Source organism: Streptomyces sp. NPDC026673 (assembly GCF_040638135.1).
Taxonomy (GTDB): Bacteria; Actinomycetota; Actinomycetes; order Streptomycetales; family Streptomycetaceae; genus Actinacidiphila.
Genome location: NZ_JBEZXR010000017.1, coordinates 47,037 through 103,388, shown reverse-complemented (window position 1 = coordinate 103,388; position 56,352 = coordinate 47,037). Strand labels below are relative to the sequence as shown.

Sequence of the window (56,352 nt, the reverse complement as noted above, 5' to 3'; positions counted from 1 at the left end):
AGGTGCTCTCCGTCATCAAGGACCTGGCCACCAGCGGCACCACCCTCGTCATCGTCACGCACGAGATCGGCTTCGCCCGCGAGGTCGCGGACCGCGTCGTCTTCCTCGACGAAGGCCGGATCGTCGAACAGGGCCCGCCCGACCAGGTGCTGAACCATCCCGCCCACGAGCGGACCAGGGAGTTCCTCAGCAAGGTGCTCTGACCGCACACCGCACACCGCTTGCCGCTTCGCGGAACCACGGACCGGCCGACGGACAACGGACCACCGACAACGGACCACCGACAACGGACCACCGACAACAAGCACCGACAACGGACCACCGACAAAGGAAATGGACGGCCATGCCCACTCTTCGCCCGCGCGGCAGACTCCTCCGCACCCTCACGGCCACCGCCGCCCTGACCGTCCTCGCCGGGGGGCTCGCCGCCTGCGGGGGCGACAGCGAGGCGTCCGCCACCATCGGCGCGGGATCCTCCACCGGAAAGATCACCGTGGGCGCGCTGTCCAACGGCGCGGCCAAGGAGACCACGCTGAAGGTGACGGAGGTGAAGTCCATCAGCGCCGGACTGCCCAAGGCCGTCGCCGACAAGGGCGAACTGGTCATCGGCGTCGGCGCGCTGCCCGCCGGCTTCGCGCCGCTGGCGTACGTCGGAAGCGACCAGAAGACCCTCACCGGCGCGGAACCCGACCTCGGCCGCCTGGTGGCGGCGGTGCTCGGACTCAAGCCCGTGGTCAGGAACTCGACCTGGGAGAACCTCTTCGTCGGCATCGACAGCGGCAGGGTCGACGTGGCCTTCTCCAACGTCACGGACACCGAGGAGCGCAAGCGGAAGTACGAGTTCGCCTCCTACCGGCAGGACAACCTGGCCTTCGAGGTTCTGGGAAACAGCACCTGGGAGTTCGCCGGCGACTACCGGAACCTCGCCGGGAGGACCGTCGCGGTCGGCGCCGGCACCAACCAGGAGAAGATCCTCCTGGAGTGGCAGAAGAAACTCCGGGCGGACGGCGAGAAGCTCACCGTCAAGTACTTCCCCGACAACAACAGCACCTATCTGGCGCTGAGCGGCGGGAAGATCGACGCCTACTTCGGCCCCAACCCCGGCATCGCCTACCACATCACCCAGGTGGCCGGGACTCCCCACCCCACGCGCAACGCGGGCAAGTACTCCGGCGCCGGAGCGAGCCTGCAGGGCCTGATCGCCGCGACCGCGAAGAAGGACAGCGGGCTCGCGAAGCCGGTCGCGGCCGCGATCAACCACCTGATCGAGAACGGCCGGTACGCGAAGTGGCTGGCCGCCTGGAACCTGTCCAACGAGGCAGTCGGCACCTCGGAGGTCGATCCCCCCGGGCTTCCGCTCGACAACTCCTGACGCCCCGTCCGCCGCACGACCGTACGGAGATCCGGCAGCCATGTCCCTCGGCATCCCCGCGGACCGCCCGCAGAGCCCGGCGGCACCGCACGTCCTGGACAACCCCGCCTGGGCGGCACTCACCGGTCCGCACGCCCGGTTCGCCGAGCGTGTCGGCCGCGCCGCCCGCTACCCCGCAGACGTCTCCCCGTTCACCGCGCTGTCCGACCCGGCCGATCCGCGGGCCTGGAGGGACCTCGCCGCACTGGCCGGTCCGGGCGCCGCCGTCGCGGTCACCGGCGCGCGGAAGCCCCCGGACGGGTGGGAACTCGTCGAGGGCGGTGCCGGCGTGCAGCTCGTCGACACCTCGTTGCGCGCCGAACCCGCGCCGGAGGCGGTGCGACTGGGCCCCGCCGACGTGCCCGAGATCCTGGAACTCATCGCCCTGACCCAGCCCGGCCCCTTCCTCCCCAGGACCGTCGAACTCGGCACCTACCTCGGCATCCGGGACGGCGGACGGCTGATCGCCATGGCCGGGGAGCGGCTGCGGACGCCGGGGTGGACGGAGATCAGCGCGGTGTGCACCCATCCCGGCCATCGCGGCCGGGGCCTGGCGACCCGGCTGGTACGGGCCGTCGCCGCGGGGATCAGGGGCCGCCGGGAGACCCCGTTCCTCCACGCCGCGGCCGTCAACACCGGCGCGATCCGACTTTACGAGTCGATCGGATTCACGCTGCGCCGCCGGACGACCTTCCTGTTCCTGCGCACCCCGGGCGGCCCGGGGGAACAGGCCGGATAGGAGCGGCGTTGTGTTGACAGCGGATCCCTCGGCGGAGTCGTGCCCGCCGAACACCCGGGGAGCGGAGGTGACGTTCGTGCCCGTCCCGTCCCGCGCGACCGTCGCGGTTCCCGTCCCGTCCCGCGTGACCGTCGCGGTTCCCGTCCCGTTCCGCGTGACCGTCGCGGTTTCCGCACCGCCCCGCACGGTCCTCCTGTACTCCCGCGCACACATCGATCTGCAGCGCGTGGCCGCCTCCCTCTGTCGTTCCTGACCCGCTCTCCCGCCGCCGGCCCTCCCGACGAGGGCCGGTGAGACCCGTGGTCGATCAGGAAGGCCCCTTCCATGTCCTCGGACATCGCTTCGCCGTACCCCCATTCCCCTTCGTCGCCGAACACCGCGCTGCACCTCGCCGTGGCCCTCGACGGCGCCGGCTGGCACCCCGCCGCCTGGCGCGAACCCGAGGCCCGGCCGGGGGAACTGTTCACCGCCCGCTACTGGCAGGACGTGGTCGGCGAGGCCGAACGCGGGCTGCTCGACTTCGTCACGATCGAGGACTCCCTCGGCCCGCAGTCCTCCCACCCCACCGAGCCCGACCACCGCACCGACCAGGTGCGCGGCCGCCTCGACGCCGTCCTGATCGCCGCCCGCGTCGCCCCCGTGACCCGGCACATCGGCCTGGTGCCGACGGTGGTCGCCACGCACACGGAGCCGTTCCACATCTCCAAGGCCATCGCCACGCTCGACTACGTCAGCACCGGCCGGGCCGGCCTGCGCGTCCAGGTCTCGGCCCGGTCGAACGAGGCCGCGCACTTCGGCAGGCGCTCCATCCCCGCCTTCGGCATCGCGGACCTGGACACCCCCGCCGTGCGCGAGCTGGTCACCGGCCTCTTCGAAGAGGCGGGCGACCACGTCGAGGTGGTGCGCCGCCTCTGGGACAGCTGGGAGGACGACGCGGAGATCCGCGACGTCGCCACCGGGCGCTTCATCGACCGCGACAAGCTGCACCACATCGACTTCGAGGGCCGGTACTTCAGCGTCAAGGGCCCCTCCATCACGCCTCGGCCGCCCCAGGGCCAGCCCGTCGTCAGCGCGCTCGCCCACAGCAGCGTGCCGTTCCGGCTCGTCGCCCGCTCCGCGGACATCGGATACGTGACCCCGCACGACGCCGACCAGGCCCGCGCGATCGTCACCGAGATCCGTGCCGAACAGCGGGTGGCGGGCCGGGAGGGCGAACCCCTGCACATCTTCGGCGACCTCGTGGTCGTCCTCGACGACGACCCCGCCGCGGCGCGGGCCCGCCTGCGACGGCTGGACGGCCTGGCGGGCACCCCCTACACCAGCGACGCCAGGATCTTCACCGGCACCCCCGGCGCACTGGCCGACCTGCTCCTGGAGTGGCGGCGCGCCGGGCTGACGGGCTTCCGCCTGCGTCCCGCCGTGATCGGCCACGACCTGCCGGCGATCACCCGGGGACTCGTGCCCGAGCTACGGCGCCGCGGCGTGTTCCGCAGCTCCTACGAGGCCGGCACCCTGCGCGGTCTGCTCGGCCTGGCCCGCCCCGCCAACCGCTACGCCGCGGCCTCGAACGCGACCGCCTGAGCCGGAGGAACCCGTACGCCATGAGCAAATCGCCGAAGCAGATCCATCTGGCCGCGCACTTCCCCGGCGTCAACAACACCACGGTGTGGAGCGACCCGCGGGCCGGCAGCCACATCGAGTTCGACTCCTTCGTCCACTTCGCGCGCACCGCGGAACGCGCCAAGTTCGACTTCCTGTTCCTCGCCGAGGGCCTGCGCCTGCGCGAACAGGGCGGGCGGCTCTACGACCTGGACGTGGTCGGCCGTCCCGACACCTTCACCGTCCTCGCGGCGCTCGCCGCCGTCACCGAACGCCTCGGCCTGACCGGCACCATCAACTCCACCTTCAACGAACCCTACGAGGTGGCCCGGCAGTTCGCCGGCCTCGACCACCTCTCGGGCGGGCGCGCCGCCTGGAACGTCGTCACCTCCTGGGACGCCTTCACCGGGGAGAACTTCCGCCGCGGCGGATTCCTCCCGCAGGAGGAGCGCTACTCCCGCGCCAGGGAGTTCCTCACCACCGCGGGCGAGCTCTTCGACTCCTGGCACGGCGACGAGATCGTCGCCGATCAGGCGACCGGCACCTTCCTGCGCGACGCGCGGGCCGGTGCCTTCGAGCACAGGGGACGCCACTTCGACATCCACGGGCGGTTCAACGTCCCGCGCAGCCCGCAGGGGCGCCCCGTGATCTTCCAGGCCGGCGACTCCGAGGAGGGCCGCGAATTCGCCGCCGCCGAAGCGGACGCGATCTTCAGCCGGTACAGCACCCTCGCGGAGGGTCGCGCCTTCTACCGGGACGTCAAGGGCCGTCTGCCCAAGTACGGGCGAAGCGCGGACCGGTTGCTCATCCTGCCCGCCGCGACCTTCGTCCTCGGCGACACCGACGCCGAGGCCGCGGAACTGGCCCGCGAGGTACGCCGGCAGCAGGTGAGCGGGGCCACCGCGATCCGTCACCTGGAGTTCGTCTGGAACCGCGACCTGTCCGCCTACGACCCCGACGGTCCCCTCCCGGACATCGACCCCGACCCGGGCGAGCACACCGTGGCCCGCGGACGGGCGCAGGTGCGCATGTACCGCGACCCGCTCGCCACCGCCCGCGAGTGGCGGGAACTGGCCGCCGCCAACAAGTGGTCGATCCGCGACCTGGTCATCGAGACCGGCAACCGGCAGTCCTTCGTCGGCTCCCCGGCCACCGTCGCCGCGACCATCGACGAGTTCGTGCAGGCGGACGCCTCCGACGGCTTCATCCTCGTCCCGCACATCACCCCGGGCGGGCTGGACGCCTTCGCCGACACCGTTGTACCGCTGCTCCAGGAGCGGGGCGTGTTCCGCGCCGACTACGAGGGCACCACACTGCGCGACCACCTCGGTCTCGCCCACCCCGACGTCCGGGCCGTCGCCCAAGCAGGCACCCGCGCCGGTGGTCCTGCAGAGCGGGCTGCGTCGTGAAGTTCCTCGCCATCACGCTGATCGCGCACGCCCCGGACCCGAGCGAGGTCGCGCCCGTCCTGCGGCGCGGGATACCGGACCCGCCGTTCCCCTGGGGGCCCGTCCCGCCGGTCACCGAACCCGCCCACCACTGAGGAGAACACCACCGTGTCCCGCATCCCGCTCGGAGTCCTGGACCTCGTCCCGATAGCGTCCGGCTCCACCGCCGCGGACGCCCTGCGCAACAGCATCGACCTCGCCCGGCGGACCGAGGAGTTCGGCTACGCCCGCTACTGGTTCGCCGAACACCACCTCAACCCCGGCGTCGCGGGCACCTCGCCCGCCGTCGTCCTGGCGCTCACGGCCGCCGCGACCTCCACGATCCGGCTCGGCTCCGGTGCCGTCCAACTCGGCCACCGCACCGCCCTGTCGACCGTCGAGGAGTTCGGCCTCGTCGACGCCCTCCACCCCGGACGGCTCGACCTCGGGCTCGGACGTTCCGGAGGCCGCCCGCCGGGGACCGCGCCGGGCCCGGTGCCCGGCACGACCCCCGTCGTCGACGGGCGCACCCCGAACGGTCTGCGGATCCCGCCGAAGTTCTCCTTCGAGCACCTGCTCGGCTCACCCCGCGTCGCGCTCCAGAAGCAGCTGCTCCAGCAGCCCGGCGCCCGGTCCCAGGACTACGGCGAGCAGGTCGACGACATCCTGGCCCTGCTGCGGGGTACCTACCGCTCCCCGGAGGGGGTCGAGGCGCACACCGTCCCCGGTGAGGGCGCCGACGTCCAGGTGTGGATCCTCGGCAGCAGCGGCGGCCAGAGTGCCGAGGTCGCCGGCCGCAACGGGTTGCGCTTCGCCGCGAACTACCACGTCAGCCCGGGCACCGTGCTGGAGGCCGCCGACGGGTACCGCGCGGCCTTCCAGCCGGGCGGCGTGCTCGACAAGCCGTACGTCAGCGTCTCCGCCGACGTCGTCGTCGCGCGGGACGACGCCACCGCCCGCGAACTCGCCACCGGCTACGCCGCCTGGGTCCGGAGCATCCGGACCGCGGAGGGCGCCATCGAGTTCCCCACCCCGGAACAGGCCCGCGGCCACGCGTGGACGGACGAGGACCGCGCCCTGGTGGCCGACCGTGTCGAGACGCAGTTCGTCGGCTCGCCGCGGCGGGTCGCCGACCGGCTGGAGCAGCTCCAGGAGGCCACGGGCGCGGACGAGTTGATCGTCACCACCATCACCCACGACCATGCGGACCGGGTCCGTTCCTACCGGCTGCTGGCCGAGGAATGGCACCGCCGCTGACGGGCGCGCTGCGGAGCCGCCCCCTTGAGTCAGTCCCGCCGGGGCAGCAGGCCGCGCCGGCAGGCGCGGACGAGGTGGATCGGGACCAGCTGCTCGCGGCCGTCGACGGTGACCGGCACCAGATGGGGGGCCGTGGCCTTCCAGTGGGCCCGGCGATGGCGGGTGTTGGCACGCGAGGTCTTGCGCTTGGGTACGGCCATGGGGCGTCTCCTGTTCGGGCGGGTGCCGGGGTCAGCGGGAGGCGTAGGGCAGCAGGGCCATCTCGCGGGCGTTCTTGACGGCACGGGCGAGGGCGCGTTGCTGCCGCGCGGTGACGCGGGTGACCCGCCGGCTGCGGATCTTGCCCCGGTTCGGAGAGGAACTTCCGCAGCAGGTCGGTGTCCTTGTAGTCGATGTACTCGATTCCCGCGGACACGAGGGGGTTGGGGCGGGGTTTGCGGGCGTCCTTGCGCCTGCCCGCGCTCTTGCCGGTGCGGACGGATGCCATGGTGCGGCCTCCCGTGGTCGTGGTCGTGGTGGTGGGCGGTTCAGGCCGCGTGGTCGAAGAAGTCGTCGAAGAAGTCGTCGAAGACGTGCGGGAGGTGCCGCCAGCCCTCGGGCCCGGCGGCGTACTCGGCGTCCGTCAGCAGGCAGCGGTCGAGGGCGGCGACGAGCCCCTCGCGGTCGAGGTCCGGTGAGGTGAAGGCGAGGTGCTGGCCGCGGTCACCGTGTTCGGGGTGCCAGTCCAGGGCGGCCGCCACCCGGCGTTCGGCCGGTACCGCCTCCCAGGCGGCGTCGGGCAGCGCGGCGAGCCACGGGCCGGCGTCCTCGATGCACAGCGCACCGCCGGCCGCTTCCCAGGAGAGCAGGGTGTCGGGGCGGTCGGCCAGCCAGAAGCGGCCGCGGCTCCGGGCGGCGGCGCAGCTGAGGTCCTCCAGCGCGGCGTGCAGACGTCCCGGATGAAAGGGACGGGAGGCCCGCCAGACCAGGGTGGCGACGCCATGGGCGTCGGCCTCCTGCGGCAGCAGGGCACTGGCCGGGTGCTGCCGCGAGGCGGCCGCGGCGACGTCGAAGCCGGACCGGGCGGCGGCGGCCAGCCGGCCGGTGCCGATGGTGACCTGGCGGGCCGTCGGGTGGAGCTGGGTGAGCAGTTCGACCGCGCCCGGGTCCGCGCCGTCACCCGGGGCCAGGGCGAGGACACCGGCGTATTCGAGCTGGCGGGCCAGGGTGTCGGCGATGGTGCGCCGGTCGGTGGGGGCGGTGGCGAGCCCGTGCTCGGCGAGGTCCTCGCCGAGGCTGAGGTGATCGAGCAGGAGGTCGGGGTCGACGCAGGTGACCACCCCGGCCATGGCCAGCCGGCGCCCGGAGACGGAGCCGTCGGGCAGCGGGGTGCCGACCAGTACCTCCGCCATGGCCTGTGGTTCGACGGAGTCCCACAGCTCGACGACGGCGAGCCGGCAGGACGGATCGTCGGCCAGGTGGAGCAGTTCGGGGAGCAGGTCGGCGCGGAGGGCGCAGCAGGCGCAGTCGTCGACGAGCTCGGTGTCGGTCCGGAAGAGGACGCCGTCGCTGTCGCTGAGGACCCGCCGGACGGGTCCGCCGACGGCGGGGCGCAGGTCGTGGTGGAGGGCGAGAGCTCCGGGGGCGGAGTGCAGGAGCTCGCGTACCGCGGCGCGGCGCGCCTCGGCGTGCAGGCCGCCGACCAGGACGACGGGCAGCTTGGTGCTGCTGTCCACGGGATGGTGCCTTTCGTGTCAGGGGGGCGAACGGGTGGGCAGGGCGCGGGGTCAGCGTTCCTCGCGGAACTCGACGTGGCGCCGGACCACGGGGTCGTACTTGCGCAGGACCAGGCGGTCCGGGTCGTTCCGGCGGTTCTTGCGGGTCACATAGGTGTGGCCGGTCCCGGCGGTGGAGCGGAGCTTGATGACGGGGCGAAGTTCGTTGCGTGCCATGGCGGGTACTATACAGAACTGGTTTTCATTTCCAATAAGCTCGACGAGTCCTCCGCTCACCCATCGCGAGGACAGAACGGACCGCCATGCCCGCACACTGCCAACTCACGGGCCGCAAGCCCGGCTTCGGCAACTCCGTCTCCCATTCCCACCGGCGGACCAGGCGCCGCTTCGACCCCAACGTCCAGCACAAGCGCTACTGGTTGCCCAGCGAAGGCCGCACCGTGCGGCTCACTCTGAGCGCCAAGGGCATCAAGGCGGTGGACCGCATCGGCATCGAGAAGGCCGTCGCCGTCATCCGCGCGCGGGGAGGGAAGGTCTGATGGCCAAGGCAGGCAAGATCGCGAAGAACGAGCGGCGCAAGGCCGTCGTCGCGCGGTTCGCCGTGCGCCGCGCGGAGTTGAAGGACGTCCTGCGCGACCCCGCCTCCACGCCGGAGGAGAGGTCCGCCGCACGTCGGGAGCTGGACCGGCAGCCCCGTGACGCCAGCGCGACGCGGGTCCGCAACCGGGACTCCCTCGACGGGCGGCCCCGCGGCCACCTGCGGGCGTTCGGCCTGTCCCGGATCAATCTGCGCGCCCAGGCCCACGCGGGCCATCTGCCCGGAGTGCGCAAGGCCTCCTGGTGACACCGCCCCCCGGCACACCCCACCACCGGCCCCCGCGGGCCGCACGACTCGTACTGGAGAACCCGTGAAACCCGGTATCCACCCCGACTACCATCCCGTCGTCTTCCGCGACCGCGCGGCGAACTTCGCCTTCCTCACCCGCTCCACCATGACCGGCGAGAAGACCGTCGTCTGGGAGGACGGCACCACCTATCCGGTCGTGGACGTGGAGATCTCCTCCGCGAGCCACCCCTTCTACACGGGCAGCGCACGCGTCGTGGACACGGCCGGCCGTGTCGAGCGCTTCCGGCGCCGGTACGGGGGCGGCACGGAGGGCGCGGCCTCCGCGGACCGCGGCTGACGCGCACAACCCACACCGGCGGCGCCCGGGCACCGGGACTCCCGGAGCCCGGGCGCCGTCCCGGCCCGCGCAGGGCTCACCCGCACACCCTCCGCGCGCCCTTCCCGCACTGTTCCCCGAGCTGATCACCGTCGACGTCGGCCGGTGCCCCGAGGCCGGCTGCTGCGGTGAGGGGCCCCTCCGCGCCCGGTGGATTCCCGGGCCCTCGCCGGTGTCGCACCGTCCGGGAACGACGTGGATGGGACGGCTGCGACTCGATCCGCCGCCCGTCAGGGTGGTGCGCCCCCACGGTGCGGTACCGCACCGGCGGCGGGCCCATGACGCGCTTGACGGCGTGACCGGACGGGCTCTCGCAGCCGTGGCGCCGGCGCGCGGCGATCGACACGGTAGCCCGGTCCGCCCCGCCGCCCGGCACCGCGGGAGCGGGGCCGGCCTTGCCCGTCCGCAGGGTCCGGACCTAGGGTGAATGCGCTTTCAGAAGCAGGTGCGGGGTGTCCGGCGGGCTTCTGCGGGTGCGCTGCCGGAGCAGCGGGTTCCGGTCGGTTCCAAGGAGCTTGGGGTTCCCTCAGTGAGCACTGTCCCCACGGTGTACGACGTCGCCGGCCAGGCGGGCGTCTCCATCGCCACCGTGTCGCGGGTCTACCGCAACCCGGATTCCGTGCGGGCGGAGACCCGGGAGCGGGTCCTCGCGGTCGCCCGCGAACTCGGCTATGTCCCGAGCGGGAACGCCCGCGGCCTCGCCAGCCGCTCCACGGGGGTGCTCGGGCTGTGCTTCCCCGACTACTCCGACCCGGACGCCGAGAGCGAGGCGGGCGACGCCGAGGACGACGCCGCCATGCTCTACTCGGACCAGATCATCCGCGGCATGGAGCGCGCCGCGCGGCGGCACGGCTACGCGCTGCTGATCGCGGCATCGCTGCAGGGCGGCCCGGAGAGTCTGGTCGCCAAGGTGGCGGGCCGGGTCGACGGCTTCGCCGTCCTGGCCCGGACGGTGCCGACGGAGGAACTGGAGGCCATCTCCCGGCGACAGCCCGTGGTGATGCTCGCGGGTCCCCGCGAGGACGAGCAACTGGACCACCTCGACCACATCGAGGTCGCCAACCAGGACGGTCAGCGCGAACTCACCCGGCACCTGATCGAGGACCACGGGCTGCGCCGGCTCGCCTTCGTCGGCGGGGACAGGACGTCGCCCGACGCGGAGGCCCGGTTCCGCGGCTACCGCGAGGCCTGCCTGGCGGCCGGCGTCACCGTGGGGGACGAGCCCGATCTGCGGATCGACCCGATGACCCAGGCCGAAGGGGCCCGGGCGGCCGATGCGCTGCTCGACCGCGGCGGGGAGACACCGGCGGCCATGCTCTTCGCCAACGACCAGATGGCGGTCGGCGCCCTGCACACCCTGGAACGCCGCGGCGTCCGGGTGCCGGAGGAGGTCGCCGTGACCGGCTTCGACGGCATCGCGCTGGGCCGGCTGGTGCGGCCGGCCCTCACCACCGTGCGCCAACCGATGCTCCGTCTGGGCGAGGAGGCCGTGGAGCAGTTGGTGCGCCGGCTGGGCGGCGGACGCGCGGACGCGCCCCGTTCCCTGGTGCTGCCGGTCACGGTGGTGCTCCGTGCGAGCTGCGGGTGCGGACGGCCGTGAGGCTTCCGGACGCCGCGCCGGGGGCCGATCCGGGGCGGCGCCCGACGGCGCGTGGCCGTACCCATGGCCGGGTACGGCCGCCGAGTTCTGCCCGCGTGCGCCGCCGCCGTGTGCCGGCGGACGCCGACTCCGTTACCCGAGTGTGACCAAGCCTCCTCTTGCGTCGCCCCACGCCCCTGGCCCAGGGTTCATGTATGCGCTTACAGGATGCGCATACATCACCCGCAGTGCTCAAGGAGGAGCCCGCTCATGCGCCGAGCCGTCAGAACCTCAGCGGTCGCCCTCACGCTGGCGACGACCGCCTTCGCCGCCACCGCGTGCGGCGATTCCAACGGCGGCAAGCAGGTCGCAGCCGACCAGAAGCAGACGCTCACCGTGTGGGCCATGGGTGCCGAAGGGGAGAAGCTCGGCCAGGTCGCCGAGGAGTACCACAAGGCGCACCCCCAGATCACCGTGAAGGTGACCCCGGTGGGCTGGGACGTCGCCCACCAGAAGCTCGTCGCCGCCGCGGCGGCCGGAACACTGCCCGACGTCGCGCAGATGGGCGGCACCTACCTCGGCGAGTTCGCCGACCTCGGGGTGCTCGAACCGGTCGACACCAAGGTCTTCAAGAAGGACGACTTCTTCCCGGCCGGCTGGGACCAGGGAGTCGCCGACGGAACGGCGTACGGGGTCCCGTGGTATGTGGACACCCGCGTCCTCTACTACCGCACCGACCTCGCCGAGAAGGCCGGCATCGCGGAACCCCCGGCCACCTGGCAGGAGCTGCAGCAGGACGCCGCCGCCTATCAGAAGAAGGCCGGCACCAAGTGGGGCCTGTACATCCAGTCCAGCGGCCTGGACACGGTGCAGAGTTTCTACCCGTTCCTCTACTCCGCCGGCGGCACGCTCATCGACGACGACGGCAAGGCGGCCGTCGACTCCCCGGCCGCGGTCAAGGCGCTGGAGTACTACGGCGGCCTCTTCGACAAGGGCCTGGTCCGCAAGAGCGTCACGCCCGGCTACGACGTCACCAAGGACTTCAACACCGGCGACGTGCCCATGTTCTTCTCCGGCCCGTGGCACCGGGGCATCCTCAACGACCAGTACCCGGACCTGAAGGGCAAGTGGGCCGTGGCCGCGGTCCCGTCCGACCGGTCCTCCACCTCGATGGCGGGCGGCTCCAGCCTGGTCGTCTCCAAGGACAGCGAGCACAAGGCCGCCGCCACGGAGTTCGTCAAGTACCTTACCGACGCCAAGAGCCAGGCCGACTGGTACCGGCTCACCAGCGACCTGCCGGCCAACACCGCCGCATGGGATTCCGGTGAGCTCGCCCAGAGCCCCGACCTGCAGGTCTTCCGCAAGCAGATGGAGACCGCCAAGGCGGCGCCCACGCTGGCGAACCTGACCGAGATCACCTCCAAGGTCGACGAGGCCATCGGCGCGGTGACCCAGGGCAAGAGCTCGGCCCAGGACGCGGCGGACACGGCGCAGTCCCAGGTCGAGAGCCTCCTGAAGTAGGACGCCGTGAGCACCACGACCAAGAAGGCCGCGAACGCGGCGACGAGCGCCCCGCGGCCGGGGGAGCACCCCCCGGCCGCGGGGCCGGCCCGGGGCAGGCGGCACGGCTCCCTGGGCATGCAGAACCTGGCGGGATGGCTGTTCTCCACCCCCTTCCTGGTGCTGTTCGGCGTCTTCATGGCGCTGCCGATCGTCGCCACCCTCGCGATGAGCTTCACCGACTTCAGGCTCCGCGACGTCACGCACCCGTTCGACGCCGAGTTCATCGGCTTCGGCAACTACACGCGGCTGTTCGAGGACGACAAGTTCCTCACCGCGCTGTTCAACACCGCGTACTTCGTCGTCGTCGGGGTTCCGCTGACGATCCTCCTGGGGCTGGCCGCCGCCCTCGCGCTCAACAACGGGATCGACCGCGCGCGCACCCTCTTCCGGGTCGGCTTCTACGCGCCCGTGGTCACCAGCATCGTCGCGGTGGCGGTCGTCTGGCGATTCGTCCTCGACCCGACCGACGGCCTGATCGCGGGGCTCCTCTCCGAAGTCGGGCTCACCTCGCCCGACTTCCTCGGCTCCGGGGCACTGGCCATGCCGTCGCTGATCGCCATGGCCGTGTGGCGCAACCTCGGCACCGTCATGGTGCTGCTCATCGCCGGGTTGCAGGGCATCCCGGCCGAGGTGCGGGAGGCGGCCCGGCTCGACGGCGCCGGCACCTGGCAGGAGCTGCGCCGCATCACCGTCCCGCTGCTGCGGCCCACCCTGCTGTACGCGACCGTCATCACCACCATCGGCTACCTCAACGTCTTCGAGGAGCCGTTCGTGATGACCCAGGGTGGCCCCTCGGACAGCACGCTGACCGTCTCGCTCGACATGTACCGCGAGGGGTTCAACTTCTTCCACATGGGCTATGCGAGCGCGATGGCGTACGTGCTCTTCGTGGTGATCCTCGGCATCACGGCCCTCCAGCTCCGACTGCTGAAGGACAACACCCGATGACCGCGACCCGCACCGGCACGGCCCGCCCCGTCCCCGGGATCCGCAGGCCGCTGACGTACGTCCTGGTCTCCGTCGCGCTGGTGGTCATGGCCGCGCCGTTCCTGTGGATGGCGCTGTCCGCGTTCAAGACCAACCGGGAGCTGACCGCCTCGCCGCCCGTGTGGCTCCCGCACGAGTGGACCCTGGACAACTTCCGGCAGCTGCTCGCCCGGCTCGACCTGCCCCGCCACTTCGCCAACTCCCTCGTCGTCGCCGTCCTGACGACCCTGTGCAACCTGGTCTTCTGCTCGATGCTCGGCTACGCCCTGGCCAAGCTGCGGTTCGCCGGCCGGAGCAAGGTCTTCGGGCTGGTGCTCGGCGCCCTCATGGTGCCCGGCAACCTGATGCTGCTGCCGATGTTCGTCCTGATGAGCAACCTCGGGCTGCTCGACACCTACGCGGGCCTGGTGCTGCCGTTCGCGGCCGGGGCCTTCGGGGTCTTCCTGATGCGGCAGTTCATGCAGGCGATCCCGGACGAACTCCTGGAGGCGGCGCGGCTGGACGGTGCGGGGGAGTGGTACATCTTCTGGCGCATCGCCGTGCCGCTGGTCAAACCGGCCCTGGCGACGCTGTCGATCTTCACGTTCCTGGGCTCCTGGAACAACTTCGTGTGGCCGCTGATCGCCACCAACGACCCGGACAAGTACACCCTTCCGGTGGCGCTGGCCACCTTCGCCACCGACCCCAACCGCTCGGCGGGCTCCAACGGCATGCTGATGGCCGGATCCCTCCTGGTCGTCCTGCCCGTGCTGCTCGTCTTCGCCGTACTGCAGCGGCACTTCACCCAGGGCATGGCGACCGCGGGCATGAAGTAGCCCGCCGCCCGCCCGCCTACGCACCGCCCCGCCTACGCACCGCCCTGTACCCGCCCCGCCCCGTACCCGCACGGCCGCGGCCCGCTGTCGCACCGCCGCGCCCGGCGGCACCCGCGGCACCTCTTCCCACGCACCAGAAAGACTCACCGATGACGCACGCCGTGACCCGGTTCCCCGAGGGCTTCCTGTGGGGGGCCGCCACCGCCGCCCACCAGATCGAGGGCAACAACACCAACAGCGACTGGTGGCGCAAGGAGCACGACGACGCCGCGGGCATCAAGGAACCGAGCCTGGACGCCTGCGACAGCTACCACCGCTGGCAGGAGGACATGGACCTGCTGGCCGGACTGGGCTTCACCGACTACCGCTTCAGCATCGAGTGGGCCCGGATCGAGCCGGCACCCGGCCACTTCTCCCGGGCCGAGCTCGCCCACTACCGCCGCATGGTCGAGGGCGCGCTGGAACGCGGCCTGCGCCCGATGGTCACCCTGCACCACTTCACCGTGCCGCGATGGTTCGAGGACCGCGGCGGCTGGACCGCCGAGGGCGCGGTCGAGCTCTTCGAGCGCTACGTGACGGCCACCGCCCCGGTCATCGGCAAGGGCGTCGAGCACGTCTGCACGATCAACGAGCCGAACATGATCTCGGTGATCGCGGGCCTCGCCAAGTCCGGTGAGCACGGCTTTCCCCCGGCCGGCCTGCCCACCCCCGACGAGGACACCACCCGGGCGGTCGTCGCCGCCCACCACGCGGCCAGGGCGGCGGTCAAGGCGATCAACCCCTCCATCCGGGTCGGCTGGTCCGTCGCCAACCAGGTCTATCAGTCCCTGCCCGGCGCGGAGGACGTCACCGCCGCCTACCGGTACCCGCGCGAGGACGTCTTCATCGAGGCGGCGCGCGACGACGACTGGATCGGCGTGCAGTCCTACACCCGCACCCGGATCGGCGCCGACGGCCCGATCCCGGCACCCGGGGACGCCGAGCGCACCCTCACCGAGTGGGAGTACTACCCGGCCGCGGTGGGCCACGCCCTGCGCCACACCGCGGACATCGTCGGGGACGTCCCGCTGATCGTGACCGAGAACGGCATCGCCACCGCCGACGACGCGCGCCGCGTCGACTACTACACCGGAGCGCTCGCCGAGGTCGCCGCCGCCCTCGAGGACGGCCTGGACATCCGGGGGTACCTGGCCTGGAGCGCCCTGGACAACTACGAGTGGGGCTCCTACGCGCCCACCTTCGGCCTGATCTCCGTCGACCCCGAGACCTTCGCCCGCACCCCCAAGCCGTCCGCGCACTGGCTGGGCGGGCTCGGCCGCACCCGGGAACTCCCGCGCGCCGCCGGCTGACCCCTCCCCTCCGGGCCGTCGTACGACGGCCCACCCGACCCGGGAGCCGGCGGGCCCCTGACACCCGCCGGCTCCCGCACCGCCCGACCACGACAGATTCCGCCCACCCACCTCTCCCAGGAGTTGGAGCCGCATGGACCGTCGTACCTTCCTCACCGCCGCCGGGACCGGCGCCGCCGCGCTCGCCCTCGGCCCGGCCTCCGCGGGGCACGCCGCCGCCTCACCGCTCACACCCGCGGGGGACACGGCGCTGCTGCGCACCTGGTTCCGCGCCACGTACCGCTCGATCACCGCCATGACGACGGGACTCGGGCTCACCTCCGGCAAGGTCAGGGCACGCTCCTTGAGCGTGCGGGGCAGCAGGAGGGAGACGAGCAGCACCACGAGCAGGCAGCCGGCCGCCTGGACCCGGTAGTGCAGCACCCAGGCGAAGTGCATCGCTTCGCCGCCGAAGACACCCGCGAGGGCGGCGATCCCGGCGACGCGACGCGTCCTGTTCGCGCCCCCGCGTGACCAGTGGCCCGCGACACCGAAGAGGGGACCGGCGACACAGGCCGCGCCCGTCCAGACGAGCGGCATGTGGAGGGAGCCCATGCCGTCGCGCCCGAATTCGGCGTAGCCGTAGTAACCCGCGACCAGGCCGAGTTCGGCCAGCAGCCCGGCCGCGGCGGCGGCCTTGAGCGACACCCGGCCGGCGAAGACCGCGCCGACGGCGAAGGCGACGGCGGACCAGACCGCTCCCGAATTGGCCAACTGGTTGGCGGCACCGGGGAGCACGCCCTGCGCGAGATTGGTGAGCACGCCGAGGAGGAGGCCTGCGGCGAGGCCCGCCGCCGGTGCGAGGAGCACCGGAGGGCGCTGGTCGGAGAGTGGGGTCGGCGTGGTCGTTGCCATGATGTCCGCTCTGTCGGTGGGAGTGGGGCCCGGATCGCCGGAAGTCGTCGGCGTACTCCGGATCCGTCGGATGGGACGGCCGGGGGCACGCGGCCGGCCGCGGGAGGACGGTGCCGCGTGGCCGCGGACGCGGTGGACGGGGCGACGGCGCCTCAGCGCACGCGGACACCGGCGCGGAAGACCGCTCGTACGTCCAGGACGGCCTCGGGGTCGTGCGCGGGGTTGCCGCCGACGACCAGGATGTCGGCGTCCGCACCGGCGGTGATCCGGCCCTTGCGGCCTTCCACACGACACAGCCGGGCCGCCGAACTGGTCATGGCGATGAGCGCGTCCACCGGCGTGACGCCCAGTTCGGCCAGGTCGGCAACGGCGTGCGGAAGCACGTCATGCGGCTTCCAGGGCCCGCAACCGGCGTCCGAGCCGACGACGATGTTCGCGCCGCGTTCGTGCAGGACGCCGTAGCCGTCCGCGATCGCGTCGACGAAAGCGGCCACGGCCTCGGGCAGCGGCGGTGTCGCGCCCCGGTCCATGCCCAGCGTCAGGCTGACGAAGGTTCCCTTCCGCACGATGGAGTCGATGAGGTCCGGGTCGGGGGCGATGCCGTCGGCGTCGAGGAAGGAGACGTGCTCGATGCTGTCGACGCCGGCCTCGACCGCGTCCCTGATGGCCTGGACGCCGTGGGCGTGGGCCGCCACCGGCAAACCGAGGCGGTGCGCTTCGTCCACGACGACACGCAGGTCCTCCAGGCCGTACTGCGACGCGTGCGGCGGAACGGAACCCGGCGTCATGTTGCCGCCGCTCGCCATGATCTTGACGACGGCGCAGCCGCGGGCGTGACGCTCGCGGACGGCGGCCCTGAGCGCGTCGTGGCCCTCGACCTCGCCGCCGAAGAAGTGGCAGTGTCCGCCCGGCACGGTCAGCGGAGGTCCGGCGGCCAGAATCTCCGGCCCTCGTTCCGGGTGCCCGGCAAGTTCCTCGGCGAGGGCCAGGGAGAGGTAGCCGCGGTCGCCGAGGTCGCGCACGGTGGTGATGCCGGCGAGCAGAGTGGACCGGGCCGCGGTCCGCATGTGCGCCAGCAGGTCGCCGTCGGAGGTGGCGGCCAGGGACGTCACGGAGTCCAGGCCGGCGTTGAAGGCGAGGTGGACGTGGGCGTCGACGAGGCCGGGCAGCAGGCAGGCCGAGCCGCCGAGGTCGATGAGCTCGCTGCCGTCGTCGGGCAGCCCACCGTAGCGGTCCACGCGTACGATCCGGTCCCCCGAGACATACACGGTGGTGGGGCCCGACAGGCGGAATCCGTCGAACATCGAACCGGCGCGTATGGCAAGGGAACTCATGGGCACTCCGATCGGAAGGCGTGTCTTACGCGGTGCGGTTTCGCCGTGGGTTGGGGTGGTGGAGGACCGCGGCCCCACCGGTCCGGCCGACCCGTCGCCGCGCGCCCGGTCGTTCACTGCTCGGACATCGCCCGCGGGCCATGGAGCCCGCGCTTTCGGCGCGGTGACCGGTCGGCGCGACAGCGTGCCGACCGCCGGCACCTCGGCACCTCGGCGCCGCGGAGGCACGGCAGGACTTCCGCAACCGGGCAGCCGTCGTCCGTGTCGGGGAATAGGGCTCGACACTCCTGAAACCGGCCTTCTCGCAGCGGAAAAGCATGTGTTGACGTGTGCGCGAGCGAGGCTCGGCAGATTAGGAGCATATGCTCTCATTGGAGAGGGTGGCAAGGCGGCAACTGCCTGGTCAGCGGTGCTGTCCCCATCGGAACGCCGCGGCGCCGCGCGCGGGGCGCGTCCGCGGCGGCACATCCCGCCCCTCGAAGCGTGGCTATCGACGGTGCCGTGGAGCAGCGGAACACGGCAGTCCGCCGTGCCCGCGGTGCGCGTCGCGAAGGCCGTGAATCCCCGGACCCTTCGGTGACGCCGGTACGGCGGACCGGGACCGCTCAGGTCACGATCAGCGCGTCGTTCAACGACTCAAGCCATCCGACTCTGACGGCGCCGTCACCGGCCCCCTGGATCGCGAGGTCGGTCAGAAAGAAGTCGCCCGGCACGGTCATGGCCGGCAGCCGCAGCGTGTGGAGCAGGTCGCCGTCGCGGGCGTCGAGGACGAACAGGTCGGCTTGGAGGGCCCGGTTCTCGTCCCCTTCGGAGATCGTCGAGTTCTGTACGACGTAGACCCGGCCGTCGGCGATCGCGGCCTGGCCGAACGATTGGCCCGCGTCAGCCCGGCGCTCCCAGGCGCGCTCGCCGGACTGCGTGCTGTAGGCCGTCAGGGCGGTGCGCTGGGCGCTGTCCGCCGACTCGGGGTTCGAACCATAGATGATGACGCCGTCTCCAGCGTCCTCCGGGGACCAGTCCGCACTGGAGAATTCGGCCCGCAGCCCGGCGCCCTTCCGGTCGACGTCCAGTATCTGGACGCGATCCGTTCCTTCCTGCCGGCCGGCGGTCGCCGGGGAGACCGTGACCAGGGTGTGGTCGTCGGTCTTGTCGAGCTCCTGCCCGATGGGACGCGTCCACAGCGTGGTTCCCGTACGGTTGTCGACGCCCATCGCCATACCGCGCTTGCCGTCCGTGGAATCGCACTCCAGTTGGACGACTGTCAGACGGTCCGGGAAGTCGTGGACGTCCCAGGGGAAGGGGTGCTCGCACGAGCGCGGAGGCCGGAGTGTCCACAGCCTCTTCCCGTTGCTCTCCGAGAGGGCGGCGACACCACCCGGGGACTGCGCCACGACCTGGCCCGCGCCCATGTGAAGCCTCTGGAAGCCGCGGCTCGGGAACTCCGTGCGCCACCGCACTTTCCCCGTGCGCAGGTCGATACCCAGCAGCTTTCCGTCCTCGAACCAGGCCGCCACCGTGCGGGCCGACACCCCGACCGAGGGCGTGTCGTCGTCCATGCCGCCTCGCTCGTAGCGCCAGTACTCCTTCCCCGTGCGCACGTTCACGGCGCGTACCCCGGAGTCGGTGCCGTCGATGGACAGCCCGTGGACCACTGCTCCAGGGCGGTGGGACAGGTGCGTGACGTGGGACGGCGCCGTCGGAGCCTCGGTCCCGAACGCCTCGGGGAAGGCGCCCTCGTTCCCGGTGACCACTTCCCGTGCCGTGTACCACTGTGTCAACAGGATCAGCACGCTGATGACCACAACGAAAACCCGGAGCACCGTGGTTCTGCGCGTCGCTGCCGGATCCGCCTCGGTCAGCAGGTGTGTTCTGTATGCCACAGGATCTCCCCCCACGGTCCCACCAGCGGATTCCCGTGATCCGGCGGCGTAGGGATCTTGTCGCCCCTCCGCCGGAGAAGCAAGGCGAGGCGGCGGATCATCGATCCACGGCACGCCGTAGGGGCGTCACGCCTGGGTTGTGCCGGACCGTTCGGGGTTCCACCGGCGATCGGCGGCGCGAGGGAGCGTAGCGGCCCATTCCGGACAGGGCGAGAGAACGCAGGGCACACGCGATATCGCGGCGGACCGGAAGGCTCACCGGTCGGTCAGGACATCGGAATTCACCCAGGCCCCGACCGCGGAGCCGGTCCGTCACGGGCTCTGGGCGCCTCGCTCAGCCGCCTGGGCGGGGGTGTCGTAGTAGCCGGGCTTTGCCAGGAGAACCGAGCTGAAGTAGTGGCCCTGCGATTCTTCCGGCTCGTCGTCGGCCGCGAACGGGCGCCAGAAGCCGAGGAGCAGGTCGGGGGCGGTGAAGGACGCCGGGTCGTCGGGGTCCGCGTCGATGACGGTGTACTCACGCATGCGCTCGATGACGACACGCGCCGGAAGCGCGAACACGTCGAGGTCCCTGAACATCACGCGGTCGGCCTGCGTCAACGGCCGCCCCAGTTCGATGGCTTGCAGCGCGTCCCGCGTGCAGTCGATGCTGATCATCAGGCCGCTGGGACGGAAGATGTGCTGCCCCGGGAGGTCGGCGTCCGAGATCGCCGAGCCATCGCGCAGCGAGTCCAGCGCCGCGTTTGCCGCTTCCCGGGCCATGCCGATCCGCAGCGGGCCGACACCGGTGGGTGGGGCGAGATCGAAGTCCATCCCGGCATGATGCCAAAGCACCTCTCGAGGCCGCCCGCCCCTTCCACGTCGGCGTCACCGGCGCACCCGGTCGACTCGTGGCACCCCTCAACGCCCTCGGCGCGCGCAGGGCCCGGGACCTCGCCTTGCCGCCCGCCCTCAGAACTTTCCCCACACGCGGACCAACCGATGTCCGTCGAGCACTCGGGCGAGGTCCGTGAGGAACCGAGGGTCGAACTCCGGCCAGTTCCAGAACTCGAAGCCGAGGCAGCCGAACGCGAAGTAGTCGTCATCCCAGGTCCAGGCACGAAGGTCGGGGGCGGTCCCGCAGTGCGGGCACGCGACCGTTGCCTGTCCGGTCGTGCGCCAGGTTGTGAAGGCGGCGTAGAACGGCTCATCGGCCCCCTCGATGGGGTCCCAGTCCTCGGTGAGGAAGTCGACCCGGCAAGCGCAGTGCGGGCACGTTGCATACCGCACCTCGCCTTGGCCGCCGTGAAAGACCGTGCGTCCGGTCACGATCTTCAGCCCGTCCGTCGGCTCCCAGTCCGGGTGAGTGACCGCCTTCGCCCAGTGGCCCCCGGGCGGGTTGCCCGATCGCGCCCCCAGCACGCAATCGGTGCGATCCGCTCGCACGAATCCCTCGCGAACGAGCCAATCGAGTCCGTGACCGGCGAGCGTCGACGCCTCAGTCGGCGTGGCGTCGAGGTCGACGATGGTCTGGAAGTGGTCACCCATGGTGCCGACGATAGGACCTGACGCTGACAAGCCGGCTCGGGGAACGTCCTCCTGGAACAGTGGTCGTCACCTGTATCGCTTGTGTACGCGATGGGGGGCAGCCGGGGCTCCCGGCGGACGGACGCAGACCGGAGCGCCCTGATGCCCTCAGAAGGGCCTACGTCGCCACGCTCATGAACGGCAGGCTGGTTTGGCCGCAGGCTCGGCCGGAGCCGTTGCCGGGCGGCGGCAACCCCGCCACCCGGCGGGTGGGTACGTCAGGCCGTCGGCGCGGTCAGTGCCGGGACGGGGTCGCACAGCGGAAGCTGGAGGCGGCCTCCGGGTCGCTGTGGCCGTCGTAGCGGGAAACCTCCGGATAGCTGCACAGGTCACGGCGGACGTTCTGCCCGGCAGAGTCGACCAGGACGGCGGGCAGCGTCCTGGGGGCCCTGCCGTGCTCGACCCAGCTCCTCAGCGCACCGAGGTCGTCCGTCGTGCCGTCGCCCGAGTTGAGGCCGCAATGGACCGTGCCCGGGGCGAGGAAGAGGCGGTAGAAGTCGTCGACCTTCTTGGTGCCGCCCATCATCCGCTCGACCTGCTCGCGGTATTCGACCGTGCCCTGGGCCGGGATGTACTGATCGGCCTGGCCGTGCCAACTCAAAAGCTTGCCACCGGAGTTGCGGAAGGCGGACAGGTCGGGGTCGTCGGTGCCGATGACCTTGTCGTACTCGACCTCGGACTGCCGGAACAGCCGGGTGAACTCGCTGTACGTGATCTTCGAGATGTCGAACGCCGGCTGCTTCTTCACCCACGCCGTGACCCAGAACCGGGGGACGGGGAACGGGTCGCCCTTGACGTCGCCGTTCGGGTCGGGGTCGGTGACGCCGGCCAGAGCGGACAGGTCGGCCCCGACCGGGACGCCGGGCCACAGCTTCTGGCCCGAGGGGGTGCGCGGGCCGTCCCAGATCTTGCGGACCACGGCCGCCTCGGCGGCCGTGAGGGTCAACTCCCTGCCGTCGCAGACCACCTTGGTGCCGATCAGCCGGCGCGGGTCGAAGTGGCACGTGGCCGGGTCCCCGACCAGGCCGTCCGTGACGCCGTCGACAGGGTCGCAGGCCTTGACGGCCGCATCGGTGAAGGCCTTGAACTCGCAGGCGGTCGGGTAGGTCCTCTCGTTGTTCATCACGACCTGCGGCCACAGGGTGGCGACCTCGAACTCGTCCCAGTTGACGGCGGGCGCCTTGGCGAGGATGCCGTCGTAGTCATCGGGGTGGCGCTGGGCCTCCATGTAGCCCTGACGTCCGCCGGTGGAGCAGCCGTTGAAGTACGAGTAGGCTGCGCGCTTGCCGTAGATGCCGGCGACGACCTGCTTGCCGACGACCGCCGCCTCGTGCTGGGAGCGGTCGGCGAAGTTCTTCAGCAGCGCGGTGTTGACCCGGCCGTCGCTGTTGAGCGCCCAGCCGATGTCGAGGACGTCACCGACACCCGCGTCGGTCGTGGTCACCGCGTAGCCGTCCTTGACCGCGGTGGCCATCCCGGCGCCGTTGTCGCCGGCCGCGTAGGCACTGCCGCCGAGCGCCTGGAAGCGGCCGTTCCAGCTGTTGACGGGCAGCCAGGTTCGCACCTTGGCATGGTCGTTGTCCCCGGGATGGGTGAGGGTGACCGTCACCTCGCAGTAGGCGGGCACGTCGGTCACCGTGCCGCCGAGGACTCCGCTTCCGTGAACGGTGCCGCCCTCCTGACGGACCGCTGTCGTGGACTCCACATCGGCGCCGGCCGGGGCCTTCACGGACGTCGTCGCGCAGGTGGGCGCCGAGGCGCCGGAGGGGCCCGTGGCCTCCGCCGACGCGGTGGGCAGGTACACCGCCGCGGCCAGTGGCACGCAGGCGGCGAGGACGGTCAGAACTCGTTTCACAGGTCTCCTGTTCGAGGAAGTGGGTGAGTGCCGTGAGGTGACGGCACTGGGGGAAGCAGAGGTGGTGATGTCCGGCACACGGCGAATGACGCCCGCGTGCACACCTGCACCAGGGAGGCCCCCGGTCCGCCTGGGCCGATCCAGACGGTATCACCGGTTAAGGGGGTGACGAAAGAGTGGGTCTGTCGGGTCCTGGGTGAGCCCGCGAAGTGACAGCAGTTCGCCCTCGCGCCGGTGAACTCCGCGCTCCGGATCGGCGTTCGGCGATGGCCTGATCGGTGTGCGCCCCGGGACCCGTTCGGGCGGGGACCGCTGTCGACGCGTGCAGGGATCGCGATCAGACGGCGGCCGCGTGCTCCCCGGCATCGTGGTGCGCCGCCTTGGCGGCGGCCGTTCGCGCCGCGGCCGGCTTGAGGAAGAGGGCGAGGACGGCTCCCGCGACGACCGGGGGAGTGACCCAGAGGAAACCGGTGGCGGTGGCGTGGGCGAAGGCGTCGAGAGCGGTGTCACGGACGGCGGACGGCAGTTGGGCGATGGCGTCGGGGCGAGAGGGGTCGAAGGTGCCGTCGATGCCGGCACCCTCCAGCCGGCGGGCGAAGCCGCCGGTCAGCAGGGCGCCGAAGACGGCGACGCCGAAGGCCGCGCCGATGGAGCGGGCGAAGGTGACGACCGCGCTGGCGGCACCGAGGTCGGCGGAGGGGACGCTGTTCTGCACGGCGGTCAGGACGACCATGGGCACCATGCCGATGCCGACACCGGTGACGAGGAAGTACACGCTGAGGACGGCGGTGCCGGTGCGGGCACCGATGGTGGCCAGCAGCAGCAGACCCGCGATGTTGAGGAGCAGACCCACGATCAGGATGGGACGCAGCCGCTCCGGGTGGGCCGACCATCGTCCTGCGAGGGACTGGCTGATGACGAGGCCGACGACGAGCGGCAGCATGTGGACGCCCGAGAAGGTGGCCGAGACCCCGTCGACGATCTGCAGGTAGGTCGGCAGGTACACCAGCACGCTGAACATGGCGGCGTTGGCCACGAAGCCGATCAGCGAGGAGAGGACGACCGTACGCGAAGTGAGCATGGTCAGGGGGAGTACGGGGGCGGCGGCGCGGCGCTCGACCGGGATCAGCAGCGCGGCCAGCGCGAACGTGGCGATCATCAGGCCGATGATGCTCGGAGAGCTCCAGCCCCAGCGTCCGCCGAAGGATGTGATCAGCACCAGGCCGGTGGCCACGGCGGCGAGCACCAGGGAGCCGAGTTGGTCGATGCGCGCGGCCGCCGCGTTCCTCACTCCACCGGGCAGGACCCGGGCGGCGATGACGAGGGCCAGCGCGCCGACGGGCAGGTTGATCAGGAACGCCCAACGCCAGGAGAGCTGGTCGGTGAAGATGCCGCCGAGCAGGGGTCCGACGATGCTGGCGACACCGTACACGGAGCCGAACATGCCCTGGTATCGGCCGCGTTCACCCGGGGAGACGATGTCGCCGACGAGGGCGAAGGTCAGGACGATCATGCCGCCGCCACCGATGCCCTGCAGGACGCGGGCGCCGATGAGCTCCGGCAGGTTCTGCGCGAAGCCGCAGGCCACGGAGGCGACGAGGAAGATGCCGGTGGAGGCCAGGTAGAGGCGCTTGCGGCCGAACATGTCGCCGAGCTTGCCCCACAGCGGGGTGACCGCGGTCGAGGCCAGGAGGTAGGCGGCACTGACCCAGGCGATGTCGTCGAAGCCGTTCAGGTCCTCGGCTATCCGTGGCAGCGCGGTCGAGACGATCGTCTGGTCCAGTGCGGCCAGGAGGACCGCCAGGACCAGGGCGGTCATGGCCGCGGCGACACCGGGTGGGCGTGGTGCGCCGTGCTGTGTCTTGCGCATGGGGGGAAGAGGCCTTTCGAGGGTGTGCGCGGCCACGGGCCGACCGGCCGGCGCCACAGGACGTCGTGGTGCCGGGCCGGTCGTAGGGTCCGCGCGGAAGATCTCGGGGGTGGTGGGGCCGGGCGGGTCCCGCTCGGCGGGTCCGGCGGTCGCAGCCGGCTCAGACGGTGATCGTCTTGTACTCGGTGTACGCGCCGAGACCGACGGCGCCGTACTCGCGGCCGATGCCGCTGGCCTTGAAGCCGCCGAACGGGCCGTCGAAGGCGACGGAGGCGCCATTGACGGTGATCGTGCCGGTACGGACACGGCGGGCGACGGCGAGGGCGTGCTGTTCGTCGGCCGACCACACGCCGCCCGACAGCCCGTACTCGGAGTCGTTCGCGATGCGTACGGCGTCGTCCTCGTCCTCGTAGGCGATGACGACAAGCACCGGGCCGAAGATCTCCTCCTGCGCGATCCGCATGGAGTTGTCGACGTCGGCGAACAGGGTCGGTGTGACGTAGTAGCCGCCCTCCAGACCCTCGGGGATCTGCGGTCCGCCGGCGACGAGGCGCGCGCCTTCCGCCATGCCGACCTCGATGTAGTCGCGGACCCTCTGCTGCTGGTCCTGGCGGATCATCGGGCCGATGAAGGTGCCGGGATCGCGGGGGTCGCCCACCTTCAAGGACTCCACGAGTTCCTTCAGCGCGGCGACGACCTCCTCGTACCTGCTGCGCGGGGCAAGAATCCGGGTCTGCGCGATGCACGACTCGCCGTTGTTGAGCAGCGAGGCGAACTTCAGTCCCTGGACCGCCTTGTCCACGTCGGCGTCCGGAAGGATGATCGCGGCGGACTTGCCGCCCAGCTCCAGACTGACCCGCTTCAGCTGCTCGCCCGCGATGGAGGCGATCCGGCGTCCGGCCCGGGTCGACCCGGTGAAGGCGATCTTGTCCACGTCCGGATGCGAGACCAGGTACTCACTGGTCTCCCGGTCCGCGGGCAGGACGCTGATCACACCTTCCGGCAGGTCGACCTGGGCCAGCAGCTCGGCCAGGAGGTTCATGCTCAGGGAGTTCTCGGGGGACACCTTCAGCACCACCGAGTTCCCCGCCAGGAGCGACGGGATGATCTTGGTGGTCGCCGACGAGAACGGCGAGTTCCACGGAATCACCGCGGCCACCACGCCGACGGCCTCGCGACGCACCACACTGCGCACCGGCGAGGCCGGGTCGGAGGGCACCAGCGTCTCCTCCCAGGCGAACTCCTCGGCCGCCCTGAGGTAGGCATTGGCCTGGCGCGTCAGACCGTGCTGGCCCGCCAGTGTGAACCACCCGGCCGAACCGTTCTCGAGCGAGATCAGTTCGGCGATCCTCTCCGCGTTCGCCTCGCGGAGCGCGTTGAACCGCCGCAGCACCGCCACCCGTTCCAGCGGAGGCGTCCGGCGCCAGGTCCCCTCCTCGAAAGACGCACGTGCCGCCGCCACGGCCCGGTCCACATCGGCCGGCCGCGCCTGCACCGCGCGGCCGATCACCGACCGGTCGTGCGGAGAGCGGATGTCCAGCATCTCCGGAGCGCTCGGCTCGGCCCAGGAACCCGCGACGAAGAGTCGGTCGTAGACGGTCATTGCTTCTCTCCTTCAAGCTGGACCCACTTCTATCTGTCACACGACTGTAGCACTTCTACTTTCTTGTGCGCATCGATGTGGATGTCAAGATCTGATCCGTCGCGTAAGAGGTGCATTTGGTGGGCGGGAGTCGACGCGGCACGGAACCTGGAAGCCGTCCTGACCGCCGGTGCGCGCGCCCGCCGCCGAGCCGGGTGTCGACATCGCCGCCGAGGCGGCGCGGAGCGTCAGACCGTCCACCAGCGGTTCGTGTCCCGCGGGGTCCTCCTCGCGGCCGTCCACCGCGCGCGTTCCGACGCCATTGAGCAGGTCGGTGCGGGCGCGCGACTGTGCCGGACGCCTGTCGCCGTGGCGCCGCGCCGGTATGTGGAGCATCATCGAGGTCGATCGGGGCGGCCCGTGGACTCCCTCGTGCTTGCCGGCGGCGAAATCCGCGAGCGGCGGGACACGTCTATCCAGGAGGTCGGGACCTTCCCTAGACGCGCGACCGGCGAGGGGCTGCCGTGACGGGACCTGCCGCAGGGCCGTGCGGGCCCTTGCCCCCGCGGTCGGGGCACCTGGCCTCAAAGCGGTCGGCGAGTTGTCCGTGGTGAGTCGTCCCCGGTTCACCATCACGGATGCGCCGGAGCAGTGCCTCCCCCGTTCCACTGTGGTCGCGACGCGTGGTCATGGCCGAGGAAGGAGGGGTGCGAGTGGTCGTGGTTTGTTCGGTTACGGCACCTGAGCGGAGTCGTCGAGGGGGGCCCGGGCCGCGGAGCGGTCCTGGTCGGCGTACTCCGGCGGAGTGTCCTCCAGCAGAGTCCGCAGGACGTCTTCCAGGCGCTCGGCCAGCTTGTCGGGATCCGCCTCCACCAGCGCCGTGTTCCCGATCAGTTTCCGCATCAGCCACACGCCGGCGATCACCGACAGCGCGAGAGCGGAACGTTCCGATGTGTTCTCGCCCGTCAGCAGGCCGACGAGATGCCGCTCCACATGCCGTTCAATGCCCTGGCGGGCGATCTCGGCCGTTCGCGGATTGGAGGCGGACCGCAGCATCAGCAGGAAAGGACTCAATTCGTCGGCCTCGGGCCCGGTGCGCTCCACCAGCGATCGGGCGACGTCGTGAACCAGGGCCGCCGGATCGCTGCCCACCACGGTGCGTGGCGCGAAGGTGGTGTCCACAACCTCGGCGAACAGTTGTTCCTTGGAGCCGAAGTAGCGGTTGACCATCATCGCGGTGACACCGGCGTCCTTGGCGATCTCCCGCACGCCCACGCCGTCGTAGCCGAGGCGAGTGAAGGCCTCCACCGCGGACGAGAGGATCGCCTCGCGGGTCGCAGCCGCGTTTCGGGGCCGACGGGGGGCGGCGGTGCGCGGCTCGTCCCGAGGCGATTCGTTTTCCACGGAACAAGTGTAGTGAGGCCGGAAGTGCGGTCTACAGCCGTAGAGCATTGAAGGTCTCCCCGGTCCGAGGTCTCTCGGACCGCCGGCCCCGGGGTGAGGTCGTGCCGGTGGGCCTTCATGGCACATGCCATGAAGGCCCACCGGATCTTTGTGCGGAGGTGGCGGCGCGATAGGGAGGCGAGGGACTGACGGCGGCGGCCGCCGTCCGAGTCCGCGGCGGACGGACCGGCACGTTCCCTGGCCGGCCACTCTCTGCTGAGCGCGCCGTCCGGCTCACTGGGGACGGGACCCGAACGGCGTCTCCATCGAGCCGGCTCGCCCTTCGGGCCGGGCGATGACCATCTGGAGGTCGGTCCTCCCGGCTCTGGGAGACCCCGACCTCGCCCGGCGCCGGGTCGCCGGGTGTGATCTCGTGTCGCTCGCCCCTGCGGCGCCGCTGTCCCGGGCAACCGGGTCGTGGGTCGCCCGCGGGCGCGGAGGATGACGCCGCGGGTGGGCGCTTGAACTCGCCCTGGCCGCACTCCTTGTACTGGCCGATGCCGTCGGCGGTCGCGCGCTCCTCGGGACGGACGACGATCCGCTCACGGCCCTGCTAGCACTGCCCGTATGGGCGGCGGCAGGTCGACCTCGGCGGGCCACGCCCGCCGCAGTGCCGTCGTGCGACGCTCCGGGTCCGGGCGCCGCACGGCGTGCGGACCGCGTCAGTGCCCCTGGCCTCAGAACGCGGAGCGGATCAGCCCGCCGTCGACGCGGATCGTGGCTCCGCTGACGTACTCGGCGTAGTCGCTGCACAGGTACGCCACGGCAGCGGCGATCTCGTCCGGCTTGCCGAAGCGGCCGCGGTCGTTGGGAATGAGGGCCTCGACGGCGTTCGGCTGGATCTCCTCCCAGGTCTCACCCCACCCGCGGGAGGGGCCGATTCCCGTGACGAGTTCCTTCGTCGCTTCGACGAGGATCGCGCCGGGCGAGACCACGTTCGAGGTGACCCCGGTGCCCTTGAGGTCACGGGCCAGCGACACCGCGAGGTTGTGCCGCGCCGCCAGCGTCGCGTTGTACTGCGGGTGGGTGTTCATCGGCTGGGAGGCGAGGCCGCCGCCGATGGTGATGACGCGGCCCCAGCCGCGCTCGCGCATCGCCGGAACGAGATGCCGGATCATCCTGACGCCCGAGACGACGTTGACGTTGTAGGTGTCGGTCCACTCCGCGGGGCTCGCCTCGGCCCACGACAGATGCCGGTAGAAGCCCGCGTTGTTGACGAGGATGTCGACGGGACCGTCTGTGGTGGCAGCCCGGGCGACCGCGGCGGCGCCCTCGTCCGTGGCCAGGTCGCCCAGCACCGTGGTGACGGTGCCCCCGGCTTGACGGATCCCGGCGGCGACCCGCTCCGTGCGGTCCTTGTCCCGGCCGTGGATCACGACCGTGGCGCCCTCCGCCGCCAGCAGTTTCGCGGTGGCTTCGCCCAGGCCGGCACTCGACCCGGTGACCAGAGCGCGCTTGCCCTCGAGATTGAGGTTCATTCCTTGCTCCCATGCGGATTGCTCCCGTGCCACAGCACGGGGAAGTGGTGCTGTGCCGGTAAGTATACAGATGTAGACTTGACGGGATCCCGCGGCGCTTTCCTGGTCGCCGCTGCAGGCGGGCACGTTCCGCCGGCGGCGGGACCGCTGAGGCGTCGCGGACGTTGTCGAGTCGACGAAGTGGTGCCGTCGGGAGCGGCTCGCCGTCGCGGCCGGGTGCGCAGTCGGAACCGCTGGCCCGCCTCGGGTGCCCGTGGCCGTTTGCCTGGCTTTGGGCGGGAGCCGGCGCGGGGGTGTGCCTTCGCCGCGGCGCGGTCGTCGGGCACCGGTGCCGTGGTGTTCCCCGCGGCATCGGTCGGTCGAGCCGTGCCGGCCCTGGGCGGCGGTGACTTCAGGGCGCCCACTCGGTACGGCGTCCGCCCGACCCGCGCAGCTCCGCACGCACTTCCGTCACGGCGCACGGTCGGGCGGTCCACTGCCCGGGGGTGCGGAGGGCGCCGAGGGTGCGGGGGTCCGGGGGCTCCCGGTTGAGCTGCGGTGGAACCCTCCGACTGTCCCGATTCGTCCTCGAACCGCTACATGGACGAGACACAAGAGCAGTCCATGTGCCGCTCTGCACCTTAGAATGCCAGGGTGAGAGCCGATGCAGCACGCAACCTCGAAACCGTCCTGACGACCGGCGCCCGCATGCTGGCGACCGATCCCGGGGCGAGCCTCAGCGCCATCGCTACGCAGGCCGGTGTGGACCGCCGGACGGTCTACCGGCGCTTCGCTTCGCGCGAGGCCCTGCTGACCGCGATCTACCAGGCGCGTCTGGATGCCGTTGAGGAGGCCGTCGCGACCGCCCGGCTGCGGGAGGCGCCCGTTGCCGTGGCCCTGCACCGGTACGTGGAGTCGATCATCGCCGTCAACCGCAAGTGGCCGGTCGAACTGACGCGGATGCGCGCCGAGGGATCCATCAGGAATCGGCGCACCCGCATGATCGAGGAGGTCGACGCCTTCCTGGAGCGCGCGACCGAGGAGGGGTTGCTCCGCCGCGACATCCCGAAGGGATGGACGAGTTCGCTGCTGCCGGAGTTGATGCACCTGGCCTCCCGGCAACTGCCGGACAGCAGCGCCGCCCAGGCCGCTGACCTGGTGGTGGACACCCTGCTGAACGGCGTCGGGCGAGAGTAGTTCACATCACCCGGCCGGCGCGCACGCTGTCGCCCGGAGGTCCGCTCCGGGTGACCACTTGTCACCGGCCCTCCGGCCCTCCGACCGGCATTTCGGTTTTGCCACATGGACGTTCAGGACGGTGGCCGGCGATACGGCGGTCACTGGTCGCAGGCGACCTCGGCCAACCATTCCGGCGTGTGACACCCGGTGAACGCCCATTTCCCGTCCGAGAACCGGTCGTCCGTGCTGTCGGTGTACACCTCGAGCCCGCCTTGCGGTGTCACGCGGTAGTAGTCGCGAATCGGATCGCCCTCGACGGTGGGATAGGTCGCCTTCAGTTCCGCGCCGTCGCCGTTCTTGAGGGCTCTCCGGAGGCAGGCGATTTCCCGAACGGCCTTCTTCTGCATTTCCTCGCCCTGATCCAGGTTCACCTCGCCGCAGCTCGAGAACTCGGCACGAGACGACCAACGTTCCTCGACCGGATCGCCCAGCATGCCGCAGCCGGCGGTCGACAAGACCGTGACGGCTACCGCGACGAGCCACGGGCGGACCGGACCGGCCGTCATGGAGCGACGACGGTTACTGCTCTGACCTCTCACAACATCCCCTTTCCCGGCCGTTGGACGCGGTTGTGGCGAAACCGGTTCCGTGCGCACGCGTGAGAGATCCGTGCCGGAAGGGACGGCGGGGCAAGGGCAACCACCGGACGAAACAAGCTGCGCGTGTAGCGGAGCGGTAGCATCCCGCATGCCCATTCCATGGACGTCCAGCGCCGACGTGTTCGCGCGGATCCTGAGACGGCGCGGCATCGAGCCCGATGCCGTAGGCGCCGTCGACGCCGCCTGGGACGCCTTCGGTGAGTTCCTTCAGATCGAGGTCGAAGGGATCGAGGGGCCCGGGAATGACGGCGACGGCTTCATCGCCGAGTGGGGCAGGTGGGACTGGAACGACGACCAGCCCTCGCTGTCCTTCGGCCGGCTGCTCGCGGTCGGCGACGGCGGCGACCGTGACGACCCCGACCGGCAGCCGCAGTACTGGAAGGTGGAGTTGGAACTCGTCTTCGCCGAGGATCCGGCATGGGCGGACCTCGACGGCCTCGGGCATCAGGACACCGGGTTCGACCACCGCCGGATCGGGACGCCCAGGAGCGCCGCGCTGCGGGAGATGCGGCGGTTCATCGAGTCCTACCCCCAACTGGCAGCGATGTGGCGAACCGCGCCCACACGCAGCAGCCTTACCCTCGAGCGGGCGGGGTGACCGCCGCTCCCGGGCACGGTACCCACGACGCCGACGTACCCGGGGAACCACGTATCGGGCCGTCTGCCGAAGCACTCCGCGGGCCGCTCCGCGCTCGGACCCGACGACGGATGCCCGAGCCGTGAGGTCCACGCCGCCCGCGATAGCGTGCGCGCCATGGACGCACCTCGTATCAAGGTCATGGCCGCCGGTGCCGAAGTCACGATCGCAGGCAACGCCGCGGGGCTTCGGCTGATCGCGGAGCGGTTGGAGGGACTTGCCGATCCGGAACTGGCGGGCGGATATCACATGCACCTGGACGAGGGGATCGACCTCGAGGACGGCTCCGGCAGCCTCGTCCTCGAACGCGACGAGACCATCTGATCCGCGGGCGGTGCCGTGCTCGGGCCGGCGATCGCAGTTCGGCGAGCCTCGGCGATCGTCGGGTCCTGGCTGCCTTACCGGCCCGGAGCAGAGGTACGTCCTCGCTGCGTGCGTGGCTCCCGGAGCCCGCCGTCGTGGGTCACTCCTGGAGGAGCAGGGTGAACAACCGCTCCAGGGTCCGGGCCAATTCCGTCTCGTCCGCGTTGTTGAGGGCGGTGCTGCCGATCATCTTGCGCATCAGCCAGAAGCCCGCGACGACTGAGAGTGCCATGGCCGCGCGGTCTGTGCCGCGGAGTTCCGGGGCGACATCGTGCAGGTGGGACTCGACGTGGCTTTTGATGCCGGCCCGGAGGATCTCCGCGGCGCGCGGGTTGGGCGCCGAGCGCAGCATGAGGAGGAACGGGTCGAGGCTGTCCGCCTCCGGTGAGGTACGGCGGACGAGTGCGGCGGCGACGTCCCGGGCGAGCGTGCCGGGATCGCTGGTGAGGACGGTCCGCTCGGCCATGGACGCCTCCACCACTTCGGCGGCACGGGCGCCGCGGGACCCGGACAACGAGCGCCCCGTGGCGGGGGCACCTGACAGACCGGGACGGGGAGCGCTATGCTCCCCGCGATATGACTGACTCTCTCAGATTGGGGGACCCGTCCGCGCAAGGTGAGTGCTGATGCTCACTCAGATCGCGAACGGGAGTTCCCGACTCTCCCTGTGGCTGCACGTACGCGAGTTCGCCGTGCCGCCGTCCATGATCGAGACCGCGACCGCTCGCCGTCATGCCGGTGACTGGGCCGGGGCGTGTGCCGCCGCGGGCGTCGACGTCGATCTCAACCTCCGTCACCTGGCGCGTGCCCACGGCCGGGAGATCGCGGCCCGGGTCCGGGCCGACCTCCGCCATCTGGTTCCCGACCTGCTGCGCTGGCACATGCCGCGGGTCGCTCCCGACGGACTGCTGCGGCCCGGGCTGACCATCGCGCTGGCCCGGTACGACACCGTGGGGCAGGGCGGCAGCCACCCGGTGCATCTCGTGGCCCGGACCCCGCCGGCGTGGGCGGACGGCGGGCAGCGGATCAGCCTCGCGCTGTGGGACGCGTCCCACCCCGAGGCCGACGCCCGCTGTCATCCGCACCCGCGTCCCCACCGGCGGTTCCGCCTCGACCTGCACCGCCACCTGTGGGACGCGCGCAGGACCGGCGAACTGCGAACGCGCGCCGGGGCCGATCGGCCGCCTTCCGACGGCAGCCGCGCATCGGACCCGGACCTGCCGGTGGCGATACCGGAGCCGCAGCGGCACCGCTGCGCGGTCGACCGGTGGGCGGCCGAGGCGGCTGTGGTCCTCCGCGCGGAGGGCCGGACCACCGGTCCCGTCACCGTGCGCCTGGACTCCCGCCACCGGCTGCTCCTGGACGTGTCCGCCGACCGCGACGGCACCGGCCCGCCGACGGCGCGGATCACGGCGGCGCCCACGGACGGCGGCACCTCCGCGTTCCCGGTCCTGCCGGACGCGGCGACCTGGGTGCCGCCCGACCTGGAACTGCTCCGCGCCGGCCTGATCCAGGCCGACCGGCTGCACCCCCTGGTGGCCGGCGCACTCGTGCCGGATCACGTACCGGCAGGCCCGCCCGGGCCCCCGGACGGGGCGGGGGAGCCGCGCATGGTCGAGTGCCGGGGCCGCCTGCACCGGATCGGCCTGGTCGACGGGGTACTGACCGCGCTCGACCACGACCCGGCCGAGGTCCGCCGCGAGGAGCTGCTGGCCTCGCTGACCGGTACGCCGCTGCCCTGCCTGCGGGCGATCGACCGGGCGCACCGCCGTCCGGACTCGCTCGCCGACGTCCGGGCCCGCCTGGACCACGGCGACACCGCCGGTGCGCTGGCCGTCGTCGAGGGCCTGCTCGGCCCCGAGGCCGTGCTGCGCGACGGGCCGCTGCGGGACGAACTGGAGGCGGCCGCGCAGCGGCGGATCGCGTACGGACTGTTCCGGGCCGGTCTGGCCGGACCCGCCCCCGGCCGTTACCCCCCGCCCGGCAGCCGTTCGAACGCCGGCCGTTCACACCCGCGCCACGGCACTTTCCGCTGACCCGCCCGCCCCGCTGACCCGCCGGTCCCGCTGACCCGGGGCCCGGCCTCACCCCTTTCCCGTTCGGCACCACACACCCCAAGGTGATCACCCATGCCCACGCACGTCCCGTTCGCCATGCCCGCAGCCCCCTCCGACCCGGCCCCCACCCCCCAACTCGACGTCGCCGACGCGCTGCTGTCCCTGCTGCGCGACGCCACCACCGAACCGCGGCCCGACACGCAACTGGAGGCCCTTACCCTGGCGGTCGCCGCCGACCTGCCCGTACTCCTCTGGGGAGAGCCGGGGATCGGCAAGACCGCGGCCCTCACTCAGCTCTCCACCGCCCTGGACCTTCCGCTCACCACGGTGATCGCCAGCGTCCACGAGCCGTCGGACTTCTCCGGGCTGCCCGTCGTCGGGGACGATCCGGCCGAGCAGGGTGTCCCGATGGCCCCGCCGGACTGGGCCGTCCGCCTGGTCCGGGCCGGCCGGGGGCTGCTGTTCCTGGACGAGCTGTCCACCGCGCCGCCCGCCGTCCAGGCCGCCCTGCTCCGCCTCGTGCTCGAACGGCGCATCGGCGCCCTGCGGCTGCCGCCCGGGGTCCGGATCGTCGCGGCCGCCAACCCCCGGGCATCGGCGGCCGACGGCTGGGAGTTGAGCGCGCCACTGGCCAACCGCTTCGTCCATCTGCAGTGGACCCACGACCACGACGTGGTGGTCCGCGGCCTCGGCGGGACCTGGCCCCGGGCGACCCTGCCGCGGCTGGATCCGGTGAGGCTGCCGGAGGCCGTGGACTTCGCCCGCCGTGCGGTGTGCGGGCTGCTCGCCGCCCGCCCCGGTCTCGTCCACCGCCTCCCCGGCAACGAGGCCCGCCGCGGCGGCGCCTGGCCGTCGCCCAGGAGCTGGGAGATGACGCTGTGCCTGATCGCCTTCGCGACCGCGGCCGGATCCTCCCGGGAGGTGCTCTCCCTGCTGGTCAGGGGAACGGTCGGGGACGGACCGGGGCTGGAGCTGCTGGCGGGCATGGACCGGATGGACCTCCCCGATCCCGAGGAGCTGCTCGCCGATCCGGCCGGTGCCGCCCTGCCCGAGCGGGGTGACCTGCGTCAGGCCGTACTGGACGGAGTGGTGGACGCCGTCCGCAAGCGCCCGGAGAGGGCCCGCTGGGACGCGGCGTGGGCGCTGCTGGTCCGGGCGATGGAGACCGGGGCCCCCGACCTGGTGGTCGTCCCCGCCACCACGCTCGCCTCGCTCCGACGCGAGGACTGGGACGTTCCGGCGGCCATCGAGCGACTCGCCGGAGCGGTGACCCTGTCCCGGCGCGCGGACCGGGCGGCCGAGCGGTCCGGACTCGTCGCGAAGGCCGGCCGGTGAGCGCGAAGGCGCCGGGGGCACTGGACCTCGAGAAGCTGTACGCCGCCCGGCTGTACGCCGCGCGGGCCCGGCCCTACCTCGCGACGGCGCTGTTCGCCCTGCACACCGTGGAGTCCAGGCGGGTGCCGACGATGGCCGTCGACCCGCACTGGCGCTGCTACGTCTCGCCGGCGTTCGTGGACCGGACACCGGTGGAGGAACTGGCGGGGGTGTGGGTGCACGAGGTGTCGCATCTGCTGCGGGACCACCACCGGCGCGGTGACCGCTTCGCGCGGGAGCAGGGACTGCACGGCCCGGGGGAGCGGCTGCGGATGAACATCGCCGCGGACTGCGAGATCAACGACGACGCCTTCGGCGACGGCCTGGCGCGGCCCGAAGGGGCCGTCGTGCCGGGATCCTTGGGGCTGCCCTCGGGGCTGCTCATGGAGGACTATCTGCCGCGGTTCGGGCTCGGTCCGGGTACGCGGGACTTCGTGTGGCTGGACTGCGGCAGCGGCGCGGACGGCCTGGAACGGGAGTGGGACCTCGGACCGGAGGGGGCCCACGCGCTCGGCGAGCAGGAGCGGGACGCGGTCCGCTTCCGCGTGGCGCAGGGCATCGCCGCCCGTCCGGGGAACGCGCCGAAGGGATGGCGGCGGTGGGCCGAGGAGGCGTTCCACCCGCCGCAGCCGTGGCGGGAGTTGCTGGGCGCGGCGGTGCGTTCCGCGGCATCCGGCTCCGGAGCGGGCGAGGACTACACCTACGGCCGGCCGTCCCGCCGCTCGGCCGGCGTGCCCGGCGCCGTCCTGCCGAGCCTGCGGCGCAGACCGCCCCGTGTGGCCGTGGTCATCGACACCTCCGGGTCCGTCAGCGACGCCGAACTGGGCAGTGCCCTCCTGGAGGTCGCCGCGATCTCCAGGGCGGTGGGCGGCCGCCGCGACCTGGTCACCGTGGTGCCGTGCGACGCGGCGGCACGGATCGCCCACCCGCTGTGCCGGGCCGAGGGCATCCCCTTGATCGGCGGCGGGGGCACGGATCTGCGGACGGGCTTCGCCAAGGCGCTCCGCGCCCGGCCCCGCCCGGACGTCGTCGTGGCCCTCACCGACGGCCAGACGCCCTGGCCGGACGAGCGGCCGCCCTGCCGCACGGTCGTGGGCCTGTTCCCGCGGCAGGGGCCGTCCCGGCGGTGGCGCGAGAACGATCCCGACTACGTGCCGGACGCGCCCCCCGACTGGGCGCGCGTGGTCGAGATCGGGTAGGCGCCCGCGGCGGGGACGGCGGGGACGGCGGGGACGGCGGGGACGGCGGGGACGGCGGGGACGGCGGGGACGGCGGGGACGGCGGGGGCGGCGTGCCCGGCGGGGACGGCCGTGACGGCAGCCGTCTTCGGGGAGTGGAGCGCCGATCTCATGATCCGTCAGAATCCTTGTGCACAAGCGTTCCCCTGCGTCCGCCGCGGCCCCTAAGATCACCCCGCCAGTCAGGGGACCGCGGCCGCCGGGGAGGCGACGTGAGCGACAGCGCACCTCAAGGGCAACACCTGGAGAAGTACGGTTACACCCAGCAGTTGGCGCGGTCACTGGGCTTCCGGGACCTGGTGGTCTACGGATTGGTCTTCATGGTGCCGATCGCGCCGTTCGGGATCTTCGGCGGGGTCTTCCAGGGATCGGGCGGCATGGTCGCCCTCGCCTACGCCATCGGCATGCTGGCGATGATGTTCACCGCCCACTCCTACGCGCAGATGTCGCGGGCCTTCCCGATGGCCGGGTCGGTCTACTCGTACGCCGGGCGGGGGATCGGCGCGCCGTTCGGCTTTCTGTCCGGGTGGATGATCCTGCTCGACTACATCCTCGTACCGGCGCTGCTCTACCTGATCGCCGCCGTGGCGATGAACTCGCTCGTCGCCTCGGTGCCGGTGTGGCTGTGGCTGATCGGCTTCGTGGTGCTCAACACCGCCGTGAACTACCTCGGCATCGAGATGACCGCCAGGATCAACAGGGTCATGCTCGCGGCCGAATTGGTGGTCCTCGCGATCTTCCTGGTGGTGGGGGTTGTCGCACTCGCCCAGGGCAAGGGCAACGGCTCCGGCGGCTTCCAGCCGTTCTTCGACTCGGGCACCTTCTCCTGGTCCCTGATCCTCGGAGCGGTGTCGATCGCGGTGCTCAGCTTCCTCGGCTTCGACGGCATCTCCACTCTCGCCGAGGAGAACCGCGAGTCGGCCCGGGCCATCGGCCGGTCGATGGTGGCCGCCCTGCTGCTCGCGGGAGCGCTGTTCATCGTGCAGACCTGGGTCGCCGCGCTGCTGGTGCCCGAACCGCAGACGCTGATCGGCAAGGGCGATCCGGAGGGCACCGCCTTCTACGACGCCGCACGCGTCGCCGGCGGCGCCTGGCTGGGCACGCTGAGCGCGCTGGCCACCGCCATCGCGTGGGGTTTCGCCAACTCGCTCGTCGCCCAGGCCGCCACTTCCCGACTGCTCTTCGCGATGGCCCGCGACCGGCAACTCCCCGGTTTCCTGTCCAGGGTCGACGCCCGCCGCAGGGTCCCGGTCAACGCCACCCTCCTCGTCGCGGTGGTCTCGCTCGTGCTCGGCCTCTACATGAACTCCCGGTCCGACGGCATCACGCTGCTCAGCTCGCTGGTCAACTTCGGGGCGATGACCGCGTTCCTGGTGCTCCATGTCTCCGTCGTCGTCCACTACGTCGTCCGTCAGGGCAGCCGCGACTGGTGGCGCCATCTGATCGCGCCGCTGGTCGGCTTCGCGATCCTCACCTTCGTGGTGATCAACGCCAAGGTCACCGCCCAGCGACTCGGCTTCCTCTGGCTGGCGATCGGCGCCGCCCTGCTGGTGGGCCTGCTCGTCGCCGGCCGGCGTCCGGAACTGCCCACCGAGCCCGCCACGGTCGAGGAGGCCGGACAGTCGTGAACGATCTCGAGGTGGTACGCCTCCACCCCACCCCCGAGCAGTACGCCTACGCCTTCGGCGGCCGCGAGCCCCTGCTGCGCGTGCGCCCGGGGACGATCGTGGAACTCTTCACCGAGGACTGCTTCGGCGGTCTGGTCCGGGGACCCGAGGACCTGCCCAGCAAGGTCTGCGAGTTCCCCTACCTCAACCCGGTCACCGGGCCGATCCACGTCGAGGGGGCCGAGCCGGGCGACACCCTGGCCGTGCACTTCGTCGACATCGCGCCGGCGCGGGACTGGGCGGTCTCGACCACCTTCCCGCACTTCGGGGCGCTGACCGCCACCCACTCCACGGCGATGCTGCACGATCCGCTCGAGGAAGTGGTCTGGCGCTACGGAATCGACCGCGACCGCAACAGCTGCCGGTTCCAGGCCCGCTTCTCCGACCACACGGTCGAGCTCCCCCTCGACCCGATGCACGGTACGGTCGGGGTCGCCCCCGCGGCGGGTGAGGTGGTCATGAGCATCACACCGGGCGCGCACGGTGGGAACATGGACACCCCCGAGCTGCGCGCGGGCACCACCCTCTACCTGGGCGTCAACGTGCCCGGCGCACAGCTCGCGATCGGCGACGGCCACTGCCGGCAGGGCGAGGGCGAGGTGTGCGGCACCGCGGTGGAGGCCGCGATGGAGACCGTGGTGGTGATCGACCTGCTCAAGGGCGGGGCCCCCGCCTGGCCGCGCCTGGAGGACGATCGTTTCCTCATGTCGACGGGCTCGGTACGGCCGCTCGAGGACGCCTACCGGATCAGCCAGCACGACCTGGTCGGCTGGACGTCCGCCCTGACCGGCCTGCACCAGCTGGACGCGTACCAGCTGGTCAGCCAGGCCGGACTGGCACCGATCGGCAATGTGGTCGACACCAACTACACCGTGGTCGCCAAGCTCCCCAAGACCGTGCTGGACGGCGCGCCGGCCTACGACGGACTGCACCGTGCGCTGCGCGAGAAGGGCCTGGAATACCTGCGCCGGCGCTGAACCGACCTGCGGCCGGACTGATCCGGCGCCGGACGCCGTGCGGCGCCAGGCCGATCCGGCGCCGGACCGTGCGGCGCCGGATCGGTCCGTGACGTGTGCGCCGTCCGTCTCCGCCCCGTGGTCGGGGGGCGGAGCGGAGTCGGACGGCCCGTTTCCGGCCGCCGTGCGGCCGGGTACCTTCGATCAGCCGAACATGCCGGGCTTGTAATCGCCGGCGGGCTGCTGGTTGATCACGTTGATGCGGTTGTAGGCGTTGATCACGGCGATGAGGGAGATCAGCGCGACGAGCTGCTCCTCGTCGTAGTGCTCGGCGGCGTTCGCCCAGACCTCGTCCGAGACGCCACCGGCCGCGTCGGCGATGCGGGTGGCCTGCTCCGCCAGCTCCAGGGCCGCGCGCTCGGCGTCCGTGAACACGGTGGCCTCGCGCCAGGCGGCGACCAGGTTCAGGCGCACCGGGGTCTCACCGGCGACGGCGGCCTCCTTGGTGTGCATGTCGGTGCAGAAGCCACAGCCGTTGATCTGGCTGGCGCGGATCTTCACCAGCTCCTGGGTCAGGACCGGCAGCGTGGAATCAGCCGCGACCTTGGCCGCCGAGTTCAGGTGCCTCATGAACTTGCCGGCGAGCGGGTGGCCGAAGTAGTTCACGCGGGCTTTCATGGGTTCTCCTGTCCTGTGGTGACGGCTACGCACTGTCGACCGGGCTGCGGGACGAAATGTGACAGCGGGGGCGAGCGTGACGTGGGTCTCCCTGGTGCGAGGGCTCCCGCCGGTGCCGGTGCCGGTGCCGGTGCCGGTGCCCCTGTGTCCCGTGCTCCGTAGCGCGGGCGGCGGCGGGGATTCCGGCGCAGAACGTTCCGGCCGTGCCGGCCCGTCCGCGCGACACGCCGTGGCTCCGCCGCGGGAGCGGGACGGCGGGGGGCCGCCATGGATACTGCGGCCATGCGCGTCGACTTCGATCCCGGGGCCATGGGCGGCTCCGCCTTCTACCGTTTCATGACCTCCGTGGTCGTACCCCGGCCCATCGCGTGGATCTCCACCCTCACTCCGGACGGCCGTTCCGAGAACCTCGCGCCGCACTCCTTCTTCAGCATCGCGAGCACGGATCCGCCGATCGTGCAGTTCACCTCGATCGGCCGCAAGGACTCGCTGCGCAACGTCGAGGACACCGGTGAGTTCGTGGTGAACTTCGCCTCCGAGGCGCTGATGCCGCTCATCAACGCCACGGCCACCGACTTCCCGCGCCACGTCAGCGAATTCGATCACGCGGGGATCGAGCGCGAACCCAGTCTGCGGGTGCGTCCGTCCAGGGTCGCCGCATCACCGGTCGTCCTGGAGTGCCGTTCGCACACCACCTTGCGGATGGGCAATTCCACCCTTGTCTTCGGGAGAGTGGTGCACGCCGTGGCGGACGAGGAGATCCTCGCCGACGGCCGCCCCAGCGCCCCGCTGCTCCGTCCGCTCACCAAGCTCGGCGCCGACGAGTGGGGCACGCTCGGCGAGATCCTGCACCTGAACCGCATCCCCTACGAGGAGCCCCGCTCCTCGCCGCCCGAGGAGCCGGCGCCGGCCGCCGGGTGACCACACGGGCTCGCCCAGGGCGGCGGCGAGACTTCCCGCGTGCCCGTCACGCTGCTCCGGCATGACGGAGCCGCCCGAGGTGGCCAAGGCCTCGCACGAGGTGGTGCGCATGGCTCGGGACGCCGGTGTGTGGGTCTTCGGCGGTGGACTGGAAAGGCAGCAGGCGAGCGTCGTGGCCACTGACGGGACCGTCACCGATGGCCCGTATCCGGAGACCAAGGCGGTGCTCGGCGGGTTCTCGGTCATCGATGTGCCCCCACGTGAGGACGCGTTGGAGTGGGCCGCCAAGATGGCTGCCGCGTGCCGCTGTGCGCAGGAGGTCCGGGAGATCATGACCGACCCGACCGTCTGACCGAAGACGACCCGCCGCGGGTGGGATCCTGGTTCGGGATTGGCGTGCGACCTGCGGGATCGGCATGCGGCCGCCCGGCCACGGCAGTGGCTTCCGCTTCGCCGTCCGTTTCACGGGCATCGGCTCGCTCCGCGACCACCGCGCATCAGTCGGTCGCACGCGCGAAGCCACGAGCGGCGCGGCCTGGCGGGCCCGCCCAGGACGTCGGCCCGACGAATCGCGGGCGACTGAGGTTCGTGCCGCAGCCGTGCCGGATCCAGCGGCTCGCAAAGCGGTGATCGCTCGTCCGGGCGGTAGGCGCAAGCCCTGGGCCTGTTGTCAGACCCGATGGCTACGGTGACCCCCATTGATCGCGAACTGCGAAAGGCGAGCCATGGGTGCCAGCGGGTGGGACTACATCACTCCCTACCGAGGAAACCTCGAGACGACGCTGTCGGCCCTGCACGCAGAGGTCTTTCAGGAGTTGTACGGCGACGGCGAGGAGTTCGAGAGCCTGGAGGCGCTCTATGCCGACGAGGAGTTCATGGGTGAGGAGGGTACTCACTCGATCCTGGACGTGGATCGCATCGTCGAGACGCCGGAACCTCCGCGCGAGCGTCGAGCGGCGGACTACGGCACCATACGCCCACTGCCTCCGGCCCGGCTCGTCCACCACTTCGGCACCGACCGTCCGACGGTCGACCAGTACAACAACACGATGGCCCAGTCTTATGAGGCCCTGGGAACCCGTCGGCCCGGAGAGGAGGACACGACGCTGCTGGGTGAACTCCGGATGCGTTGGACGGGCTTTTACGTGCTCCTCTACGCCGACGGCCGGCCCACCCACGTGGGCTTCTTCGGCTTCTCCGGGGACTGACACGCCGTACGGCCCGTGGTTGCCGCAGCGCAGCGACGTACTGCAACCACCGCGTCCACCATGGCCCGCAAGCAGTCCGGTCGCCGGGGGCCGGCGTGCCCGGCACCCCCGGCGACCCGGCGTGCCCATGGTTCGTACCAGGGGGAACGGGCCTGCCACAGCCGTGCCCCGTGTGGCGGTGCCGAACGGGGACCGCGGGGAACAGCGGTGACGGCACGGCACCACAGGTCGGCATCCGCCCAGGTCGCGCGCGGCGCGCTCGCCGTGACCCCCGGTGACGTCGACGGCGCGGGCACGCCGCGCCTCGAACGCGGTGCCCACACCGTCACGGTGGGCGACAAGAGCGCCGGCGCGGTGCAGCGTTGGCTAGTCCGCCACGGAGTCCCGCTTCTCGGTGTCGGCTCCGTCACCGGTCGTCTGATCGAAGCAGACGTCGAGGACGGCGTCGAACTCTTCGCTCCAGGCCCGGAGGCGGCTGCGGTTGGGCGCGTCGACCCAGGTCCCGAACCAGCGGCGCGGGGACAGATAGACCGTCACGCCGAAGCGGCGACCCCACTTGGGGATGTCGACCTCGACCGCGGCGATCTCGTCCCAGTCGAACTCGGCCTCCGTGTCGTCCAGCCGGAAGGTGACGCCGTCTTGGTCCGCCCGGATCGTCCCGCGGCGGTCCACCGCTTCGAACACGGGGCCGTCACCGGCGTTTTCGGTCACTTCGACGTCGTCGGCCGATTCCTCGGCGGCCGCGGCGGGTGCCGGCCCGGGGCCGGTCGCCACATCCGCCGCGTGGTCGGACGCACCGTCCGTGTCGGCGGCCACGACCTGCTCCCTGTCGTGGTCGCCGTCCGCTTCCGGCGCGACGATGCCGGGGACGTATGCCGGATCGAGCCCGGCTGCCTGTACCAGTGGGATGTTCGAACCTCTGCTCTGCTCCACGGCGGGCAGTATGGCGGATCCGCCTGTGCATGCGACACTCGCCCCGGCCTTCGGGCCCGGTCGCCGTACCGCGCGCGGTGTTCATCCGAGGGCGTGACCCGCGTCGTCGAGGGCGAGGAGGCGGGGCCCGTCCCCGCCCCATACGCATATCGGCGTCCCGGACACCCAGTGGTCACATGGTCGCCCGGGCACGTCCTAGTCCCACCAGAATCGCCAGGAGGCCTTCCCCATCAGGCCGGTGGCGTACTCGGGGAACGGCGTGGGCGGGTCGTCGACGATGTTGTCCGCGGTCGACAGTACGTGCTCCAATGCCACCAGGTCCGCGTGGTCCGCCGCCACGGGAGGTCTCGCGACCGAGACGTGCAGAGTGCTGCCGAACGCCGCCACGACCTGGGCGCCGAAGTGTTCCTCCCAGCTCCGCAGAAGTGCGCACAGCAGCGGCAGCGGCGCTTCCGCGGACCAGCCGATCAACGCCAGGGCGTCGCTGCTCCTTCGGGCGGGGACGAGAACGAGGCGACAGTCGTCCAGGTCGAACGGGTCCGAGTCGGTGAGCACGGTCAGCAGATGTGACGCGGCCTCCTCGGGCGTCGGATCCGAGGGGGCGACCGGCATCTCCGGTGCCAGGCCCGGCCATTGCCCGAAGGGCGGCCCGGGGTCGTGCGGCCACGGCTCGATCTCCTCCGGCCATGGCTCGATGTCCTCCGGCACCGGGGCGGGTGTCGGGTCCGTCCAGGACGGCAGCCTCCTGCGGCGGTATTCGGCGAAGTCCGCGGCCGGCACCTCCTCCAGGCGGACGGCGTCGACCTGGTCCAAGCCGAGGGGTTTTCCCATGGCGCTTTCCCAGCACAGCAGGGGAACCACACCGTGGGTTCGCCGGCTGTCCAGCAGCCGGGGCCACAGCCGTTCGATGTCCTGGGGGAACGCGTCGGAGACCCACACGGGTACGGGACCCCGAGACGGGAAGCGGCCGGGAGGCAGCCCGTCGGGCAGCGCGATCGACATGGCCGGACCGTAGACCGCCGCACCGACAACGCGGCCGCCCGCAGGGCCCAGAAACCCTGCCGCCGGCGGTGATCCGAGTGGTGCCGCCCGGCTTGCGTGGGTGGAGCCGTCCAGTCGGGGCCCGAGTCGTGGGAGGATGCCGTGCATGACGTACATGACGTGCACGGCCTGCATCCGAAGGGGCCGTGCCGCGTAGAAGGCCGGTTTCGCTTCGACCGCGTGAACGCGGACGGGGGAGTCCCTGGGTTCGGTATCGAGATGTCCCGGGTCTGTCGGGCGCTGCGAACGCCGCAGTTCGCGCACTCGAACGCGAGCGGTTGGCTCCGGGCATCGTGGCGGTGGCGCTGAGTGTGTGGTCCGTGCGCGTGCACGGCACCAGGCGCCGGTGGCGGCCGTGGGAGGCCGAATTCACCTGCCCCTGCTGAGGCGAGGGCTGGGCCCGGGACACGCTGCACAATGCGCTGTTTCTGCTGCCGCCGAAGGCGGCCACGGAACTCCGCACGCGGGTGGAGCACTTGGACGCGGTCCTGCTCCGGCGAACGCACCACGAGCCCGCGGCGGACCCGGATACGGCGTGGTGGCATCGGAGATGCTGACGGCGGCCGTGCCGCCCACCGAAGGCTCCGTCAGATCCCCGTTACGCGAGCGGCGCCGTCGACCCCCGGATCACCAGGCGGCACGGCTGCGGTTCGGTCCCGGAGCGGCGCTGCCCGGCGATCGCCGCGGACAGGGCGCGGGCGGCCTCGCGGCCCAGGTGCTCCAGCTGCATGTCGACGCTGGTGAGCGGGGGCCGTGAGGCGGTGGTGATGACCTTCCAGTCGTCGAAGCCCATCACGGCCACGTCCTCCGGCACCGTGCGGCCGCGCTCGCGGAGGATGTCGATGGCGCCGCGCGCGATCTGGTCGTTGCCACACACGATGGCGTCGACCTCCGGGTGCTGGTCGAGCAGCATGACGGTCGCCGCCCGGCCCCAGCCCTCGGACCACTCCCCGAAGCGTGCCTCGCCCACCGGCGGGACGCCCGCCTCGCCCAGTACCTCCAGCGCGCCCTGTACGCGGTCCCGTCCCGCGGCGTAGGTGGGGTCGCCGGAGATGTGGGCGATGCGCCGGCGACCGCAGGAGAGCAGGTGGCGGGCGGCGGTCCGCCCGGCGTCGACGTTGTCGGGGACGATCGACAGGTCGTCCGGGTCCTCGGACGGCGCGTAGGCGTAGACCACCGGTACGGGCAGGCCGCGGCCGAGCGAGGGACGCGGGTCGGTGCGGCTGCCGACCACGATGAGTCCGTCGACGCGCCGGTCCAGCAGGGCCCGGACGTGGTGCCGTTCGCGGATGGCGTCGCCGCGCGCGTCGCAGAGGAGGACGGCCAGCTCACCGGCGCCGAAAGCGTCTTCGGCGCCCATGAGGATCGGGATGCTGAAGCGTCCCTCCAGGTCGCCGGTGAGCAGCCCGACCGTGCGGGTCGGCCCCGCCTGCAGGCTGCGCGCCACGGGGTTGGGCCGGAAGGACAGCTGCTCCGCGGCCTCGACCACCCGCCGGCGCGTCTCGTCGCGCACCTGGCTGCGGCCGTTGAGCGCCTTGGAGGCCGTGGCCAGGGAGACCCCGGCCAGCCGCGCCACGTCGTTGAGAGTCGCGGGTCGGCCCGCGGCGTGTTCGGCCGGCTGCACCATGCTGCATCCCTCCTCGTGTCCGTCGCGGCCCGCGGAGCGGCGCCCGCAGGTGAAGGAAAGGCTACTCGAAAGTCTTTTTCCATGATGCGCGCAGGGTGTTGACGCCTGTGAGTGCTGCTCCTAACTTTGACGAAAACGTTTTCGGTGAGTTTAGGCGGCTGGCGCCGCCCCCTCGACATGCCAGGCCCTCCGAGCAAGGAGCGAGAGATGAACACCACCGACGTACGGAGACGAAGGCGCCGCCGGGCCCTGGCCGTGGCCGTGGGGCTGCTCACCATCACGACCGCGCTCGCCGCCTGCGGCTCCGGTGACGGCGGCTCGACGCAGGACAAGGGCGGCGTCATGGGCTCCGACAGCGGGGCGACCCTGACGATGTGGACGCGCGCCGCCACGCAGCAGCAGAGCCAGGCCCTGGTGCAGGCGTACAACAAGTCCCACAAGAACAGGATCCGGCTGACCGTCATCCCCACCGACGACTACCAGGCGAAGGTGGGCGCCGCGGCCGGCGCCAAGTCCCTGCCCGACATCCTCGCCTCCGACGTGGTGTACGTGCCCAACTACACCGCCGGCGGCCTGTACGCCGACATCACCGACCGCATCGCCGCCCTGCCCTACGGCAAGGACCTGGCCCCCGCGCACATGGCGGCCGGCACCCGCGACGGCCGCAAGTACACCGTCCCCCACACCATCGACTCCTCCGTGCTCTTCTACAACAAGACGCTCTACAAGAAGGCGGGGCTGGACCCGGAGAAGCCGCCGACGACGCTGAAGGAGTGGGACGAGCAGGCCCGCGCCGTCGACAAGCTGGGCGGCGACGTCAGCGGCACGTTCTTCGGCGGCAACTGCGGCGGATGCGGGGTCTTCACCTGGTGGCCGTCGATCTGGGCGGCGGGGGAGAGCGTCATGAACGAGGAGGGCACCGCCGCCTCCCTGGACTCGCCTGTGGCGAAGCAGGTGTACGCGACCTACCGCGGCTGGGCCCAGGACGGCATCACCGCCCCCGGCGCCGCCGAGGAGACCGGCGCCACCTGGACCGGCCTGTTCCCCAAGGGCACCATCGGCGTGATGCCGATGCCGTCCACCACCCTCGGTCTGATGCCCAAGGGTCTGGACTTCGGCGTCGCCGCCATCCCCGGCCCGGACGGCGGGCAGTCGACGTTCGTCGGCGGCGACTCCCTCGGCATCTCGGCCGGCAGCAAGAAGGCCGGCGAGGCCTGGAACTTCCTCGCGTGGTCGCTCGGCGACGAGGCCCAGATCGAGGTGCTCGCCGCCCACAAGGACATCGTCGCCCGCACCGACCTGGCGGAGAACAAGTACGCCAAGGCCGACCCCCGCCAGGTGACGATCAACACGCTGGTGGCCAAGGGGCAGACGCCGTTCTCCGAGAAGTTCGGCCAGACCTTCAACGACCCCAACGGCCCGTGGCTGACCCTGATGCGTGACGCCGTGTTCGGCGACGCGTCCAAGATCGACGCCGACAACACGGCCATCACCGAGTCCCTGAAGGACTGACCGACATGCTGCCGGCGCGATCGCGCGGCTCCGGGCCCCCGGAGTCCGGGACGGAGACGCCTCCCGGGTCCCCGTCCCGGCCCGGGCGGGCCGGGACCGTACGCCGGGTCCCCTGGTGGCGGACCCGGCCGGCCCAGGGCATCGGCTACGCGGCTCCGACCGCCCTGTTCGTCGCGGTCTTCTTCGTCGTGCCGCTCGTCCTGGTCGGCCGGATATCCCTCAGCGACTGGCCGCTGCTGGCCGGGAACCAGGGGTTCAACGCCCCGGAGAACTTCACCGAGGCGGCCGGGGACGACCTGCTGTGGCCCGCCGTCCGCTTCACCCTCACCTACACCGCCGTCGTCACGGTCCTGCTGCTCGGCCTCGCCCTCGGGCTGGCCCTGCTGGTCCAGGAGTCCCGCCCGGGGACGGGACTGTTCCGCACGGTCTTCTTCCTGCCCAGCTCGCTCGGACTGGCCTCCGCGTCACTGCTGTTCCTGGGCATGTACAGCCCCAACATCGGCCCGATCAGCCCGATCCTGGAGAGGCTCGGGATCGTCGACGGGCCGATCTCCTTCCTCGGCAGCCCCACCGCCGCCCTGTGGTCCACCGTCGCCCTCATCGTGTGGAAGTACGCCGGCTTCTACATGCTGATCCTGCTCGTCGGGCTCCAGCGCATCCCGCACGACATCTACGAGGCGGCGCGGATGGACGGCGCGGGACGGTGGCAGACCTTCCGCAGCATCACGCTCCCCCTCCTGCGGCCCTCGCTCGCGCTGACGCTGCTGCTGTCGGTCACCGGCTCGCTGCTCGCCTTCGACCAGTTCTTCGTCCTCACCAAGGGCGGACCGGACAACAGCACGATGACGGTGGTCTCCCTGATCTACCGGGAGGCGTTCCAGCGACTGGACCTCGGGGCCGCGGCCGCGCTGTCGGTGGTCGTGCTCGTCGTGCTGCTGATCCTCAACATCGCCCAGTTCCGCGGACTGCGCGGGACGGACACCTAGCGGACAGGGACACGCGATGAGACTCCACGGCCTCGGCCGCACCCCGTACCACGTCCTCGTCGGAGGGCTGGCCGCGCTCTTCCTGTTCCCGCTGGCCTGGAGTGCGTGGGCGTCCGTCAGCGGCCAGGCCGGAACCGCGCAGCAGTCCGGCTACGGGCTGGGCAACTACCGTTCGCTGCTGCACTACGACGCCGGACTGCTGCAGTACCTCTGGAACTCCACCGTCGTCTCCGTTCTGACCGTGGCTCTGACCCTGCTCGTCTCACTGATGGGCGGGTACGCCTTCGCGCGGTTCACCTTCCCCGGGAAGAACGCGCTGTTCCTGCTCACCCTGGCCATCCTCATGGTCCCGTACGCCACCCTGCTGATCCCGCTGTACGTGCTGCTGGGGGACCTGGGGCTGCAGAACTCCCTGTTCGGGCTGAGCCTCGTGCTGACGGTCTATCAACTGCCGTTCGCGACCTTTATGATGCGGATCTCCTTCGAGTCGGTGCCGCACGAACTGGAGGAGTCCGCGCTGGTCGACGGCTGCGGCACGGCCAAGGCCCTGGTCCGCATCCTCCTGCCGTCGGTGTGGCCGGGGCTGATCACCGTGGGGCTGTTCGCGTTCCTCGCCGCGTGGAACGACTTCATCGCCCCGCTGATCCTGATCTCCGACAGCGCGAAGGCCCCCCTGCCGCTGGCCATCGCCAATCTGCGGCAGCGGTCCATGGGGGCCATCGACTACGGAACGACCGAGGCCGGAGTGGTCGTGCTGGCCCTGCCCTGCCTCGTGCTCTTCCTCCTGCTGCAGCGGCACTACATCCGCGGCTTCATGTCCGGCGCGCTCAAAGGCTGACCCCGCCCCGGCACCACGACCGAAAGAGAGACCATGACACAGCCGATCCCGGCTCCCGTGCTGCCCACTCACGGCAGCCGACGTCCTCTCGGCCTCGGCGAAGTCCGCATCACCGGCGGCTTCTGGGCCCGACGCCAGCAGGTCAACGCCTCCGCCACCCTCGACCACTGCCGGCAGCGGATGGAACGCGCCGGCTGGATCGACAACTTCCGCATCGCCGCGAGCGGCGGCCCCCTCGGCGAACGCCGCCGGGGCCGGGAGTTCTCCGACTCGGAGGTCTACAAGCTCCTCGAGGCGATGGTGTGGGAGTCGGCCCGCACCCCCGGCACCCCCCTCGACGCCGCCGTCGACGAACTCGCCGACACGGTCGCCGCGGCCCAGGAAGCCGACGGCTACCTCAACACGGCCTTCGGGCACCCCGGCCGGCCGCCCCGCTACAGCGACCTCGAGTGGGGCCACGAGCTGTACTGCCTCGGCCATCTCATCCAGGCCGGGGTGGCGCAGCTGCGCACCCGCGGCGACGGCGCGCTCGCCAAGGCGGCCATCCGCGCCGCCGACCACGTCTGCCACGTCTTCGGACCCGAGGGCGGCAACCCGGGCCTGTGCGGGCACCCGGAGATCGAGACCGCACTGGCCGAGCTCCACCGCGCCACCGGGGAACGCCGCTACCTCGACCAGGCAGCCCTCTTCGTCGAACGCCGCGGCCACGGCACCCTGGCCGGGGCCGAGTTCGCCCCGGCGTACTTCCAGGACGACGTGCCCGTACGCCGGGCGCACACCTTGCGCGGCCACGCCGTCAGGGCCCTGTACCTGGCCTCCGGCGCCGTCGACGTGGCCGTCGAGACCGGCGACGACGAACTGCTCGCCGCCGTCGTCCGGCAGTGGGAGCACACCACCGCGCGGCGCACCCACCTCACCGGCGGCATGGGCTCCCACCACAGCGACGAGGGATTCGGCGAGGACTTTGTCCTGCCCCCCGACCGCGCCTACTCGGAGACCTGTGCCTCCGTCGCCTCGCTGATGCTCGGCTGGCGTCTCCTCCTGGCCACCGGCGACCCCCGGTACGCCGACCTCGCCGAACGCACCCTCTACAACGTCATCGCCGCCTCACCCGCGGACGACGGACGCTCCTTCTTCTACGCCAACACCCTTCACCAGCGCGTCCGCGCGACCGTTCCCCCGTCCGACAGCGACAGTCCCCGGCCCGCGCCCGGCCTGCGTGCCCCGTGGTACGCCGTCTCCTGCTGCCTGCCGAACGTCGCGCGCACACTGGCCGCGCTCGGCGGCTATGTCGCCACCGCGGACGCCGACGGGCTGCAGCTGTACCAGTACGCCGACGCCGAGATCACCACCCGCACGCCCGGCGGGGAACGCGTCGCGCTGCGCATGCGGACCGACTACCCGGAGGGCGGAACCGTCGTGGTCACCGTCGACGAGGCGCCCGAGGGCCGGTGGAGCCTGGCCCTGCGGGTGCCCGGCTGGGCGGACGGCGCGTGGCTCGTCGTCCCCGGCGGACAGCGGCGGCCCGTGCGGCCCGGCATGGCGGTCGTCCCGGGGACGCTGCGCCCCGGTGACGAGGTCCGCCTCGAACTCCCCGTCACGCCGCGCTGGGTGCATCCCGATCCGCGGGTGGACGCGGTGCGCGGCACCGTCGCCGTGGAGCGCGGGCCGGTGGTGTACTGCGCCGAATCCCCCGACCTGCCGGACGGCCGCGACGTCGACGCGGTCACCGTCGACCCGTCCGTGGCGCCGCGCGACGGCGCGGGCGGCCGCGTGGTCGTGACGGGTGAGCTGACCGGCGCGCACTCCACGGGGTGGTGGCCCTACCTGCACGACCGCCCCCCGGTCCCGGCCGCCGTGCGCACCGAGCTGACGCTGGTGCCGTATCTCTCCTGGGCGAGCCGCGGGCCTTCGACGATGCGCGTCTGGCTGCCCGTCACCCCGGGTGCCGCGGGGGAGCCCGACCCGGCGCCGGAGGGCTGAGGCCCCCTCACGACCGCCATGGCGCGTGCCGGACGCCGCCGGGCGGGGACGCCCGGCGGCGGCGCGGACTCAGGGGATGCGGTCGGTGAGTTCCAGGAGCGGCGGATCGACCCGGAAAGTGTCGGGGTACTTGGCCGCCGCGCCCGTGTTCAGCACCACGACCTCCTCGTCGCCGGACAGCCAGCCCTGCTCGCGCAGGACGCGGACCGCCGACAGGGTCGCCGCCCCCTCCGGGCACAGCAGGGCCCCGTCCGCGGCGGCGCACCGGTCGCGGTCGGCGAGCAGGTCCTCGTCGTCGACCGCGACGGCCCGTCCGTCGGTCTCGTACAGCGCGTCCAGGACCAGGAAGTCGCCGAGCGCCTTGGGCACGGTGATGCCGAACGCCACCGTGCGCGCGTCCTCCCACGGCTCGCTGGTGCGCTCGCCCTTCTCGAAGGCGCGCACGATGGGGGCGCAGCCCGAGGCCTGCACGCTGACCAGCCGCGGCATGGGACCCCGCAGCCAGCCGAGGGCGCGCAGTTCGAGCAGGGCCTTGTGGATGCCGATGAGGCCCACGCCGCCGCCGGTGGGGTAGACGATGACGTCGGGGGCCCGCCACCCGAGCTGCTCGGCGATCTCCAGGCCCATGGTCTTCTTGCCCTCGATGCGGTACGGCTCCTTGAGCGTCGCCGCGTCCATCCAGACTCCGGGCTCGGCACCGATCTTCTCCGCCACCAGACGGCCGGCGTCACCGATGAGCCCGTTCACCAGATAGAGGTCGGCCCCGGCGGCGGCGCACTCGGCCCGGGTGATCGAGGGCGCGTCCGCCGGCATCGCGATCAGGGCGTCGAGTCCCGCCCGCGCGGCATACGTCGCCCAGGCGGCCCCCGCGTTGCCGTTGGTGGGCATGGCGATCCCCCGCGCGCCCAGTTCCAGGGCCCGGGCCACCCCGACGGCCGCGCCCCGCGCCTTGAAGCTGCCGGTGGGTATCAGCCCCTCGTCCTTCATCACCAGCCGCGGCACGCCGATCGCCGCCCCGTACCGCGGCAGCGGCACCAGCGGCGTCATGCCCTCGCCCAGGGTGACGACGTGCGCCGGATCGCGCACGGGCAGCAGTTCGTGGTAGCGCCACAGGGACGGCGGGCGGCCCGCGAGGTCGGCCGGCGCGAGCGAGGACCGGATCCGCTCCAGGTCGTAGCGGGCGAGCAGCGGCGATCCGCACGCGCACAGGTTCTGCACCCGGTCGGCGTCGTGGCGGCGGCCGCACCGCGCGCACTCCAGATGCGTCAGCGCACTGAATGGCAAGGTCATGATTCCCTTCTTACCTCCTCGAGCAGGCCGAACACCGGCCCGGCGCCGCGGAGCGTCCGGGGGCCGGGTCCCGGCGCCGGGTGGGGGACCCGGCCTGAGCGCATAATGGGGAACCGGGGCGTGAAAGCCCTTTCGGTCACGAACGTGCGTGGGAAGCGCGGTGAGAGAACCGGGGATCGACTACCAGGCCGTCTTCGAGGCATCACCCAGCGCGATGCTGGTACTGGATCCCGCCTTCGTGATCGTGGACGCGAACACGGCCTACCAGCGCTTGGTCGGCCGCACCCGTGACCAGCTCGTCGGCCGCCACGTCTTCGAGGCGTACCCCGACAACCCGTACGACCTCGACGGCGCGGGGCGCGGTGGCATGGAGGCGTCGCTTCGCCGGGTGCTGGAGACCCGCGCCGCGGACATCACCGGCCCCCTGCGCTACGACGTGGAGGAACCGGGCCGGCCGGGAGCGTTCGCCGAACGCTACTGGAGCCCGATCAACGCCCCCGTCCTGGACGGTGACGGGAGCGTCGCGATGATCGTCCACCGCCTCGCCGAGATCACCGACGTCGTGCGCTCCGGCAGCCCCCAGACCGAGTACCGGTGCCTGCAGATGGAAGCCGAGTTGTACACCCGCTCGCGCGAGCTGCAGCAGGTCAACGAGCGGCTGCGGGAGGCCAACGCACGCGAGCGGGAGGTCGCCCTCGCGCTCCAGGAGGCGATGCTGCCCGCCCCGCCGTCCCTCGTCCGCCACCATGCCGCGGTCCGCTACCGCCCCGCGGTCCACGCCCTCAACGTCTGCGGGGACTGGTACGACGTGACCCAGCTGCCGAGCGGCGACTACTCCGTGGCCGTGGGGGACGTCGTCGGGCACGGCCTGGCCGCGGCGTGCGTCATGGGCCAGCTGCGCAGCGCCCTGAGCGGGGCCATCCGCGTCGTGGACGGACCGGCACCGGCGCTGGACGGGCTCGACCTGTACGCCCGGTCGCTGGACGGGGCCCTGGCCACCACCGCGGTGCAGACCGTCGTCGCCTGGGCCGAGCACCGCATCACCTACAGCAGCGCCGGGCACCCGCCCCCGGCGCTGGCCGACCCCGACGGCACCGTACGCTTCCTCGACCGGGCGACCGACCCCCCGCTGGGCGCCACGCCGGATCACATCCCCCGGCCCCAGGCCACCACGACCTACGCCGACGGCGCGACCCTCGTCCTCTACACCGACGGGCTGATCGAGCGCCGCGGCGAGGACATCGACCGGGGACTGCGCCGCCTCGCCGCCCATCTCGCCGAACATCGCGCGCTGCTGCCCGAGGACCTGGCGGAGGCCCTGCTCCTGCTGAGCGCCGCCACCGACGACACGGCCGTGGTCGTCCTCCGCCTCTGACGGGACGGCCGCCCGCCCCCGCCACTGCCCCGGCCCCGCCCCGGCCCCGCCCCGTCCCCGGTGCGGCCCGGGCACCGGTCACCGTCACCGCGGGCGGGCACCGGCCCACCGCTCCCCGGGACCAGTTGGCGTTCCGGACCGGCGCCCGGTGCCGGATGTTCAAGATCGCTTTGCCGAACCCTCGCCCACGTCTGCGCACGATCCGTGCTGACCCGCAGTTCCCCAGCACGGAGACACACATGAGCAAGCCCAACCACCCCACTCCGGGGCGCCGGTCGCTGCTGCAGGCGGCGGTCGCCGTCCCCGCGGCGGGGGCCGCCGCGTCGGTCATCGGCACCACCCCGGCGCAGGCGGCGGCGCGGACGGGCGGCCCCGCCCCCGCGGTCTCCCACGACCGCGGCTTCGACGAGGACAGCCCCCGCTTCGCCCTGGCCGTGCTGCCCGACACGCAGTACCTCTTCGACGCCGACAGCGCCGACCCCGAGCCGCTGAAGGCGACCTTCCGCTACCTGGTGGCGGAGCGCGAGGAGGTCAACATCGCGTTCATGACCCACCTCGGCGATGTCACCGAGCACGGCACCGAGCAGGAGATCTCGCTCGCCGCCGACACCTTCCGCACCATCCACGGCAAGGTCCCCTACAGCGTCCTCGCGGGCAACCACGACATCAACGGCGGCACCGACGACCAGCGGGGCGACACCGCCTACCTGCGGGCCTTCGGACCGAAGCGGTTCACCGCCATGCCGACCTTCGGCGGCTCCTCGCCCGACGGCTACAACAGCTACCACGTGCTGCGCGCGGCCGGACGCGAGTGGCTCGTGCTCGCCCTGGACTGGCGCGCCTCGGACAAGGGCCTGGCGTGGGCGCAGGGCGTGCTCGACGCCCACCCGACCCTGCCCGCCGTCCTGACCACGCACGACATCGCCTGGGCCGAGGACGACGGCACGGCGCACCTGTCCGACAACGGGCAGCGCCTGTGGGACCGCGTCATCCGCGGCAACGACCAGATCTTCCTCGCGCTGGGCGGCCACTACTGGCCGCCCGGCCGGACCGTGCTCACCAACGACGCGGGCCACGACGTGCACGTCCACATCACCAACTACCAGGACCGCTACTACGGCGGCGCCGGCATGATCCGGCTCTACGCCTTCGACACGGTGCGCAACGTCGTCGACGTGGAGACCTTCTCCCCCTGGTTCCTCGCCCGCGACCCCGCCAAGCGGACGCCGCTGGAGGCCGAGACCATCGAACTGACCGGCGACGTGGACCGGTTCAGCCTCGCGATCGACTTTGCCGAGCGCTTCCGCGGCTTCGACCAGGTGACCCCGCCGAAGCCCCGTCCCGCGCACCGCGTGATGCCCAAGGGCACGGTGGCGTACTGGCGTTTCGACGCCGAGGGCCTGGCCGGCGCGGGCCGCCCCGGTTCCACCGTGGCCGCCGGCACCGTGGCGCGCGACCTGAGCGGCAACGGCAACGACCTGGCGGTGCGGCTCCTGCACGACAGCGCCGCCGAGGTCCTCACCTGGTCCGCCGAGCACCACGACGGCCAGCCGGCCCACGCCAGCCTGCGCTTCGACGGCGGCAAGGGCCCGGACCGCGGCGCGGTGCTCACCACGAAGGCCACGGCGCCGCTGAACAGCACGAAGTTCCGCAAGGGCTTCACCATAGAGACCTTCATCAAGCTGCCGGAGCCCTTTGAGGGCGACCACGCCTGGATGGGCATCCTCAGCTGGGAGGGCCGCAACGGCGACGCCGGCAAGACCACCGGGTGGTCGACCGACGAGCCCACCTGCAGTCTCAACGTCACGCCCGAGCGGTTCCTGCAGTTCGTGCTCTACCCGGACGTCCAGGACGCCGACCCGACCTCGTGGAGCCACGCGCTGCCCGTCGGCCGCTGGACCCACATCGCGGTCGTCAACGACGGCCACCGCACGGTGATGTACGTCGACGGTTCGAAGATCGCCCGCAACCCGTCCCAGCCGGCCACCGGAATCGAGACGCTGGGCAAGCCCTTCGTCATCGGGGGGACCCAGTTCGCCGAGCAGTTCGGGCAGGGCTTCTACGGCTGGATCGGCGACACCCGCATCGTCGACCGCGCCCTGGAGCCGCGGGACTTCATGACCCCGCGGGCGTGATCGCGCCCGCCGGCGCCGACCGCTGACGCATCACGCGGCGGTGTGACGCGCAGGCCGCCCGGACCGGGGGGGGGGGGCGGCGGCGCGGGGGGCTTGCGGGGTCCGCCGGGGCGCCCCCCGGCCGGGGAGGCGGGGCCGACGGCCCCGCGCGCC

Annotated in this window: 52 protein-coding genes and 3 pseudogenes (1 of these 55 cut by a window edge); 33 read left to right on the top strand and 22 right to left on the bottom strand. The window is 72.0% G+C overall.

Annotated features, from left to right (window positions below; all coding sequences use genetic code 11):
• The 7 genes from AB0F62_RS15095 to AB0F62_RS15065 all read left to right on the top strand — a co-directional run.
• Nucleotides 1-203: the end of an amino acid ABC transporter ATP-binding protein gene (locus AB0F62_RS15095; RefSeq protein ID WP_361797592.1), read on the top strand. The gene continues 574 nt to the left of window position 1, outside the view; 203 of the gene's 777 nt are visible here — the last part of the coding sequence; its start codon lies off the left edge, out of view; the stop codon is at nt 201-203.
• A 140-nt stretch (nt 204-343) separates the two neighbouring features.
• Nucleotides 344-1,372 carry an ABC transporter substrate-binding protein gene (locus AB0F62_RS15090; protein WP_361797589.1) on the top strand — a complete coding sequence of 343 codons (1,029 nt, stop codon included), beginning with the start codon at nt 344-346 and terminating at the stop codon, nt 1,370-1,372.
• Nucleotides 1,373-1,412: 40 nt separating this feature from the next.
• Nucleotides 1,413-2,150, top strand: coding sequence for a GNAT family N-acetyltransferase (locus AB0F62_RS15085; protein WP_361797586.1), 738 nt, complete (start codon nt 1,413-1,415; stop codon nt 2,148-2,150).
• A gap of 324 nt (nt 2,151-2,474) precedes the next feature.
• The gene (locus tag AB0F62_RS15080; RefSeq protein WP_361797583.1) at nt 2,475-3,731 is read left to right on the top strand and encodes an LLM class flavin-dependent oxidoreductase; all 1,257 of its coding nucleotides are present in this window, start codon (nt 2,475-2,477) and stop codon (nt 3,729-3,731) included.
• Nucleotides 3,732-3,751: 20 nt separating this feature from the next.
• Entirely contained in the window at nt 3,752-5,158 is a 1,407-nt protein-coding gene (locus AB0F62_RS15075; protein WP_361797580.1) for an NtaA/DmoA family FMN-dependent monooxygenase, read from the top strand.
• Entirely contained in the window at nt 5,155-5,292 is a 138-nt protein-coding gene (locus AB0F62_RS15070) for a hypothetical protein (protein WP_361797577.1), read from the top strand. Before AB0F62_RS15075 ends, AB0F62_RS15070 begins: the two co-directional genes overlap by 4 nt.
• A 13-nt stretch (nt 5,293-5,305) precedes the next feature.
• Nucleotides 5,306-6,433 (top strand): LLM class flavin-dependent oxidoreductase, encoded by a 1,128-nt coding sequence (locus tag AB0F62_RS15065; RefSeq protein ID WP_361797574.1) that lies wholly within the window; start codon nt 5,306-5,308, stop codon nt 6,431-6,433.
• Nucleotides 6,434-6,462: 29 nt separating this feature from the next.
• On the opposite strand, the gene rpmF is transcribed toward AB0F62_RS15065, so the two are convergent.
• From rpmF to rpmG, 4 genes and pseudogenes are all read right to left on the bottom strand, one after another.
• Nucleotides 6,463-6,633 carry a 50S ribosomal protein L32 gene (gene rpmF / locus AB0F62_RS15060; RefSeq protein WP_361797571.1) on the bottom strand — a complete coding sequence of 57 codons (171 nt, stop codon included), beginning with the start codon at nt 6,631-6,633 and terminating at the stop codon, nt 6,463-6,465.
• A gap of 31 nt (nt 6,634-6,664) precedes the next feature.
• Nucleotides 6,665-6,920: pseudogene (gene rpsR / locus AB0F62_RS15055) on the bottom strand (30S ribosomal protein S18).
• Nucleotides 6,921-6,960: 40 nt separating this feature from the next.
• Complete coding sequence (locus tag AB0F62_RS15050) at nt 6,961-8,148, bottom strand: GTP-binding protein (RefSeq protein WP_361797568.1); 1,188 nt, start codon at nt 8,146-8,148, stop codon at nt 6,961-6,963.
• A 51-nt stretch (nt 8,149-8,199) separates the two neighbouring features.
• Nucleotides 8,200-8,364: a 50S ribosomal protein L33 gene (rpmG, locus tag AB0F62_RS15045; RefSeq protein ID WP_361797565.1), complete on the bottom strand. Its 165-nt coding sequence runs from the start codon at nt 8,362-8,364 to the stop codon at nt 8,200-8,202.
• A gap of 86 nt (nt 8,365-8,450) precedes the next feature.
• On the opposite strand from rpmG, the gene rpmB reads away from it, so the two are divergent.
• The 9 genes and pseudogenes from rpmB to AB0F62_RS15000 form a co-directional block, all read left to right on the top strand.
• The gene (rpmB, locus tag AB0F62_RS15040; protein WP_361797562.1) at nt 8,451-8,687 is read left to right on the top strand and encodes a 50S ribosomal protein L28; all 237 of its coding nucleotides are present in this window, start codon (nt 8,451-8,453) and stop codon (nt 8,685-8,687) included.
• Nucleotides 8,687-8,992, top strand: coding sequence for a 30S ribosomal protein S14 (gene rpsN / locus AB0F62_RS15035; RefSeq protein ID WP_361797559.1), 306 nt, complete (start codon nt 8,687-8,689; stop codon nt 8,990-8,992). The genes rpmB and rpsN overlap by 1 nt, the downstream gene beginning before the upstream one ends.
• 64 nt (nt 8,993-9,056) lie before the next feature.
• Nucleotides 9,057-9,332 (top strand): type B 50S ribosomal protein L31, encoded by a 276-nt coding sequence (locus AB0F62_RS15030; RefSeq protein WP_361797556.1) that lies wholly within the window; start codon nt 9,057-9,059, stop codon nt 9,330-9,332.
• 568 nt (nt 9,333-9,900) lie between these two features.
• Nucleotides 9,901-10,971 carry a LacI family DNA-binding transcriptional regulator gene (locus AB0F62_RS15025; protein WP_361797553.1) on the top strand — a complete coding sequence of 357 codons (1,071 nt, stop codon included), beginning with the start codon at nt 9,901-9,903 and terminating at the stop codon, nt 10,969-10,971.
• Nucleotides 10,972-11,220: 249 nt separating this feature from the next.
• Nucleotides 11,221-12,471: a sugar ABC transporter substrate-binding protein gene (locus AB0F62_RS15020; protein WP_361797550.1), complete on the top strand. Its 1,251-nt coding sequence runs from the start codon at nt 11,221-11,223 to the stop codon at nt 12,469-12,471.
• 6 nt (nt 12,472-12,477) lie between these two features.
• Nucleotides 12,478-13,461 carry a sugar ABC transporter permease gene (locus tag AB0F62_RS15015; RefSeq protein ID WP_361797547.1) on the top strand — a complete coding sequence of 328 codons (984 nt, stop codon included), beginning with the start codon at nt 12,478-12,480 and terminating at the stop codon, nt 13,459-13,461.
• Entirely contained in the window at nt 13,458-14,315 is an 858-nt protein-coding gene (locus AB0F62_RS15010; RefSeq protein WP_361797544.1) for a carbohydrate ABC transporter permease, read from the top strand. The genes AB0F62_RS15015 and AB0F62_RS15010 overlap by 4 nt, the downstream gene beginning before the upstream one ends.
• 149 nt (nt 14,316-14,464) lie before the next feature.
• Nucleotides 14,465-15,664 carry a family 1 glycosylhydrolase gene (locus tag AB0F62_RS15005; protein ID WP_361797541.1) on the top strand — a complete coding sequence of 400 codons (1,200 nt, stop codon included), beginning with the start codon at nt 14,465-14,467 and terminating at the stop codon, nt 15,662-15,664.
• A 133-nt stretch (nt 15,665-15,797) separates the two neighbouring features.
• Nucleotides 15,798-15,995, top strand: a pseudogene (locus AB0F62_RS15000) (twin-arginine translocation signal domain-containing protein); the annotation flags it as partial.
• A gap of 11 nt (nt 15,996-16,006) precedes the next feature.
• Here AB0F62_RS15000 and AB0F62_RS14995 read toward each other — a convergent pair.
• From AB0F62_RS14995 to AB0F62_RS14950, 10 genes and pseudogenes are all read right to left on the bottom strand, one after another.
• Nucleotides 16,007-16,558 (bottom strand): annotated as a pseudogene (locus AB0F62_RS14995) (DUF6518 family protein); the annotation flags it as partial.
• A 152-nt stretch (nt 16,559-16,710) separates the two neighbouring features.
• A complete protein-coding gene (locus AB0F62_RS14990; protein WP_361797538.1) occupies nt 16,711-17,892 on the bottom strand; it encodes an amidohydrolase family protein in 1,182 nt (393 codons plus the stop codon).
• A 605-nt stretch (nt 17,893-18,497) separates the two neighbouring features.
• A complete protein-coding gene (locus AB0F62_RS14985) occupies nt 18,498-19,772 on the bottom strand; it encodes a PQQ-binding-like beta-propeller repeat protein (protein ID WP_361797535.1) in 1,275 nt (424 codons plus the stop codon).
• Nucleotides 19,773-20,084: 312 nt separating this feature from the next.
• On the bottom strand, nt 20,085-20,582 hold the full coding sequence (locus tag AB0F62_RS14980; protein WP_361797532.1) for a hypothetical protein: 498 nt from the start codon (nt 20,580-20,582) through the stop codon (nt 20,085-20,087).
• 138 nt (nt 20,583-20,720) lie between these two features.
• Nucleotides 20,721-21,296 (bottom strand): hypothetical protein, encoded by a 576-nt coding sequence (locus AB0F62_RS14975; protein WP_361797529.1) that lies wholly within the window; start codon nt 21,294-21,296, stop codon nt 20,721-20,723.
• 274 nt (nt 21,297-21,570) lie between these two features.
• A complete protein-coding gene (locus tag AB0F62_RS14970; RefSeq protein WP_361797526.1) occupies nt 21,571-23,190 on the bottom strand; it encodes a tannase/feruloyl esterase family alpha/beta hydrolase in 1,620 nt (539 codons plus the stop codon).
• A gap of 337 nt (nt 23,191-23,527) precedes the next feature.
• Complete coding sequence (locus tag AB0F62_RS14965; RefSeq protein WP_361797523.1) at nt 23,528-25,060, bottom strand: MDR family MFS transporter; 1,533 nt, start codon at nt 25,058-25,060, stop codon at nt 23,528-23,530.
• A gap of 160 nt (nt 25,061-25,220) precedes the next feature.
• A complete protein-coding gene (locus AB0F62_RS14960) occupies nt 25,221-26,663 on the bottom strand; it encodes an aldehyde dehydrogenase (RefSeq protein ID WP_361797520.1) in 1,443 nt (480 codons plus the stop codon).
• 711 nt (nt 26,664-27,374) lie between these two features.
• Nucleotides 27,375-28,046, bottom strand: coding sequence for a TetR/AcrR family transcriptional regulator (locus tag AB0F62_RS14955; RefSeq protein ID WP_361797517.1), 672 nt, complete (start codon nt 28,044-28,046; stop codon nt 27,375-27,377).
• 716 nt (nt 28,047-28,762) lie between these two features.
• Nucleotides 28,763-29,563 (bottom strand): SDR family NAD(P)-dependent oxidoreductase, encoded by an 801-nt coding sequence (locus tag AB0F62_RS14950; RefSeq protein WP_361797514.1) that lies wholly within the window; start codon nt 29,561-29,563, stop codon nt 28,763-28,765.
• A gap of 687 nt (nt 29,564-30,250) precedes the next feature.
• Here AB0F62_RS14950 and AB0F62_RS14945 point away from each other — a divergent pair.
• A complete protein-coding gene (locus AB0F62_RS14945; protein WP_361797643.1) occupies nt 30,251-30,739 on the top strand; it encodes a TetR/AcrR family transcriptional regulator in 489 nt (162 codons plus the stop codon).
• A 140-nt stretch (nt 30,740-30,879) separates the two neighbouring features.
• Here AB0F62_RS14945 and AB0F62_RS14940 read toward each other — a convergent pair whose 3' ends face one another.
• On the bottom strand, nt 30,880-31,287 hold the full coding sequence (locus tag AB0F62_RS14940) for a hypothetical protein (RefSeq protein WP_361797511.1): 408 nt from the start codon (nt 31,285-31,287) through the stop codon (nt 30,880-30,882).
• Nucleotides 31,288-31,468: 181 nt separating this feature from the next.
• Between AB0F62_RS14940 and AB0F62_RS14935 the strand changes: the two genes are divergently transcribed.
• Both AB0F62_RS14935 and AB0F62_RS14930 read left to right on the top strand, forming a co-directional pair.
• Nucleotides 31,469-31,978 carry a hypothetical protein gene (locus tag AB0F62_RS14935; RefSeq protein ID WP_361797508.1) on the top strand — a complete coding sequence of 170 codons (510 nt, stop codon included), beginning with the start codon at nt 31,469-31,471 and terminating at the stop codon, nt 31,976-31,978.
• A 156-nt stretch (nt 31,979-32,134) separates the two neighbouring features.
• A complete protein-coding gene (locus AB0F62_RS14930) occupies nt 32,135-32,341 on the top strand; it encodes a hypothetical protein (RefSeq protein WP_361797505.1) in 207 nt (68 codons plus the stop codon).
• 139 nt (nt 32,342-32,480) lie between these two features.
• Here AB0F62_RS14930 and AB0F62_RS14925 read toward each other — a convergent pair whose 3' ends face one another.
• Entirely contained in the window at nt 32,481-32,846 is a 366-nt protein-coding gene (locus AB0F62_RS14925) for a TetR/AcrR family transcriptional regulator (RefSeq protein ID WP_361797502.1), read from the bottom strand.
• A 160-nt stretch (nt 32,847-33,006) separates the two neighbouring features.
• Between AB0F62_RS14925 and AB0F62_RS14920 the strand changes: the two genes are divergently transcribed.
• The 3 genes from AB0F62_RS14920 to AB0F62_RS14910 all read left to right on the top strand — a co-directional run bounded on the left by AB0F62_RS14920 (nt 33,007) and on the right by AB0F62_RS14910 (nt 37,010).
• Nucleotides 33,007-34,416, top strand: a complete 1,410-nt coding sequence (locus AB0F62_RS14920; protein WP_361797499.1) for a hypothetical protein — start codon at nt 33,007-33,009, stop codon at nt 34,414-34,416.
• Between the two features lie 93 nt (nt 34,417-34,509).
• A complete protein-coding gene (locus tag AB0F62_RS14915) occupies nt 34,510-35,772 on the top strand; it encodes a MoxR family ATPase (RefSeq protein ID WP_361797496.1) in 1,263 nt (420 codons plus the stop codon).
• A complete protein-coding gene (locus tag AB0F62_RS14910; protein WP_361797493.1) occupies nt 35,769-37,010 on the top strand; it encodes a VWA-like domain-containing protein in 1,242 nt (413 codons plus the stop codon). Before AB0F62_RS14915 ends, AB0F62_RS14910 begins: the two co-directional genes overlap by 4 nt.
• On the opposite strand, the gene AB0F62_RS14905 is transcribed toward AB0F62_RS14910, so the two are convergent.
• Nucleotides 36,959-37,162: a hypothetical protein gene (locus AB0F62_RS14905; RefSeq protein WP_361797490.1), complete on the bottom strand. Its 204-nt coding sequence runs from the start codon at nt 37,160-37,162 to the stop codon at nt 36,959-36,961. The genes AB0F62_RS14910 and AB0F62_RS14905 overlap by 52 nt on opposite strands.
• A gap of 99 nt (nt 37,163-37,261) precedes the next feature.
• Here AB0F62_RS14905 and AB0F62_RS14900 point away from each other — a divergent pair, with 99 nt between their 5' ends.
• Both AB0F62_RS14900 and AB0F62_RS14895 read left to right on the top strand, forming a co-directional pair.
• Nucleotides 37,262-38,677, top strand: a complete 1,416-nt coding sequence (locus AB0F62_RS14900; protein ID WP_361797487.1) for an APC family permease — start codon at nt 37,262-37,264, stop codon at nt 38,675-38,677.
• Complete coding sequence (locus tag AB0F62_RS14895; protein ID WP_361797484.1) at nt 38,674-39,693, top strand: acetamidase/formamidase family protein; 1,020 nt, start codon at nt 38,674-38,676, stop codon at nt 39,691-39,693. The genes AB0F62_RS14900 and AB0F62_RS14895 overlap by 4 nt, the downstream gene beginning before the upstream one ends.
• Before the next feature lie 183 nt (nt 39,694-39,876).
• Here the strand turns inward: AB0F62_RS14895 and AB0F62_RS14890 are convergent, their stop codons facing one another.
• Nucleotides 39,877-40,350, bottom strand: a complete 474-nt coding sequence (locus AB0F62_RS14890) for a carboxymuconolactone decarboxylase family protein (RefSeq protein ID WP_361797481.1) — start codon at nt 40,348-40,350, stop codon at nt 39,877-39,879.
• Between the two features lie 282 nt (nt 40,351-40,632).
• Here AB0F62_RS14890 and AB0F62_RS14885 point away from each other — a divergent pair, with 282 nt between their 5' ends.
• From AB0F62_RS14885 to AB0F62_RS14875, 3 genes are all read left to right on the top strand, one after another.
• The gene (locus AB0F62_RS14885; protein ID WP_361797478.1) at nt 40,633-41,271 is read left to right on the top strand and encodes a flavin reductase family protein; all 639 of its coding nucleotides are present in this window, start codon (nt 40,633-40,635) and stop codon (nt 41,269-41,271) included.
• Nucleotides 41,272-41,332: 61 nt separating this feature from the next.
• Complete coding sequence (locus AB0F62_RS14880; protein ID WP_361797476.1) at nt 41,333-41,623, top strand: YciI family protein; 291 nt, start codon at nt 41,333-41,335, stop codon at nt 41,621-41,623.
• Between the two features lie 373 nt (nt 41,624-41,996).
• Entirely contained in the window at nt 41,997-42,479 is a 483-nt protein-coding gene (locus tag AB0F62_RS14875) for a hypothetical protein (RefSeq protein WP_361797473.1), read from the top strand.
• A 366-nt stretch (nt 42,480-42,845) separates the two neighbouring features.
• On the opposite strand, the gene AB0F62_RS14870 is transcribed toward AB0F62_RS14875, so the two are convergent.
• The 3 genes from AB0F62_RS14870 to AB0F62_RS14860 all read right to left on the bottom strand — a co-directional run bounded on the left by AB0F62_RS14870 (nt 42,846) and on the right by AB0F62_RS14860 (nt 46,080).
• Complete coding sequence (locus AB0F62_RS14870; protein WP_361797470.1) at nt 42,846-43,412, bottom strand: hypothetical protein; 567 nt, start codon at nt 43,410-43,412, stop codon at nt 42,846-42,848.
• A gap of 195 nt (nt 43,413-43,607) precedes the next feature.
• Nucleotides 43,608-44,414: a DUF4253 domain-containing protein gene (locus AB0F62_RS14865; protein WP_361797467.1), complete on the bottom strand. Its 807-nt coding sequence runs from the start codon at nt 44,412-44,414 to the stop codon at nt 43,608-43,610.
• A gap of 637 nt (nt 44,415-45,051) precedes the next feature.
• Nucleotides 45,052-46,080, bottom strand: coding sequence for a LacI family DNA-binding transcriptional regulator (locus AB0F62_RS14860; protein ID WP_361797464.1), 1,029 nt, complete (start codon nt 46,078-46,080; stop codon nt 45,052-45,054).
• Nucleotides 46,081-46,287: 207 nt separating this feature from the next.
• Here AB0F62_RS14860 and AB0F62_RS14855 point away from each other — a divergent pair, with 207 nt between their 5' ends.
• The 4 genes from AB0F62_RS14855 to AB0F62_RS14840 are packed head-to-tail and all read left to right on the top strand — an operon-like array spanning nt 46,288 to nt 51,399.
• The gene (locus AB0F62_RS14855; RefSeq protein WP_361797461.1) at nt 46,288-47,592 is read left to right on the top strand and encodes a sugar ABC transporter substrate-binding protein; all 1,305 of its coding nucleotides are present in this window, start codon (nt 46,288-46,290) and stop codon (nt 47,590-47,592) included.
• 5 nt (nt 47,593-47,597) lie between these two features.
• Nucleotides 47,598-48,578 carry a sugar ABC transporter permease gene (locus AB0F62_RS14850; protein ID WP_361797458.1) on the top strand — a complete coding sequence of 327 codons (981 nt, stop codon included), beginning with the start codon at nt 47,598-47,600 and terminating at the stop codon, nt 48,576-48,578.
• A 16-nt stretch (nt 48,579-48,594) separates the two neighbouring features.
• Nucleotides 48,595-49,416 carry a carbohydrate ABC transporter permease gene (locus tag AB0F62_RS14845; protein ID WP_361797455.1) on the top strand — a complete coding sequence of 274 codons (822 nt, stop codon included), beginning with the start codon at nt 48,595-48,597 and terminating at the stop codon, nt 49,414-49,416.
• A gap of 33 nt (nt 49,417-49,449) precedes the next feature.
• Nucleotides 49,450-51,399 carry a beta-L-arabinofuranosidase domain-containing protein gene (locus AB0F62_RS14840; protein ID WP_361797452.1) on the top strand — a complete coding sequence of 650 codons (1,950 nt, stop codon included), beginning with the start codon at nt 49,450-49,452 and terminating at the stop codon, nt 51,397-51,399.
• 69 nt (nt 51,400-51,468) lie between these two features.
• Here AB0F62_RS14840 and AB0F62_RS14835 read toward each other — a convergent pair whose 3' ends face one another.
• On the bottom strand, nt 51,469-52,689 hold the full coding sequence (locus AB0F62_RS14835; RefSeq protein ID WP_361797449.1) for a threonine synthase: 1,221 nt from the start codon (nt 52,687-52,689) through the stop codon (nt 51,469-51,471).
• A gap of 160 nt (nt 52,690-52,849) precedes the next feature.
• Between AB0F62_RS14835 and AB0F62_RS14830 the strand changes: the two genes are divergently transcribed.
• On the top strand, nt 52,850-54,064 hold the full coding sequence (locus AB0F62_RS14830) for a SpoIIE family protein phosphatase (protein WP_361797446.1): 1,215 nt from the start codon (nt 52,850-52,852) through the stop codon (nt 54,062-54,064).
• A 239-nt stretch (nt 54,065-54,303) separates the two neighbouring features.
• Nucleotides 54,304-56,199 (top strand): LamG-like jellyroll fold domain-containing protein, encoded by a 1,896-nt coding sequence (locus AB0F62_RS14825; protein ID WP_361797443.1) that lies wholly within the window; start codon nt 54,304-54,306, stop codon nt 56,197-56,199.
• Nucleotides 56,200-56,352 lie beyond the last annotated feature (153 nt).

Bases quoted from the DNA above. Each gene is read 5' to 3' on its own strand.
- AB0F62_RS14980 (WP_361797532.1), bottom strand. From the start codon at position 20,582: ATGGACTTCGATCTCGCCCCACCCACCGGTGTCGGCCCGCTGCGGATC.
- AB0F62_RS14840 (WP_361797452.1), top strand. From the start codon at position 49,450: ATGACACAGCCGATCCCGGCTCCCGTGCTGCCCACTCACGGCAGCCGA.
- AB0F62_RS15020 (WP_361797550.1), top strand. From the start codon at position 11,221: ATGCGCCGAGCCGTCAGAACCTCAGCGGTCGCCCTCACGCTGGCGACG.
- AB0F62_RS14875 (WP_361797473.1), top strand. From the start codon at position 41,997: ATGGGTGCCAGCGGGTGGGACTACATCACTCCCTACCGAGGAAACCTC.
- AB0F62_RS14945 (WP_361797643.1), top strand. From the start codon at position 30,251: ATGCTGGCGACCGATCCCGGGGCGAGCCTCAGCGCCATCGCTACGCAG.
- AB0F62_RS14855 (WP_361797461.1), top strand. From the start codon at position 46,288: ATGAACACCACCGACGTACGGAGACGAAGGCGCCGCCGGGCCCTGGCC.
- AB0F62_RS14845 (WP_361797455.1), top strand. From the start codon at position 48,595: ATGAGACTCCACGGCCTCGGCCGCACCCCGTACCACGTCCTCGTCGGA.
- AB0F62_RS15090 (WP_361797589.1), top strand. From the start codon at position 344: ATGCCCACTCTTCGCCCGCGCGGCAGACTCCTCCGCACCCTCACGGCC.
- AB0F62_RS15010 (WP_361797544.1), top strand. From the start codon at position 13,458: ATGACCGCGACCCGCACCGGCACGGCCCGCCCCGTCCCCGGGATCCGC.
- AB0F62_RS14975 (WP_361797529.1), bottom strand. From the start codon at position 21,296: ATGGGTGACCACTTCCAGACCATCGTCGACCTCGACGCCACGCCGACT.
- AB0F62_RS14825 (WP_361797443.1), top strand. From the start codon at position 54,304: ATGAGCAAGCCCAACCACCCCACTCCGGGGCGCCGGTCGCTGCTGCAG.
- AB0F62_RS14920 (WP_361797499.1), top strand. From the start codon at position 33,007: ATGCTCACTCAGATCGCGAACGGGAGTTCCCGACTCTCCCTGTGGCTG.
- AB0F62_RS14925 (WP_361797502.1), bottom strand. From the start codon at position 32,846: ATGGCCGAGCGGACCGTCCTCACCAGCGATCCCGGCACGCTCGCCCGG.
- AB0F62_RS14880 (WP_361797476.1), top strand. From the start codon at position 41,333: ATGACGGAGCCGCCCGAGGTGGCCAAGGCCTCGCACGAGGTGGTGCGC.
- rpmB (WP_361797562.1), top strand. From the start codon at position 8,451: ATGCCCGCACACTGCCAACTCACGGGCCGCAAGCCCGGCTTCGGCAAC.
- AB0F62_RS14890 (WP_361797481.1), bottom strand. From the start codon at position 40,350: ATGAAAGCCCGCGTGAACTACTTCGGCCACCCGCTCGCCGGCAAGTTC.
- AB0F62_RS14865 (WP_361797467.1), bottom strand. From the start codon at position 44,414: ATGTCGATCGCGCTGCCCGACGGGCTGCCTCCCGGCCGCTTCCCGTCT.
- AB0F62_RS14990 (WP_361797538.1), bottom strand. From the start codon at position 17,892: ATGAGTTCCCTTGCCATACGCGCCGGTTCGATGTTCGACGGATTCCGC.
- AB0F62_RS14835 (WP_361797449.1), bottom strand. From the start codon at position 52,689: ATGACCTTGCCATTCAGTGCGCTGACGCATCTGGAGTGCGCGCGGTGC.
- AB0F62_RS14885 (WP_361797478.1), top strand. From the start codon at position 40,633: ATGCGCGTCGACTTCGATCCCGGGGCCATGGGCGGCTCCGCCTTCTAC.
- AB0F62_RS14850 (WP_361797458.1), top strand. From the start codon at position 47,598: ATGCTGCCGGCGCGATCGCGCGGCTCCGGGCCCCCGGAGTCCGGGACG.
- rpsN (WP_361797559.1), top strand. From the start codon at position 8,687: ATGGCCAAGGCAGGCAAGATCGCGAAGAACGAGCGGCGCAAGGCCGTC.
- AB0F62_RS14950 (WP_361797514.1), bottom strand. From the start codon at position 29,563: ATGAACCTCAATCTCGAGGGCAAGCGCGCTCTGGTCACCGGGTCGAGT.
- AB0F62_RS14960 (WP_361797520.1), bottom strand. From the start codon at position 26,663: ATGACCGTCTACGACCGACTCTTCGTCGCGGGTTCCTGGGCCGAGCCG.
- AB0F62_RS15085 (WP_361797586.1), top strand. From the start codon at position 1,413: ATGTCCCTCGGCATCCCCGCGGACCGCCCGCAGAGCCCGGCGGCACCG.
- AB0F62_RS15075 (WP_361797580.1), top strand. From the start codon at position 3,752: ATGAGCAAATCGCCGAAGCAGATCCATCTGGCCGCGCACTTCCCCGGC.
- AB0F62_RS14965 (WP_361797523.1), bottom strand. From the start codon at position 25,060: ATGCGCAAGACACAGCACGGCGCACCACGCCCACCCGGTGTCGCCGCG.
- AB0F62_RS15005 (WP_361797541.1), top strand. From the start codon at position 14,465: ATGACGCACGCCGTGACCCGGTTCCCCGAGGGCTTCCTGTGGGGGGCC.
- AB0F62_RS14915 (WP_361797496.1), top strand. From the start codon at position 34,510: ATGCCCACGCACGTCCCGTTCGCCATGCCCGCAGCCCCCTCCGACCCG.
- AB0F62_RS14860 (WP_361797464.1), bottom strand. From the start codon at position 46,080: ATGGTGCAGCCGGCCGAACACGCCGCGGGCCGACCCGCGACTCTCAAC.
- AB0F62_RS15080 (WP_361797583.1), top strand. From the start codon at position 2,475: ATGTCCTCGGACATCGCTTCGCCGTACCCCCATTCCCCTTCGTCGCCG.
- rpmG (WP_361797565.1), bottom strand. From the start codon at position 8,364: ATGGCACGCAACGAACTTCGCCCCGTCATCAAGCTCCGCTCCACCGCC.
- rpmF (WP_361797571.1), bottom strand. From the start codon at position 6,633: ATGGCCGTACCCAAGCGCAAGACCTCGCGTGCCAACACCCGCCATCGC.
- AB0F62_RS14930 (WP_361797505.1), top strand. From the start codon at position 32,135: ATGGACGCACCTCGTATCAAGGTCATGGCCGCCGGTGCCGAAGTCACG.
- AB0F62_RS14935 (WP_361797508.1), top strand. From the start codon at position 31,469: ATGCCCATTCCATGGACGTCCAGCGCCGACGTGTTCGCGCGGATCCTG.
- AB0F62_RS14940 (WP_361797511.1), bottom strand. From the start codon at position 31,287: ATGACGGCCGGTCCGGTCCGCCCGTGGCTCGTCGCGGTAGCCGTCACG.
- AB0F62_RS14905 (WP_361797490.1), bottom strand. From the start codon at position 37,162: ATGAGATCGGCGCTCCACTCCCCGAAGACGGCTGCCGTCACGGCCGTC.